47 protein-coding genes (2 of these 47 cut by a window edge) are annotated in these 57671 nt (G+C 46.1%); 5 read left to right on the forward strand and 42 right to left on the reverse strand.

Translation table 11 applies throughout. From position 1 onward, the window contains the following. The 19 genes from spoVE to WA407_RS21110 form a co-directional block, all read right to left on the reverse strand. Positions 1 to 675, reverse strand: partial view of a stage V sporulation protein E gene (gene spoVE, locus WA407_RS21020; RefSeq protein WP_061828513.1) — the 5' portion only. The gene continues 423 nt to the left of window position 1, outside the view; the window shows 675 of its 1098 coding nt (coding positions 1-675); the start codon lies at positions 673 to 675; the stop codon falls past the left edge of the window. A 49-nt stretch (positions 676 to 724) separates the two neighbouring features. Then, entirely contained in the window at positions 725 to 2146 is a 1422-nt protein-coding gene (gene murD, locus WA407_RS21025; protein ID WP_254350273.1) for a UDP-N-acetylmuramoyl-L-alanine--D-glutamate ligase, read from the reverse strand. A 4-nt stretch (positions 2147 to 2150) separates the two neighbouring features. Next, on the reverse strand, positions 2151 to 3119 hold the full coding sequence (mraY, locus tag WA407_RS21030; RefSeq protein WP_013311092.1) for a phospho-N-acetylmuramoyl-pentapeptide-transferase: 969 nt from the start codon (positions 3117 to 3119) through the stop codon (positions 2151 to 2153). A 22-nt stretch (positions 3120 to 3141) separates the two neighbouring features. Then, positions 3142 to 4545 carry a UDP-N-acetylmuramoyl-tripeptide--D-alanyl-D-alanine ligase gene (locus tag WA407_RS21035; protein ID WP_336078339.1) on the reverse strand — a complete coding sequence of 468 codons (1404 nt, stop codon included), beginning with the start codon at positions 4543 to 4545 and terminating at the stop codon, positions 3142 to 3144. Next, the gene (locus tag WA407_RS21040; RefSeq protein WP_336078293.1) at positions 4545 to 6032 is read right to left on the reverse strand and encodes a UDP-N-acetylmuramoyl-L-alanyl-D-glutamate--2,6-diaminopimelate ligase; all 1488 of its coding nucleotides are present in this window, start codon (positions 6030 to 6032) and stop codon (positions 4545 to 4547) included. Before WA407_RS21040 ends, WA407_RS21035 begins: the two co-directional genes overlap by 1 nt. 55 nt (positions 6033 to 6087) lie before the next feature. Beyond that, positions 6088 to 8004 carry a stage V sporulation protein D gene (locus tag WA407_RS21045; protein ID WP_336078294.1) on the reverse strand — a complete coding sequence of 639 codons (1917 nt, stop codon included), beginning with the start codon at positions 8002 to 8004 and terminating at the stop codon, positions 6088 to 6090. Positions 8005 to 8085: 81 nt separating this feature from the next. Then, positions 8086 to 10440 carry a penicillin-binding transpeptidase domain-containing protein gene (locus WA407_RS21050; RefSeq protein ID WP_336078295.1) on the reverse strand — a complete coding sequence of 785 codons (2355 nt, stop codon included), beginning with the start codon at positions 10438 to 10440 and terminating at the stop codon, positions 8086 to 8088. A gap of 60 nt (positions 10441 to 10500) precedes the next feature. After that, positions 10501 to 10881 (reverse strand): hypothetical protein, encoded by a 381-nt coding sequence (locus WA407_RS21055; protein WP_235309380.1) that lies wholly within the window; start codon positions 10879 to 10881, stop codon positions 10501 to 10503. Positions 10882 to 10905: 24 nt separating this feature from the next. Beyond that, positions 10906 to 11856: a 16S rRNA (cytosine(1402)-N(4))-methyltransferase RsmH gene (rsmH, locus tag WA407_RS21060; RefSeq protein WP_061828520.1), complete on the reverse strand. Its 951-nt coding sequence runs from the start codon at positions 11854 to 11856 to the stop codon at positions 10906 to 10908. A 17-nt stretch (positions 11857 to 11873) separates the two neighbouring features. Continuing rightward, a complete protein-coding gene (gene mraZ / locus WA407_RS21065) occupies positions 11874 to 12311 on the reverse strand; it encodes a division/cell wall cluster transcriptional repressor MraZ (protein WP_013311099.1) in 438 nt (145 codons plus the stop codon). Between the two features lie 331 nt (positions 12312 to 12642). Beyond that, entirely contained in the window at positions 12643 to 13908 is a 1266-nt protein-coding gene (locus WA407_RS21070; RefSeq protein WP_165178386.1) for an adenosylhomocysteinase, read from the reverse strand. A 63-nt stretch (positions 13909 to 13971) separates the two neighbouring features. After that, positions 13972 to 15603, reverse strand: a complete 1632-nt coding sequence (bshC, locus tag WA407_RS21075; RefSeq protein WP_235309379.1) for a bacillithiol biosynthesis cysteine-adding enzyme BshC — start codon at positions 15601 to 15603, stop codon at positions 13972 to 13974. A gap of 122 nt (positions 15604 to 15725) precedes the next feature. Then, positions 15726 to 16664, reverse strand: a complete 939-nt coding sequence (locus WA407_RS21080) for an ABC transporter ATP-binding protein (RefSeq protein ID WP_013311102.1) — start codon at positions 16662 to 16664, stop codon at positions 15726 to 15728. Between the two features lie 11 nt (positions 16665 to 16675). Beyond that, positions 16676 to 17626 (reverse strand): ABC transporter permease, encoded by a 951-nt coding sequence (locus WA407_RS21085; RefSeq protein ID WP_013311103.1) that lies wholly within the window; start codon positions 17624 to 17626, stop codon positions 16676 to 16678. Positions 17627 to 17630: 4 nt separating this feature from the next. Continuing rightward, positions 17631 to 18563, reverse strand: coding sequence for an ABC transporter permease (locus WA407_RS21090; RefSeq protein WP_023989458.1), 933 nt, complete (start codon positions 18561 to 18563; stop codon positions 17631 to 17633). Between the two features lie 197 nt (positions 18564 to 18760). Beyond that, the gene (locus tag WA407_RS21095; protein ID WP_336078296.1) at positions 18761 to 20461 is read right to left on the reverse strand and encodes a peptide ABC transporter substrate-binding protein; all 1701 of its coding nucleotides are present in this window, start codon (positions 20459 to 20461) and stop codon (positions 18761 to 18763) included. 153 nt (positions 20462 to 20614) lie between these two features. Continuing rightward, a complete protein-coding gene (locus tag WA407_RS21100) occupies positions 20615 to 21004 on the reverse strand; it encodes a DUF3397 domain-containing protein (RefSeq protein WP_235309378.1) in 390 nt (129 codons plus the stop codon). A gap of 4 nt (positions 21005 to 21008) precedes the next feature. Further along, the gene (locus WA407_RS21105; RefSeq protein WP_235309377.1) at positions 21009 to 21968 is read right to left on the reverse strand and encodes a ketopantoate reductase family protein; all 960 of its coding nucleotides are present in this window, start codon (positions 21966 to 21968) and stop codon (positions 21009 to 21011) included. A gap of 126 nt (positions 21969 to 22094) precedes the next feature. After that, on the reverse strand, positions 22095 to 22745 hold the full coding sequence (locus WA407_RS21110) for an RsfA family transcriptional regulator (RefSeq protein ID WP_235309376.1): 651 nt from the start codon (positions 22743 to 22745) through the stop codon (positions 22095 to 22097). Between the two features lie 297 nt (positions 22746 to 23042). Here WA407_RS21110 and WA407_RS21115 point away from each other — a divergent pair, with 297 nt between their 5' ends. Next, the gene (locus tag WA407_RS21115; protein WP_235309375.1) at positions 23043 to 24128 is read left to right on the forward strand and encodes a coiled-coil domain-containing protein; all 1086 of its coding nucleotides are present in this window, start codon (positions 23043 to 23045) and stop codon (positions 24126 to 24128) included. 98 nt (positions 24129 to 24226) lie between these two features. Here WA407_RS21115 and WA407_RS21120 read toward each other — a convergent pair whose 3' ends face one another. From WA407_RS21120 to WA407_RS21140, 5 genes are all read right to left on the reverse strand, one after another. After that, a complete protein-coding gene (locus WA407_RS21120; RefSeq protein ID WP_023989462.1) occupies positions 24227 to 25558 on the reverse strand; it encodes a PhoH family protein in 1332 nt (443 codons plus the stop codon). A gap of 302 nt (positions 25559 to 25860) precedes the next feature. After that, on the reverse strand, positions 25861 to 26922 hold the full coding sequence (locus WA407_RS21125; RefSeq protein ID WP_336078297.1) for an LCP family protein: 1062 nt from the start codon (positions 26920 to 26922) through the stop codon (positions 25861 to 25863). Between the two features lie 125 nt (positions 26923 to 27047). Then, the gene (gene typA / locus WA407_RS21130; RefSeq protein WP_061828529.1) at positions 27048 to 28889 is read right to left on the reverse strand and encodes a translational GTPase TypA; all 1842 of its coding nucleotides are present in this window, start codon (positions 28887 to 28889) and stop codon (positions 27048 to 27050) included. 292 nt (positions 28890 to 29181) lie between these two features. After that, complete coding sequence (locus WA407_RS21135) at positions 29182 to 29673, reverse strand: hypothetical protein (protein ID WP_336078298.1); 492 nt, start codon at positions 29671 to 29673, stop codon at positions 29182 to 29184. A 160-nt stretch (positions 29674 to 29833) separates the two neighbouring features. Beyond that, a complete protein-coding gene (locus tag WA407_RS21140) occupies positions 29834 to 30493 on the reverse strand; it encodes a TerC family protein (protein WP_013311114.1) in 660 nt (219 codons plus the stop codon). Between the two features lie 217 nt (positions 30494 to 30710). Between WA407_RS21140 and WA407_RS21145 the strand changes: the two genes are divergently transcribed. Next, positions 30711 to 31406, forward strand: a complete 696-nt coding sequence (locus tag WA407_RS21145; protein ID WP_250260925.1) for a TerC family protein — start codon at positions 30711 to 30713, stop codon at positions 31404 to 31406. A gap of 71 nt (positions 31407 to 31477) precedes the next feature. On the opposite strand, the gene thiI is transcribed toward WA407_RS21145, so the two are convergent. The 6 genes from thiI to WA407_RS21175 all read right to left on the reverse strand — a co-directional run bounded on the left by thiI (position 31478) and on the right by WA407_RS21175 (position 36284). Then, positions 31478 to 32704: a tRNA uracil 4-sulfurtransferase ThiI gene (gene thiI / locus WA407_RS21150; RefSeq protein ID WP_069289993.1), complete on the reverse strand. Its 1227-nt coding sequence runs from the start codon at positions 32702 to 32704 to the stop codon at positions 31478 to 31480. A 1-nt stretch (position 32705) separates the two neighbouring features. Then, on the reverse strand, positions 32706 to 33854 hold the full coding sequence (locus tag WA407_RS21155; protein ID WP_235309370.1) for a cysteine desulfurase family protein: 1149 nt from the start codon (positions 33852 to 33854) through the stop codon (positions 32706 to 32708). A 157-nt stretch (positions 33855 to 34011) separates the two neighbouring features. Continuing rightward, positions 34012 to 34704 (reverse strand): lytic transglycosylase domain-containing protein, encoded by a 693-nt coding sequence (locus WA407_RS21160; protein WP_235309368.1) that lies wholly within the window; start codon positions 34702 to 34704, stop codon positions 34012 to 34014. A gap of 221 nt (positions 34705 to 34925) precedes the next feature. Further along, the gene (locus WA407_RS21165; protein WP_235309366.1) at positions 34926 to 35318 is read right to left on the reverse strand and encodes a hypothetical protein; all 393 of its coding nucleotides are present in this window, start codon (positions 35316 to 35318) and stop codon (positions 34926 to 34928) included. Between the two features lie 44 nt (positions 35319 to 35362). Then, on the reverse strand, positions 35363 to 35590 hold the full coding sequence (locus WA407_RS21170) for a DUF1540 domain-containing protein (protein WP_061828536.1): 228 nt from the start codon (positions 35588 to 35590) through the stop codon (positions 35363 to 35365). 187 nt (positions 35591 to 35777) lie between these two features. After that, entirely contained in the window at positions 35778 to 36284 is a 507-nt protein-coding gene (locus WA407_RS21175) for a YpuI family protein (protein WP_061828537.1), read from the reverse strand. Positions 36285 to 36470: 186 nt separating this feature from the next. On the opposite strand from WA407_RS21175, the gene WA407_RS21180 reads away from it, so the two are divergent. Then, positions 36471 to 38351 carry a S8 family peptidase gene (locus WA407_RS21180; RefSeq protein ID WP_235309364.1) on the forward strand — a complete coding sequence of 627 codons (1881 nt, stop codon included), beginning with the start codon at positions 36471 to 36473 and terminating at the stop codon, positions 38349 to 38351. Positions 38352 to 38412: 61 nt separating this feature from the next. On the opposite strand, the gene WA407_RS21185 is transcribed toward WA407_RS21180, so the two are convergent. From WA407_RS21185 to WA407_RS21230, 10 genes are all read right to left on the reverse strand, one after another. Beyond that, positions 38413 to 39773, reverse strand: a protein-coding gene (locus WA407_RS21185; RefSeq protein WP_336078299.1) for an IS3 family transposase whose coding sequence is annotated in 2 segments (ribosomal slippage) — positions 38413 to 39317 and positions 39317 to 39773 — 1362 coding nt in all. Because the reading frame shifts where the segments join, the coding sequence is not laid out codon by codon here. Positions 39774 to 39875: 102 nt separating this feature from the next. Beyond that, positions 39876 to 40220, reverse strand: coding sequence for a hypothetical protein (locus tag WA407_RS21190; protein ID WP_069290836.1), 345 nt, complete (start codon positions 40218 to 40220; stop codon positions 39876 to 39878). A gap of 147 nt (positions 40221 to 40367) precedes the next feature. Then, on the reverse strand, positions 40368 to 43331 hold the full coding sequence (locus WA407_RS21195) for a DEAD/DEAH box helicase (RefSeq protein WP_336078300.1): 2964 nt from the start codon (positions 43329 to 43331) through the stop codon (positions 40368 to 40370). Continuing rightward, positions 43328 to 44983, reverse strand: a complete 1656-nt coding sequence (locus tag WA407_RS21200) for an SWIM zinc finger family protein (RefSeq protein WP_336078301.1) — start codon at positions 44981 to 44983, stop codon at positions 43328 to 43330. Before WA407_RS21200 ends, WA407_RS21195 begins: the two co-directional genes overlap by 4 nt. Before the next feature lie 187 nt (positions 44984 to 45170). After that, entirely contained in the window at positions 45171 to 46271 is a 1101-nt protein-coding gene (locus tag WA407_RS21205) for a GerAB/ArcD/ProY family transporter (RefSeq protein WP_336078302.1), read from the reverse strand. 17 nt (positions 46272 to 46288) lie between these two features. Beyond that, entirely contained in the window at positions 46289 to 47443 is a 1155-nt protein-coding gene (locus WA407_RS21210; protein WP_336078303.1) for a Ger(x)C family spore germination protein, read from the reverse strand. Positions 47444 to 47447: 4 nt separating this feature from the next. After that, positions 47448 to 48926: a spore germination protein gene (locus tag WA407_RS21215; RefSeq protein WP_336078304.1), complete on the reverse strand. Its 1479-nt coding sequence runs from the start codon at positions 48924 to 48926 to the stop codon at positions 47448 to 47450. A gap of 249 nt (positions 48927 to 49175) precedes the next feature. Next, entirely contained in the window at positions 49176 to 49841 is a 666-nt protein-coding gene (gene pgmB / locus WA407_RS21220) for a beta-phosphoglucomutase (RefSeq protein WP_025722091.1), read from the reverse strand. Between the two features lie 25 nt (positions 49842 to 49866). Then, positions 49867 to 52149, reverse strand: a complete 2283-nt coding sequence (locus WA407_RS21225) for a glycoside hydrolase family 65 protein (RefSeq protein WP_336078305.1) — start codon at positions 52147 to 52149, stop codon at positions 49867 to 49869. Positions 52150 to 52303: 154 nt separating this feature from the next. Continuing rightward, on the reverse strand, positions 52304 to 53311 hold the full coding sequence (locus WA407_RS21230) for a LacI family DNA-binding transcriptional regulator (RefSeq protein WP_254330130.1): 1008 nt from the start codon (positions 53309 to 53311) through the stop codon (positions 52304 to 52306). 242 nt (positions 53312 to 53553) lie between these two features. Here WA407_RS21230 and WA407_RS21235 point away from each other — a divergent pair, with 242 nt between their 5' ends. Together WA407_RS21235 and WA407_RS21240 are read left to right on the forward strand one after the other, a co-directional pair. Next, the gene (locus WA407_RS21235) at positions 53554 to 55218 is read left to right on the forward strand and encodes a PTS transporter subunit IIBC (RefSeq protein ID WP_069290844.1); all 1665 of its coding nucleotides are present in this window, start codon (positions 53554 to 53556) and stop codon (positions 55216 to 55218) included. A 5-nt stretch (positions 55219 to 55223) separates the two neighbouring features. Beyond that, the gene (locus WA407_RS21240; RefSeq protein WP_336078340.1) at positions 55224 to 56045 is read left to right on the forward strand and encodes an endonuclease/exonuclease/phosphatase family protein; all 822 of its coding nucleotides are present in this window, start codon (positions 55224 to 55226) and stop codon (positions 56043 to 56045) included. 23 nt (positions 56046 to 56068) lie between these two features. On the opposite strand, the gene WA407_RS21245 is transcribed toward WA407_RS21240, so the two are convergent. After that, positions 56069 to 57268, reverse strand: coding sequence for an MFS transporter (locus WA407_RS21245; protein ID WP_336078306.1), 1200 nt, complete (start codon positions 57266 to 57268; stop codon positions 56069 to 56071). A 203-nt stretch (positions 57269 to 57471) separates the two neighbouring features. Continuing rightward, positions 57472 to 57671: the 3' end of a DinB family protein gene (locus tag WA407_RS21250; RefSeq protein ID WP_023986557.1), read on the reverse strand. Its footprint extends 298 nt past the window's final position; only the last 200 of its 498 coding nucleotides appear in the window; its start codon lies off the right edge, out of view; it ends in the stop codon at positions 57472 to 57474.

Here is a 57671-nt window from a genome sequence, read left to right on the forward strand (position 1 = left end):
GCCAAGCGGATCGGACCAAGGGTCCAGAAAAGCGGTGATGCGCTGGAGTCGATAAGGCGCAGCTGCAATCAGTGCAGCAAACCCTGCTGCTCCCGACAGAGCCAGCAGACCGAGATGCTTCATACGCGCGCCTGCCGTAAATACGATGAGCATGGACGCTCCCATCATTACCGTGCCTGTGCCCAAATCGGGCTGGAGCATAATAAGCCCAAAAGCCAGTCCCATGAGTCCAAGCGGGGGCAACAGGCCGCGCGTAAAAGAGCTAATATCATAGTCAGGACGACTGAGCCAACGAGCGAGAAAAAGAATCATACCTAGCTTCATAAACTCGGAAGGCTGAATGCCGAAAGAGCTAATACCGAGCCAGCTTCGTGCCCCGCCTCTTACTACACCAATGCCGGGAATTAATACGGCAACCAGTAGCGCTAGACAGATCAACAACACGACCTTGGCATATTTCTGCCAGATCCGGTAGTCCGTTCTGGCAGTAAAGTACATCGCTACAAGGCCGAGCCCTGCAAACAGCAATTGCCGCTTTACAAAATAGTAGGAGTCCCCGTACTCGTGAAAAGCGAGGACGGCGCCCGCACTGTATACCATAACCATGCCGATGGCTAATAAGCTTACAATACAAACGAAAAGCCATAGATCCGGCGCTGGACGAGATTGCTTCATCAGGAGGCCACCCCTTGCATAAAAGTAGGGGCTTATCCAACCCCCCTACTTACAATTTATGCGCCGCCTCTTTAAAAATACGTCCACGCTCTTCATAGGATCGGAACATATCCCAGCTTGCACAGGCGGGTGAGAGTAATACTACATCTCCCATCTCAGCAAATTCAGCAGCCTTGTTCACAGCCTCCACGAGCGTAGCGGCGGCATCCTCCCCATTATCGACGACCTTGACATGCTCTATTCCGGCCTGCTGGGCCCGCTCAGCCAGCTTATGCCGTGTCTCACCCAAGAGCACAACGGCTTTCACACCTTCCTGCAAGGAAGGTACGAGCTCTGTATAATCAGAGCCGCGATCCAATCCTCCGGCAATGAGTACAATCGGTTGCTTAAAGGAAGATAAGGCCATCATTGTTGCTTTCGAATTGGTTGCTTTGGAGTTATTGTAATAAGCTACACCAGCGTGTTCTAAAACATATTCAAGCCGATGTTCGACGCCGCGAAAAGTACTTAATGGTTCCGCCAAATTCGCTGGTTCTGCGCCTGCAGCAATGGCGATTGCGCAAGCAGCAAGAGCATTTTCTACGTTAAAACGACCCGGAAGTCCAATCTCAGCTACGCCTATAATGGGATGCAGCACACCATTTCCATCGCGGTATACGATGCTACGTTCAATATCATCCGTCACATCCGGTATGTATGGCGGGTCAGCGAACAACCCTTCCTGCAAACGTTCTGTCATAGAGAACGGAAGCAGCTTCGCTTTTATATAGGGTACGAGCTCCCGGCAGACGGGGTCATCCCAGTTCACCACCGCAGTATCCGCTGCCGTTTGATTGGCAAATAGACGCGCCTTGGATGCAACGTAGTCCTCCATGCCTCCGTGGTAGTCCAAATGGGTCTCAGCTACATTGAGCAGGCAGGCCACAGTGGGCTTGAAATCTTTTGTTCCTTTTAACTGAAAGCTGCTCAGCTCCACAACCATCCACTCGTCCGACTTGGCATCCACAGCCGCCTCACATACGGGCGTACCGATATTACCAGCCACGATTGGATTCATGCCGGATGCTTCCAACAGCTTGCCTACCCAAGTGGTCGTGGTCGTCTTTCCGTTGGAGCCAGTAATTCCGATGATCGGAGCTTTACATAGATGGTAGGCGACCTCAACCTCGGTCACGACCTCAATGCCGAGCTCGACAGCTTTCTGTACAGGAGGGGCCGTATAAGGAATCCCTGGATTTTTGACAACTAGCTTCACTCCAGGATGAATTAGCCCTTCTGGGTGACCCCCACATAAAACGGAAATTCCCAAAGCCTCTAATTCAGAAGCTTCGGGACATTGTTCCCTATCCTTTTTATCATTGACTGTCAGCTTGGCTCCGGCCTGGTGCAGCACCTTGGCAACTTGCACGCCGCTTTTAGCCAGACCGATAATGACAACTTCCTGATCTCTGTATGCGTCTGGATGGTTCATTTGTCTACAACCCCTTGTTGAGATAAAGTCCGAGTCCTGCCAACAGCAGTCCTACAGCCCAGAATGTAATAACTACGCGCCATTCGGACCAGCCGGACAGCTCGAAATGATGATGAATCGGGCTCATTTTGAAAATACGCTTGCCACGTGTTTTAAAGGAAGCTACTTGCAAGACTACGGACAGCATTTCAATTACGAATACACCACCGATAATGAGGAACAAAATTTCGCTTTTCGTAACGATGGCAATGGCACCTATGGCGCCGCCGATTCCCAGCGAGCCTGTATCACCCATAAACACCTTGGCAGGATGAGCATTATATACGAGAAATCCGAGTACAGCGCCAATCATAGCCGCTGAGCATACTGCTGCCGGAAGCGAGGTTGCCTGAATCGCGACAATGGCATAAGCAGCAAAGGCAATGGCACTTGTACCGGACAGCAGCCCGTCCAGCCCATCCGTGAAATTGACAGCATTGCTAATCGCCAGCATCATGATAATGATGAACGGATAATAAAACCAGCCGCCCCAATCAAATGACCATGACGTTCCAGGGATGCCGATCGCAGTACTATGATCATTGCTAAGCAGAAGCCAGCACATGATCGCACCGAACAATAATTGCCCAAACAGCTTTTGACGCGCCGTCAGACCTAACGAGCGTTTGAATACAATTTTGATATAGTCGTCCAAAAAGCCGATCAGCCCAAAACCGAGCGTAGCAACCAACAGAACGTAAAAGTCCGTATTTTTGATAGCTGAAAACTTAAGAAAGGTCAGCGTAAAAGCCACCAGAATCACGATACCGCCCATTGTAGGCGTACCTATCTTTTTAAGATGGCTTTGTGGCCCGTCATCCCGGACCTGCTGGCCGAATTTCATTCGCCGCAGCAGCGGAATGAGCAGTGGAGCGGCAATGACCGCCAGTATAAACGATACGACGATCGTCAGCAGTAATAATTGAATATCCATGGGAGTCTCCCTCTCGTCAACATCAGTTCTGTAGCGGACCGTTTTTCAGCGCATCCACAATTTCTTCTAGTCGCATCCCTCTGGATGCCTTAACCAGCACAATATCATTGGCGTGGAGATGAACCTGCAAATGCTGGATCAGCTCTTGCTTATCTGTATAAGCGTGCACGTTAGCAGTTGGCATCAACCCTTGCGCACCCTGCGCAATCGAAGTGCCTAACGCACCGTAGGTATACAGTACCTCTACGTCGTGCTTTGCCGCGAAAATTCCAATCTCCTCATGGAATTGCTTTTCCTCAGGTCCCAGCTCCAGCATGTCACCAAGCACGGCGACTTTACGTCCGTCCGTTTTATACGCAGACAACGTCTGAATGGCAGCCTTCATTGAAGCCGGGCTGGCATTATAAGCGTCGTTTAGCACGGTAAGTCCATTAGGACAGTTCACGACCTCAATGCGCATGCCCGTCAGTTTTAAAGACGATAACCCTTTACGTATATGGTCTGCATCGACATTGAAATGACGCGCTACCGCCAGTGCTGCCAAACCATTTACAACATTGTGCTGTCCAAGCAAGGGAAGCCGGAAAGCCTCTTTGCCAGATTGGGCTGTTATGAATAAGCTACCTTCTCCATCCGAAGTGATTTCAGTCGGATAGTCATCATTGCCTGTAGCTAGCCCGAACGTAAACAATTTCAAACCTTCAGGCTTGACCGTTTCAGACTCCGCCAACACTTGTGAAAGCAGTGGTTCATCCCCATTGTAGATCAGCAAACCACCAGGCTTAAGGCCACTTGTAATCTCCAACTTTGCACGAGCGATTTCCGTTCGAGAACCAAGCTGCAGCAAGTGCGATTCGCCTATGTTCGTTATGATAGCTACATCTGGTTGAGCGATATTAGCCAGCAGACGAATCTCTCCGCGCCCACTCATGCCCATCTCCAGAATGAGAATATCTGTATCCTGCGGCATGGAAAGTACCGTTAAAGGCAAACCGATATGATTGTTATAATTCCCTTCGGTTTTGTGTACTTTAAAAGTCGTACCCAGCAGAGCGTTTACGATGTCTTTCGTTGTCGTCTTGCCGTTGCTTCCCGTGATCCCAACGACAGAAACGCCAATTTCGCGTAAGTATGCAGCTGCTAGAAGCTGAAGGGCTTCTAACGTATCCTCTACCTCAATAGCGTTCTCAGCCGGAGGTGCTCCATGATCCTTTTGCCATAAAAATGCAGCTGCACCTGCCTCGCTTACGATCTGCTGCACATAATTATGTCCATCAAACCGTTCGCCCACGAGTGGAACAAACAACCCTTGGCTCTGCGGCCTGCGAGAATCTGTAAAAACGCCTTCGACCATCTGTTCGGCGTCCGCTTCTCCATGAAGTGTTCCTCCACACATAGATGCAATCTGACCGATTGTTCTTTTCATCACTTGGATAAACCCCTTATCGCTTCTTTGGCTACGATGCGATCATCGAATTCATGCACCGTTTTTCCGATCAACTGGTAAGTCTCATGACCTTTTCCCGCAATCAATACTACATCGTCAGGGCTTGCCATTTCAACAGCTTTATGAATTGCAGTTCTGCGATCCACGATCAATTCGTATCGTTCTGCGGGTACACCTTCGTCAATCAACCCTTGTTCGATGTCTTTCAAAATCACTTTCGGGTCCTCTGTTCGCGGATTATCGGAAGTAATAAACGAATGATCGGTGTAACGCGCAGCAATTTTCCCCATCAACGGACGTTTTGTACGATCCCGGTCACCGCCGCATCCAAATACACACCATACTTTACCGACCGCAAATTCCTTTACGGTGCGAAGAACATTTTCTAATCCGTCCGGTGTATGGGCATAATCTACAATAACAGCAAAGGGCTGACCCGCATCTACAGGCTCTACCCGCCCATCTACGCCTGCGATAGACTCTAGACTGCGCTTGATATCCACTAGCGAGATTCCTTCCAGCAAAGCAGCGGTAATGGCCGCCAGTGCGTTGTACACATTGAACTTGCCCACCATTCGAAGCTCAATATCGGTATCTCCTTTAAAAGTAGACACATGGAAGGAGGTTCCCTTGGAACCTATAGTGATACGAGATGCCTGCACATCAGACTCCTTTTCTACGCCGTATGTAATCACTTGGGCCGCAGTTTGAGCCTGCAAATAGGAAGAAGCCGGATCGTCTGCATTCAGAACAGCATATTTGCTATCTGATGCATCCCGCGAGAAAGCATTTCCCAACCTAGAGAACAAAAGTCCTTTTGCAGCACGGTACTCCTCCATTGTGTTGTGGTAGTCCAGGTGGTCCTGCGTCAGGTTTGTAAATATAGCGGTGCGAAAATCAGTTCCTTTGACGCGGCCCTGCTCCAACGCATGTGAGGATACTTCCATGACACAGCATTGAACCCCCTGCTCTGCCATATTTCCGAGATAACGTTGCAGTTCCACCGCTTCGGGCGTAGTGCCAGACATTGGGTAAGACTGACCTCCGTAACGCATTTGAATCGTACCAATCAGTCCGGTGTTCACCCCGGCATCCTTCATGATCTTTTCAATCAGATAAGTTATCGTTGTTTTACCGTTGGTTCCGGTTATGCCGATCATGCGCATACGTCGGCTCGGTGAATCAAACATATAATCCGCCAAAACCGCCATGGCATGTCGTGCATCCTTAACTACAAGTTGCGGAACAGGTACATCCAGTTCCCGTTCAACGACCAATGCTGCCGCCCCGGACGCAATTGCCTGCTCAGCATAGTCATGTCCGTCCACTGTAAAACCTGGCAAACATAGAAATAAATCTCCCTGTTGCACTCGACGTGAATCCGCCCCGATTCCTCGGCAATCCACTGTACCGTCACCCACCACACGGGAGACGGCCAGCAGTGAAGCCAATTGTTGAAGCTGCATCTTTCATTCCTCCATTGCTCTCTCGTTATTCATAGTATGGTATAAAATGAACCTATCAATCCCCCATGTAAATACGGATCGTTGATCCCCGCTCCAATCTGGAGCCCGGCTTCGGCGCCTGACTCACGACCGTCTTGCCTGACCCAGATTTCACGAGCATAAAGTTCATATTCATATCTTCGTACAAATCAGCTGCAGTAGCACCTACCAGATCAGGTACCGTTTCGATCGGATTTTCTCCATACTTGTACTCTTTGGCAATTTGATTGGTGCGAGGCGGTATTTTCAAGGCAATCAGCGCGTCCTTTAAAATATTTTGCACGATTGGCGCAGCAACCACCCCGCCGAATTGAATGCCTTTCGGGTTATCGACAGCGGTATAAACGACGATTTGCGGATCATCCGCCGGTGCAAAACCAATAAAGGATACAATATGCTCCGAGGAAGAATAACGCCCGTTAATCACCTTTTGTGCTGTCCCCGTTTTACCTCCCACCCGGTAGCCTTCAATGAAAGCAGGACGACCTGTACCTTTAGCAACGACGCTTTCCAGCGCTTCCCTTACCTGTAGGGAGGTTTCCTCTGAAATAACCCTACGTACCAGTTCTGGCTCTACTTTTTCCAGCACTTTTCCGGTTCCCGGCTGAACCCAACCTTTTGTAATGTGAGGCTTATAAAGATTACCGCCATTAATTGCCGCTGATACAGCCGTAACCTGCTGGATCGGAGTAACAGACACCCCTTGACCAAAAGCGGTTGTAGCCAGCTCTACAGGACCGACCTGAGGTAGTTTGAACAAAATACCGTTGCCCTCACCAATCATGTCGATCCCCGTTTTGCTGCCGAAGCCAAAATTGCGAATGTATTTGAACAGTGTTTCTTTACCTAATCGCTGCCCCAATGTTACAAAACCAGGGTTGCAAGAATTCTCCACCACTTGAAGGAAAGTTTGGCTTCCATGTCCGCCTTTCTTCCAGCAACGCAGGCGTGCTCCACCGACTTCAATATATCCCGGATCAAAAAAAAGGTCATTTTTGAGATTAACCTTCTTTTCTTCCAAGGCAGCAGCCAGTGTAATAATTTTGAAAGTAGACCCAGGTTCATATGTCATCCAGATAGGCAGATTTCGATTATAGATTTCAGGCGCATATTGCTTGTATTGCGCTGGCTCATAGCTTGGTCGTCCAGCCATGCCTAATATTTCACCCGTCTTAGGGTTCATAGCTATAGACAATGCGGACTTCGCCTGAAATTTGACCATGGCTTGGTCAAGCTCCCGTTCCATAATGGACTGCACAGACTTATCAATGGTTAATTGTAAATTCAGTCCATCCTTCGGTTCAATGTATTTTTCAGAAGAACCAGGCATTAGACGACCACCTGCATCCGATAAATAAGCAATGCTTCCGTCGATTCCCCGAAGCTTACTGTTTTGCTGCTTCTCTACGCCTGTCAGCCCTTGATTATCAATTCCTGTAAACCCAAGAATATGAGCCGCTAGATCACCATAAGGATAATAACGTTTGTTGTCTTCAGCAACAACGATACCCGGCAGCTTCAAATCACGAATTTGCTGCGCTTTCTCCATCGTAATTTTTCGTCCGCCGGGCTGAAGTTTTTGGCTTGCTGTTCGTTTGGTAATCAGCTTGAGCACTTTATCCTCACTCATATCCAGCAAGGGTGCCAGCCTGCGTGCCGTTTCTTCCGGCTTCTTAATTTGTACTGGTATCGCCATGACTGTCGGCGAACTGACATTATAGGTCAGCGCCGTACCCTGCCGATCCAAAATTTCGCCACGCTTGGCGGCAAATGGAATATTGCGGCGCCACGAATCCTCAGCCTTGGCCGAGAGCTCGCCTCCTTTACCCAATTGAACATAGGCGAGCCGGATCAACAAGGCCGCAAACAGTACAAATAATCCCATTAGCCCCCATACCAGCCTCCGCCGCATGGTCACGTTAGATTTTTTCAAACGCGCTCCCTCCGTTCCTCAAATACTCATGACATGTCTTACCTCATGAATATTCAAAAGAACGGACATTAGAACAAGCTATCAGTTATCCTCGCCTTTAATCGCAGCAGCACTTTCCTCATCTGCAACAGCAGATATTCCTCCGTTAGGAGCTCCCGAGTCTGTTCCAGCATCAGCAGTAGTACCGGAATCGGTTTTAGTATCGACCTCCGTTTTTGTTGCGCTGCCGATCTGGTTAGCTGCAACTCCATTGGTCGAGTCCTGTGTTTCCTCCGGTTTCACTCCGGTCACCGTTTCTTTGGCCGGCTGAAGCGTCACGCTGACGATCCGCTTTCCATTTGACATTTGCGCCTTTTGAGAGACAACATAACCTTCGCCGCTTACCTGCACACCAACCTTCATAAGGGTCAGAACTTGAAGTGTGTCACGCAACGAAACACCTGTAAAATCAGGAATAGTCATGTTGGCACTATCCTCAGTCAGCAAGTAAATGCGTTGTCCGGGTTTCATTTTGACGCCTGCTTCAGGATACTGGCGAACAATTTTGGAGCCTTTGCCTACCGTTTCATAGGCAATTCCCTGTTTGAGCAATGCATTTTGCGCATCCTTCTTCACCTGACCAGTTAATGTTGGTACCGTTGGCAAATTCACTGTTTTTACAACAGCGCCACCTGATTTATTCGTTTTAGTTCCCGTTTTGGGAACTCCCATATATAGCAGCGATTGGGATACGATTTTTTTAAATACAGGCGCTGCTGCTGTACCGCCGCCTACTGATTTGTTGGGTTCGTCCATAACAACCAAAACAGCTATTTTCGGATCATTTACCGGTGCAAAACCTATAAAGGACACGACATCCTTCGAATGGTCATATACTTTTCCGACGACCTTCGTCGCTGTACCTGTTTTACCAGCTACACGATATCCGTCAATATAAGCAAGGCGTCCCGTACCAATTTCTTGGTCAGATACAACCTGCTCTAGATAGCTGCTTGTCTGGACTGCCGATTCCCGAGTAATCACTTGGCGGACTTCCTTCGGTTGAATCGTCTGAACTTCGCCTGTATCTGGGTTGATGATTTCCTTCACCAGATGAGGCTGCATCAGCTTCCCACCGTTAGCAATTGCCGAGATGGCAGCTACCTGCTGGATTGGCGTCACCTGAACACGTCCGTGTCCATATGAAGCGGTTGCGACCTCGGATTTGTACTGGGTATGGAACGTAATAGCTCCGGTAGACTCACTTGGAAGATCAATGCCCGTTTTCACGCCGAATCCAAAGTTATTAATATATTTCTTCAGTCTCTCGCCACCCAACTTATCCAAACCCAGATGGACGAAACCAACATTACTTGAGCGCTTGACTCCCTGCAGATAGGTTAACGTTCCCCAGTTGCGGCTTACATCACGAATATCCCAGCCTCCGACCCGAATCATACCAGATTGGTAAGATTCATTTGGATTGAACACCTTTTCTTGAACCGCAGCTGCCAAGGTTACAATCTTAAACGTGGAGCCAGGCTCGTAGATAGATTGAGTAGCATTATTACGGAAATATTCCAAGGGTGTACTCCCATATGTATTGGGATTAAAATTCGGATAAGTTGCCATACCAAGAACATCCATCGTCTGGGGATCAGCAGCTACTACAGTCATCGTTTTCGGGTTGTATTTTGCAATAGCTTCCTGCATGGCATCCTCTATATAATACTGAATCGTATCGTCAATCGTCAGCTTTAAATTTTTACCATTTTGTGCCGGCTCATAGACACTTTCCGATCCTTGAAGAGGAACTCCTTTCCGATCCCGCTGATACAGAAGCTTTCCAGCCGTCCCCGAGAGCTCTTTATTATAATAAGCTTCCAACCCCATACCTGCTGTGCCATCTTTTCTTTGATAGCCAAGAACATGGGAAGCCAGCTTATTTTCCGGATAATAGCGTTTGGATTCTTGAACGGTGTCCACAGCTCCAATTACTTCATACTTATCCTTCAAATACTCTTTGAACGTATCCACTTGCGCCTTGATCTCAGGGTCTACCTTCCAGCCCCCATTACGAATCTCGCGATTTTTTAAGTAGTTCCCCTTTTTATCCTTTGCAGAAAGATGTCCTCTAAGCTCATCCTCAGGCGTTTTGAGTAACTGGTGCAGCTTAACTACAACCTCATTCTCCAAATCATACTCCTGAATGATGCTAGGATTGACAACTACCGTATAAGCCGGTGCATCCGTAGCCAATACGTTTCCTTTACGGTCCGTAATGGTTCCACGCTTGGGCTGAATCACCTGATCTCTTTCTACTTGATTAACTACCAGGTTATGCCAGTACTCCCCGCTCACAACTTGAATCCAAAATACCTTAAGTAGCAGAACAAGAAAAAAGAGGGTAATACATCCCCCTATTAGCAGTGTGCGAAGCTTTATTCTTTTGACCATAGCTCAAACCTCTCTGCAAAAAAATGTACATCAGAGCATAGCTTGATGCTATGCCCTTAACTATTTGGCAGCCTGCTTTTCCACACGAATGGGCTCTCTTGTTGGTTCGATATATCCCTGTTGCTTTGCAGTCGGCACGATCTGATTTTCCAGACGCTCCTTTTGCATCTTCAGTTGGGCGATATTGGTCTGTAATTTGGTAATGTCCTTGCTTGCCGTATTAATCGAATAATTGATTTGATAAATGTGAGCGTACCTGCTAATCAACATACCAGCAATGACAATGCACGCTACAAGTGTCAATAGATACAGCAGCTTTTCTCGAATCGGCAGCTCTCTGCGGCGTGTAACGACTTTAGTGGTCTCGCGATACCGTTGTTGCTGAACCTGTTCCTGACGGGCTTTTTCTTTTACAGCCAAATTACCGCGTGTATAAGCCATGTCGCCTCTCCTTCTCCATTAAATTTACAATTTTTCGGCAACTCTCAGCTTCGCTGACCGGGACCGTGGATTAAGCTCCAATTCCTGCTCCGACGCCACAATTGGCTTACGGTTCACCAGCTTCAGATCGCCTTCCATTTTGTCCTCCAAAATAGGCAAATCAGATGGATAGATGCTTTTCGCCAAATACTCCTTGAAAATATGCTTGCATATCCGATCCTCCAGAGAATGGAATGTAATAACCGAAATTCTGCCTCCTGGAGCCAGACATCTTACTGCCTGATGCAAAGTATCTTCCAGTGCACCCAACTCATCATTCACAGCAATCCGCAAAGCCTGGAAACTGCGTTTAGCCGGATGTCCCCCGGTTCTGCGTGCCGCAGCCGGAATTCCTTCTTTGATAATATCGACAAGTTCCCCTGTTGTGTGAATAGGCTTGTTCAATCGACGTTCAATCATGATCTTTGCGATCCGCCGTGAAAACTTCTCTTCTCCGTAATGAAACAAAATACGCGCAATCTCTGCTTCCGACCATTCATTGACAATTTCGTAAGCCGTAAGCGAGCTACTCTGATCCATCCGCATATCAAGCGGCGCATCATGATTGTAGCTAAATCCCCGTTCCCCCTCATCGAACTGGGGCGAGGACACACCCAGATCGAACAAAATACCCTGGACCTGCGGGACGCCGTCTTTCTCGGGCAATCCCAATTCGGTCAGCTTGTCCTGCAAGTGGCGAAAGTTGGATTTCACTAATGAAATCTTGCCTTCATAGGCTGACAGCTTCTCTCGCGCATTGTTCAATGCCCAGTCGTCCTGATCAAAGGCAATGAGCCTTCCCTCAGGGCCAAGCTGTGATGCAATGACGGAACTGTGTCCTGCCCCTCCCAACGTGCAGTCCACATAAATCCCGTCCTGCCTGATGTTTAGTGCCTGTGTTGCTTCTTCTTTGAGTACGGTAATGTGGTGAAACAAACGGCTGACCTCCTAAATTACAATTCAAAGTTGAAATCAACCAATTTCTCAGCAATGTCGTTAAATGCTTCTTCTGATTGGTTGAAATATTGCTCCCAAGTGTGCTTGCTCCAAATCTCTACACGGGTGGACACTCCCAATACGACGCACTCTTTAGTGAGCTTGGCGTATTCGCACAAATTCCCCGGTAAATTTACCCTGCCCTGTTTGTCCAATTCGCATTCAGTCGCCCCCGAGAAAAAAAAACGGGTAAACGCCCGCGCATCGGCCTTCATCAGAGGCAGTGCTTTAAGTTTTTTCTCCATGACAGCCCACTCATCCATGGGATACACGAAGAGGCATTGGTCCAACCCGCGGGTAACCACGAACGAGGCACCGAGAAGTTCACGAAACTTGGCCGGTACAGTAAGCCGGCCCTTCTCATCAATGCTATGTTGGAACTCCCCCATAAACATTGGTTTCGTCACCCCTTACCCTATTCTCCCACTTTGGCCCACTTTCCACCACCTAAGCATAATAGATTCGCTTTAAAAAATCAAAGACCTCTTTTTCATTACCAAAAAGTGATAGAAGCCGGATCCATACCATTATGTCTGTTATTGTAGCCCCGCGTCACAAGATGCAAAAAAGCCCTTTATCCCATGAAGCCGTCCCCCGACAATATGCATCAGGTTTCGAAACAACACGGAATAAAGGGCTTATTCTCTGTCCATTATGTCAACCTAAACAAATACTTGCATTAAACACGCAACACTTTGCAGCGAAAATCGTGATGGAAAAATCCGATTACGCGTTCCAGCTGTCCAAATAGATCTTTTGTTCTTCAGTTAACGTGTCAATTTGGATTCCCAGACTATCAAGCTTGAATCGAGCTACCTGCTCATCAATTTCATAAGGTACATTAATAACGGCTTTGCCTAGTTCATTGTAACGATCATTCACATATTTCAAGCCAAGCGCCTGAAGCGCAAATGTCGTATCCATAATTTCCGCAGGATGTCCATCAGCAGCAGCCAGATTCACGAGGCGTCCTTCTGCCAGCAAATACATTTTACGTCCATCTTTAAAGCGATATTCCTCGATATTGCGACGCACCGTACGAATGGATTCGGAACGTTTAGCAAGCTCAGGCTTACTAACCTCCACATCAAAATGCCCTGCGTTACACAGCACAGCTCCATCCTTCATCACATCAAAGTGTTCTCCTGTAATTACAGCCTTATTTCCAGTTACTGTAATAAAGAAGTCACCCAGTTTGGCAGCCTCTACCATCGGCAAGACATGGAAACCATCCATATGGGCTTCTACTGCCTTGATCGGATCAACTTCGGTTACAACAACGTTGGCTCCCAGCCCTTTCGCACGCATTGCAACTCCTTTGCCACACCAGCCATAACCTACCACAACCACTGTACTTCCTGCTACAACCAGATTAGTCGTACGAATAATGCCGTCGAAAGCTGACTGTCCTGTACCATAGCGGTTATCAAACAAATATTTGCAGTAAGCATCATTAACAGCCACCATCGGAAAGTGAAGTTGCCCTTCTTTTTCCAAAGCCTTCAAACGAATAATGCCAGTAGTTGTCTCCTCTGCTCCCCCACGGATCGTAGAAATCAGGTCAGGCCGTTCGGATTGCAACAGAGTAACCAAGTCACCACCATCATCTATAATGAGATCGGGCTTTGTTTCCAGTGCCTTGATTTGCAAATTCTTGAATTCTTCTGGGTCTGGATTGTATTTAGCTAATACTGTAACGCCATCTTCAACTAATGCGGCGCAAACATCATCTTGTGTAGACAATGGATTACTCCCCGTAATAGTTACCTGAGCTCCACCTGCTTGTACCACTTTAGCCAGGTAAGCCGTTTTGGCCTCCAAATGTAGACAGATGGTTACCTTCAGACCAGCAAAAGGCTGCTCTTGCTCAAATTGTTGACGTATACGGTTCAATACCGGCATATGGGCTTCTACCCAATCAATTTTCAAATGACCTTCAGGGGCCAATTTAAGATCGTGAACTATGCTATTTTGTAGAGAATGGGAAGTCATACTTTGTTTCCTCCTTCATATTGGTTAAATTTGCTTCATGATAAATCCTATATAAAATAACAATCATACATAAATCACACGATGCGTACCTGTCAGATCCAATGGTACATTCATAATCGTATCAATCAAGCTGAGACCATGACGGTTTAGAAAATGATAGATCGTATACGCCCGCTCCTGCGGCTGTCCAAATGGAAAAAGCGACCATTCGATGCGATCCCACTGACGAAGTGCTGTTTCATTTTGCCGAAGCAACGCTTCCTGAACTTTTGCTTCCAGATAGGCGATCTGTGCCAGAATCTTCTCGCGGTTGGTTTCTCCGAGCCGTAGCAAACCTTTTTCAATCAAACCTGTCTGCTGCACAAGTGGTTTGTACATGCGGACAAAAGCTTCCTTAGCCCCGGAAAACTGATCCTGCATTCCAAGCTGATCTTGAGTGGCAATCCATTGCTTTTTCCGTTCCTCAAGTCCGTCTCTAACTTGACCAAAACTTAATTCATACTTAAGCATATGCTTCTCCACACCTGGCTCTACCAACGTAAAAGACATTCGTGGCAGCAGTATCGGCATCTGCATCTCCAACACCCCGAAAGCATCCCGTGTAATCGCCCAGTAAGCAATCTCACCTAGACCCAGCACAGATGCCAGCACCGGAAACAGTGAATCCTGCATTAGAGGACGAGTTAGCACATTGTTACTAAAACGTTCGGGATGTCTATCTATCTCTTCAAGCAGTTCATCCACAGTAAACGCCACCAGACCGTGTCGATCCGTGAATAGTCCAGCTTTTTTGAAAAGCAACAGGCGTTCATCTTCATGGATATAAAAGAGATTCGCGCCACCTTCATGCACATCGGCTTGTAAATGATATCCATAATCTACGATCCGTGTGGCTGCCGTCCGATAAGCCTGCTCCAACTCATCATTGTGCTGAACCAGCCGCTTAAAAACGGATGCTTCCAGCTTGCGTAGCGAAGGATCTGCTGAATCCAAGAGTACTAATCCATAGGTGCCGAACAAAAGGCCCAGCAACTTGGCAAAGGCTTCACTCAGTCCATATGAATCCGTTATCCCGTTCTCAATCATGCGCATTATATCAGCCTTATGTTCTGAATCTGGCAAGCTTTGCTCTATATCCGCTATCGCTTGCTTCCATTCAAAAGCGTCAACTTTAATGGCACTAACCGAAGAACGGCGTTCAGGTTGCTTATTCAGCTTGATTTTGACGGCTTGTGGGTCATTTGCCATTACGTATGTATGATTGACCTCGTCCCAGTCATGATCTTCGCCAGCAATCCAGAAGACGGGAATAACCGGACGTCCAAGCCGTTCCTCTGCTTCTCTCGCCGCCTTAATGAGGGTAGCGGCTTTGTAAATGACCAGCATCGGACCTGTGAACAGTCCGCTTTGTTGCCCGCCAGCTACTACTAAGGCATCTGGACTTTCCAGACGGTCCAATGAAGCACGAACCGCCTCATACGAATTGTATTTCTCATTGTATATACGAAGACATGCTACGACATCCTTACGGTTTAATCGCAGATGCCCCGCCTTATCCAGCCACTTCGCCCGTTGGGCATAAGCATCGGCGTGCAGCACATTATATTCATACAAGTCGCTTGCGCGTCCTGTACCCTGTATATAATCTTCTGCCAAAGCCGACCCTCCGCGAAGCGTTTCCGGAATTATTTTCATGGGTCTGCCTCCTGTCTCCACCAAAACCTTACTGCTTGATTGTACCGAAAGCCCATGTCCACGTCAAAGCTTCCTACAAAAAAAACCGCCGAATAACTCGGCGGTTGGTGCATAAAACAAGATCAGGCGTAAGGCTCAGCTACAAAATGTCCTTTAGACACTTCGATGAGCGTGGCATTTTCCAGGTTATAAGCCCCTGTCTTACTGCCAGATGCATCATGAATCGGGCCTGCTTGGTCGCCTGGCATAATAATCCGTTTTTTGTTGGCTTCTACTTCTGGATCAGGAAGTGGGATCGCCGACAAAAGCATTTTCGTATAAGGATGGATCGGATTTGCATACAACTCAGCACTTTCTGCAAGCTCAACCATTCTACCCATATACATTACAGCTACCCGATCACTGATGTGCTTGACCATCGACAGATCATGCGCAATGAATAGGTATGTCAGACCCAAACGTTCTTGAAGCTCTTTTAACAAGTTGACAACCTGAGCCTGAATAGATACGTCAAGAGCTGAAATCGGCTCATCACAAATGATGAATTTAGGATTAACAGCCAGTGCACGTGCAATACCGATCCGTTGACGTTGACCACCAGAAAACTCATGCGGATAGCGTGTTGCATGGTCAGGGTTCAAACCAACCAGATCAAGTAACTCCTCAATCCGTTTCTTACGTTCTGCACGGCTACCCGCCATATTGTGAATATCCAGTGCCTCACCAATAATATCAGAAACGGTAAAACGCGGGTTCAATGATGCATACGGATCTTGAAAGATCATCTGCATATCACGGCGCATTGCTTTCATTTTACTTGGTGATAATTTGTAAATATCCGTACCGTTAAAACGTACGCTACCTGCTGTAGGTTCATACAAGCGCAAAATCGTACGACCCGCTGTAGACTTACCACAGCCGGATTCGCCAACCATACCCAGCGTTTCACCCTCGCGAATATAGAAATTCAGGTTGTCCACCGCTTTGAGCACACGGTTTTTGCCAACATTAAAATACTTTTTAAGACCTTCAACCTCAATTAAATTGTTGCTACTCACCATGATCTCACCTCCTATTTCTTCAACTTCGGATCAAGCGCATCACGCAAGCCGTCGCCAAAAAGGTTGAACGCAAGCATAATCAAACTGATCAAACCTGCTGGAAAAAGCATCCGCCACGGGTAATACATCCACCCGGTCAGAGCTGATTCAATCATTGAACCCAGCGATGCCTGAGGAGCCTGTACCCCTAATCCAAGGAAGCTCAGGAATGCCTCAGAGAAAATAGCACTTGGAACTGTCAAAGTCAGTGTGACAATGATCGGTCCTACCGCATTAGGCAACAAGTGACGGAACAGCAAACGACCAGCACCTGCACCCATTGAACGGGAAGCGAGTACGAATTCTCGGTTTTTAAGTTGTAACATCTCACCACGTACAATCCACGACATGTTAATCCACCCCGTTACACAGAGCGCAATAATAATTGTAGTGATACTTGGCTCCAGCACAACCAGCAACAGGATCGTAACAAGCAAGTAAGGAATGGAGTACAAGATTTCAGAAAATTTATTCATGATTTCATCAACGCGGCCACCAAAGTAACCCATAATTCCACCATAAATAACTCCAATCATCAAGTCAATCATTGCAGCAGCCAAACCAATAATCAAGGAAATCCGAGCTCCCATCCAAGTACGTACAAACATATCACGCCCCAGATCATCTGTTCCGAACCAATGTTCCGCCGAAGGAGGAAGATTGGTGCTCAACAAATCATTCGTGCGGTCATCGTATGGGGACAGCATCGGACCAACGATTGAAGCAAGCACAATGAGAACCAAAACACTCAAGCTTGTCATAGCCAGTTTGTTTTTACGAAGTCGCTCCCAAGCATCTCGCCAAGCGGATAAGCTTTCGCGCTGAATAACTTCAGACTGCTTTTCATCCGCCCCGACCTTCTGGAAATCTTCCGGTTTCACCTGAAGCTTATCCAAGTTCACAGCATTATCTTTAACAGACATAAAGTTATCCCTCCTTCCCGCCAGTAAGCTTAATCCGCGGATCAATAAATCCATATGCAATATCTGTAATAAAACGCGCCACCATCAGCAAAATACCGTAAAAAATAGTAACTCCCATAATCATGGTATAATCGCGGGTCGTAATACTATCTACGAATACCTTACCAATACCGCCAATCCCGAAGATACGTTCAATAACAACTGAACCCGTAATAATATTGGCCGTCATTGGTCCCACATAGGTAACAACCGGCAGAATAGCATTACGCACAACGTGTTTGAACATAATAGTAATGGATTTCAAGCCTTTAGCCTTGGCAGTCTTAATGTAATCCGCATGAAGCACTTCCAGCATGCTAGAACGCGTTAGTCGAGCGATAAACGCAATAGGGGAAGCAGATAGAGCTGCAACAGGCAGAACGTAGTCCATCGGACCGTCAAAGCCCATAACATTAAACCAACCTAACTGTTGAGCGAAGAAAAATTGAATCAAGGATGCCAGAACGAAGCTGGGAACCGCAATCCCCATGATAGCCAATACCATTGCAACGTTATCTATTAGCCTACGATGATACAAAGCTGCTAGCATACCTAGCAAGAGACCGACAATTATCGACACGATTATGGCAACAAAACCCAGTTTAAGGGAAACCGTAAACGTTTGTCCGATAATGTCAGTTACACTTTGATTCAGCTTTTTCATAGAAATACCAAAATCACCTGAAGCAATATCACCTAAGTATTTAAAATATTGGACATATACAGGCTTATCCAGCCCATATTGTTCCATTAACCGGGCTTGAATCTCAGGAGAAGTCGCTTTTTCACTCATGAAGGGGTTACCCGGAATTGCTTTCATGAGAAAAAACGTCGCAGAGATCAGAATGAACAAAGATAGCAGCATGTAGAAAAATTTACTGATCAAATAACGCGTCATTGCCCGTTTACACCCCCCATAAATTTTTTTCGACACCATTCGATTTTATCGAAATAGAATTGGACTGTCCAATCTACTTATTTGCATGGTTACATGATGATGGAAAAGACCATGACACACAAAAAAAACGGGATATATATGGTTCTATCCACATATATATCCCGAAGTAACTATCAAACTTCAGAATCGAGCTTCAGTTACTGTGTAATATACGCTCTTGTGAAATCAACTGCTCCACTAAAGTCAAGCCCAATGTCTTTTACATTCGGTTTTGTTAAAGAAACATTTGAGTAGTAGTAGATCGGAAGCATTACCATATCATCTTGAACCAGAATTTTCTCCGCTTTCGCAAAATCTTCCATGCGTTTTGCTGGATCAGTTTCTTTCTTAGCTGCTTCAATCAAAGCATCATATGCCGGGTTAGCATAACCTGCATTGTTGTTGCCGTTGCCTGTTGTCCACATATCCAGGAATGTCATTGGATCATTATAGTCAGCAGACCATCCACCACGAGCGATTTGGAAATTCAGCTTGTTACGTGTTTGGATAAATACGCCCCACTCTTGGTTTTGGGTTTTGATGTCAACGCCAAGGTTTTTCTTCCACATATCAGCAACTGCCAAAGCAATCTTTTGGTGACCCTCACTGGAGTTATACAGCAATGTTACCGGAGGAAGTGTAGTTACGCCTTCTTCCTTCATACCTTCTTGAAGCAATTTTTTCGCTTCAGTGAAGTCTTCTTTGAAGTAATCATCTTTATTCTCAGTACGGAATTCTTGAGATACTCCTTTGATACCTGGAGGTACAAAGCCGTATGCAGGAATTTGACCGCCCAATGTTACTCTTTCAACGATTGGTTGACGTTCAATAGCCATCGCAAACGCTTTACGGATTTTAACATTGTTAAATGGTTTTTCTGTTACATTAAACAAATAGTAATACGTACTAGCAATCCCTTTAGCCTCAAATTCATTCGGCAGTTCTTTTTTCACAGCCGGAATTTGGTCGGTAGGAATTTCACCGTTTGGCATACCTGCGTAATCGAGTTGTCCACTTCTATAAGAAGCCAGCTCTGTTGCACCGCTATTTACAAGGGACATCGTAATTTTGTTCAGCTTGATATCATCTTTACCCCAATAGTTTTCACTCTTGGTTACTTCGATCTTTTGACCGCTGTCCCAAGTCGTTAATGTGTAAGGTCCGTTAGTGATCATGCTATCTTTCTTAACAGCCCACTTATCATTACCTTTAACAGAAGGATTTACAGGATAGAAAGTGTAGAAAGAAGTCAATCCCAAGAAGTAAGGAGTTGGGTGCTCCAGCTCTACTTGCAATGTATGATCGTCAACAGCTTTAACACCTACATCTTTAAAGTCTGTAACTTTAGTGCCTTTAAAAGTTTTCGAAGTGCTCAGGTTGTAACCCTCAGCATTTTTGATATAGTACAATTGGTAAGCATATGGAGGTGCAGGAGCCGTGGAAGGATCCAATACCCGTTGCCAAGCAAATACGAAGTCGCTTGCTTTGACTGGGTCGCCATTACTCCATTTTGCAGTATCACGAAGCTTGAACGTATAGGTTTTGCCGTCATCGGAAATTTTCCAAGATTCAGCTACGCCAGGGATTTCTTTGCCGTCAGGACCCATACGTACGAGACCTTCATACAAAGTTTTCAGAACCGTGTTAGTTTGACTATCCTGAGCTTGTGCCGGATCGAAGGTTGGCGGTTCGGAAAGAAGGTTAATGCGCAAAATTTGCTTGTCGGCCGCAGCCGGCGTAGTCGAGGTGTTTTCTTGTGCGCCCTTACCATTGGTATCGTTCTTGCCGCCGCAACCTGCGAGCAGTGCGCCAACTGCAAGAATGAGTGTCAAAAGGACTAAAAAGCTTTTCCTTTTCATCTAGCGTTTTCCCCCTAGTTCTAAAGTGGTATATGTTTATAGATTATACAACCAGCGGTCAAAAAAATCTACATTACATTTCTTCAAATTGAGCTTTTTTTTCAAAAAAACATGATTAATTCATATTTTTTCACCTTTTCATGTCACCTTATATCACATGGCGTTGAATATATTCTTAAATATACCAACTACAGTCAGCAAAATATACGCCAATGTCATCCCCATAAAAGTTAGTCTCCAGACCGCTCTACATAATCTTTTACCATCAACCTTCCCTTTTATTCGATTTTGAGCTCCTCCAATTAAACCCAAGGCCAGTAATAGGAGAAGTAGAATCAAATAAAAACCGAATCGAGATGTAAAAATGACGTTAAAGAGTGCTGCGACGGAAAATATCAGAAAAAACGTGGTAATATCCATAGAAGTAAGTAACGATTTCTTTTTTTCCATTTTAAGAATGTAGCGACAAACCGCAAACACGATCAAAAACGGAAAAAAGGGAAGAATACTGAAAGTGATAATAGTACCTTGTATAAGACTCAACTGATCACCCCTCTTTTAGCCGCATGCCTTCAATTAATTGCCACAATAACTCATGAGTTGGTGCAGTAACTCCAGCCCGATCTGCCATCTGCACCAGTTGTCCGTTAATTGAAGCAACTTCCGTCATGGACTGTGCAAGTACATCAGCTAGCATGGACGAGTGATTCTCTGCCGTTGCCCGGCATACATTCATAATTTGCTCCCACCATGCGTTTTCCCAGTGGATACCATGAGCTTCATACACTTGAATGCCTTCATCGTACAGCCTGCGCATCATATGTATTCGAATAGGGTCCGAAAGCAGCTCGCCATTACGAACTCGCCATAACGCCGTCAGCGGATTGATCACAGCATTGATCAACAACTTGCGATACATACCGTTCTCGATTTCTTTCGACAAGCAAGCGTCAAATCCTGCTGCAACCAGGCGATTTAGCACACATTGATTAAAATTATTGTTCTTCGACTCCTCCTCTTCCTCCGAACATCCTATTTCAGTAACACCCGATCCTGCATGTATAATAGATGCTACTCCCTGCCTCTTGGCTCCTTCAGTCGTCACAGCAGGGTATATTACAGCTTTAGGCCAAGCCTTTCTAATGCGTTCTATATGGCCGATTCCATTCTGCAAGCAGACAATTCCTGTATCTCTATCCATTTGAGCTGCAGGCTGGATCTGTTCTAATACTTCCTCAATCGCCCCCTGTTTGGTCATAAGCATTATCCATCGTGCCGGAGCCTGTGAATTTAACCGTTGCCAATCTGCCAATGGCGCTACCTTCAATTTATTTCCGGACACATGTACTGCCGTCTGTCCCTCCTTACCAAACACAGTAATCCCTTCACGAGCAATGATGCGTGCCTGCTCAAGTGTACGCGTCCACAGCCTTACTTTTGTACCTGAGGCAGACAACCTCCCGGCAAACAACAATCCCAGCGAACCCGCTCCAATAATATCAATCACCTTTGTATCGTCTCGCTTCCATCTTTTTTTCTACTATATCATATGCACTCTAGAGAAATACAAAAAACGCCAACTACAGCAAAGCGCTAGTTGACGTTTTATTTCAATATTGCAGAAGTAATCTTGTTACTCAATGCGCTCCAGATTCCCATTGGCGTCCATTTTGAATCTGGATTTAAGCTCTTCCTCATCATCAGTGATTAAAGCCAAGCGCCGAGCCCGGTCCATAATCTGAATCAGAGCTTTATAATCATCATTCACAACACGATAGTCGGTTTGCACCTCATTCACTTCTTTGGACAGCCGGTCATTAATGGAGCGAAGCTGATTCAATTCTTCTTCCTTTTCCCGTAAATCTTTCTCCAGCATCTTAATCTGCCGATTCGTTTCCTGGACAGATCCCTTCCATTGACGCAAGAAGCGAATTACTGCATCAATAGATAACGTATCCTCACTCGTACCATCCGTTCTGTACCCACCTTCGACTGTATCAAGCGAGGCAAAAGCCGCAACCTGTGATACACCTACCGGGTTCTGCTTACGGATATAACTGCGCTTCTGGCGCTGTGCTTTGGCAATGCTAATCGCTTCATCATAACGTTTGCGCACGCAGCTGTTCCAACGAAAACCGCATGCTGCAGAGGTTCTTCCGATTTTTTGTCCAACCTCCTCAAACGCAGAGAGCTGCGTCCCACCTTCACGGATATGCCGCAATGTCACCTCCGCCAATATCAAGTCATCTTCCACACTCCATGCATCTTGTCTTATTGCAGTCATGCCTCTAGCCCTCCTAACAACATCCTGAAATAACCGTCTTCATGAACCGATCTTGCCGGTATTTGAATAGGGTATAAAAGCTGTTTATTCATTCCTATGCCTCTCGTAGAGTTCATAGAATCTATTTGATACTAAATTGTATTTCCATTTCTGCAAGAACTCATACGTGAACGTAAACAGTTTCGGGTTTCAAGCATGCTCAGACTGCTGTACAATAAAATGAATGGTTAAAGAAACAGAAAGGATCATATACATTACCATTAGTTTTTTTCGGGAATACATAAAAGGGGAAACCAAATGAATAAACGAGTAAAAATCACAATCAGCACCCTGCTGACCACTATCATGATGCTAACTTTCATATATGTACGTCCTACTCTGGCCGCTCCCTCCCATGAAGAAAATCAGATTTTACAAGATAGCCTGTCGATTGTAGAGATAGACCATGAAATTGAGCGAATCAGTCAAGAGCAGCAGACTCTTTTGCAGCGTCAGCGGGAATTGCGAAGTAATCTCACCGTTCAGCAAGAGCAAATGACCGTACAACGGAAGCGTGCAGGTTCTGTGCTGCGATCGTATTATATGGGAGAAAGGGACAAGCTGTTGAGTGTAGTGCTAGGGGCGAAAAGTATAAGGCAACTTCTCTCTCTGTACGATTACTACTTATTATTAATTAGTCACGATCAGGATGTGCTTCATGAATACGAATCCAATTATCAATCTATGCGAAAAACAGAACAACAAGTCACCCAAGCCTCAATGGAATTGGAGACAGTCAAAACAAACTTACTGGCACAACGCAAACGCATTATCCTGCTTCAGTCGCGTGTAAATGACGGCGTTAACGCCAGTAATGACCCGGATACTCTACGCAAGCTTATTGGCGAAATGACAGCTTATTGGGAGAATGTAGGTGTCTACGAGGTAAATAAGCACTTTAAAGCATTAGCTCAAGCTATGCAGGATTTACCGCAATTCATTCAACAACAACAAGGTGCTATGGTTACAAATGGAAAAGTGATTACGATAAGCATTCGCGAAGAGGACTTTAACCGTTTTTTAAAGTCAGAAAATGAATTGTTTAATCACTTCAACTTTACATTTGCACAGGATCGAATTATGGTAGAAGGTCAGCAGGGAACGATGAAATTAAGAGTAGAAGGTCACTACACGGTAGAAAATGAATCGAAAAATGCAATTTTATTTCATGTAGATCGATTGGTATTTAATGGTCTGGAACTACCTGATACGACCCGCAACAAGCTGGAAAAAGATTTTGATCTAGGTTTCTACCCACAGCAGCTTATTTCCTATGTCAAAGCCACAGAAGTACGCACTTTAGCAGGAATGCTTGAAGTTAAGCTCGAATTAAACTTTAAATAAGCTTTTGCTCACTTTCATTGTTCTGAATTTTTACGTGTACAAACAAGAGACCCCGGGATATTCCCGAGGTCTTTATTATTGTCATAACGATAGGAATTTTATAGCAGATCGGCTGCCAACTGCGCAAGCTTGGAGCGTTCTCCTTTTTCCAACATGATATGCCCACTAATCCCTTCTTGCTTAAACCGCTCCACCACATAGGTTAGACCGTTACTGGCTGCATCCAGATAAGGGTGATCAATCTGCTCCGGATCTCCCATCAAAATGATCTTGCTCCCCTCACCCACCCGGGACACAATCGTTTTGATCTCATGTCGGGATAAGTTTTGCGCCTCATCGACTATAATAAATTGCCCAGGTATCGAACGCCCGCGAATATAAGTAAGTGCCTCCACCTGAATACTGCCCAAGCCCATCAAAATTTTGTCGATATCACCTGATTTTTTGGCATCAAACAGATACTCTAGATTGTCGTAGATTGGTTGCATCCACGGGCGAAGTTTTTCATCCTTTTCTCCCGGTAAATAACCAATATCCTTACCCATAGGAACAACAGGCCGAGCAATCAGCAGTTTCTTGAAGCGATGTTCATCCTCTACCTTAAGCAAGCCTGCCGCCAGCGCCAGCAGCGTTTTGCCCGTACCCGCTTTTCCTGTAATGGTCACGAGGGGGATATCGTCATTAAGCAAAAGCTCCAATGCCATCCGCTGTTGAGCATTACGTGCGCTGATTCCCCACACCGATTCGTTACTTAAGTACAGCGGCTCTAATCGCTCTGCCTCCTGATTTACTTTCAGCAAAGCTGATTTTCCAGTTCCCATTTCATCTTTCAGAATGACAAATTCATGTGGATACAGCGTATAAGGTAGTTCCAGTGGTTTGATTGGTAAAAAACGGTTAGAGTAAAATTCATCTATGATGGACGGGTGCACCTGTATTGCCGAGTATCCGGGATATAGCTCACTTAGATCGCCTGTTCTATCGGATAGGTAGTCTTCGGTCAGCAGTCCCAATACATCTGCCTTGATCCTGACCAGCACATCTTTACTGACCAAAACGACCGAACGTGGTTCAGGCTGCTCCTGCTCTTCCAGATGATAATTCAAGGCGACCGCCAAAATCCGGTTATCGTTCGAAACCTCCCCGAACATCTCCTGAACTTTCAAAAAACTTCGGTGGTTTAACTCAACCTTAAGCCTTCCACCTTGGGGAAGTGGAACGCCACTATGCAGATGACCCACTTCTCTCAACCCGTCCAACAATCGCGATACATTGCGGGCATTCCGTCCAATCTCATCCGCGTTGCGTTTTTTGGAGTCGATTTCTTCCAGAACTACAGCTGGAATAACAACTTCATGTTCTTTGAAGGTAAAGATGGCTTTCGGATCATGCAGCAGCACATTCGTATCCAGCACAAAAATTTTCTTCATTAAATCCCCTCCAAAGCGGCGTGGACAATCTCGTGTTTCATACCTATACCTATTCACCGGGTACCTAATACTTGCTGATTCCCTGAAAAAAGAACCCCAAAGCAGCATAAAACAACGAAAAGTTGTAAGTGAAGATAGCCTCTGAGCCTGTCCATTTTTGAAATTAGACACAAAAGGCCCAGTGATTGCTCACTGGACCTAGACTTGGTTCACTATAACTTTAGACATACCTCAACCCCCTTATGTTATATAAGAGCTTTACTCGCTGCGAGTATAACATAAGTAGGAAGAAAGATACATACTCAGGAATTGGAAGAAGCTGCGGTATTGTCGCTTGCTTTTTTAGCTAATTCCTCTTGTAGCGCTTGCTTGGCCAAATCGAGCTGTTGCTCATCAATGTACACATACGGGCTACGCCACGTTCCTGCTACCGGATTGTATTTCACATTTTGCTTGGAAATATTCCAATAGGTTTGTACGATATTTTTCATTTGCTGTGACTCGATATCTGTCATCATATTCTTATCAACCGATTTAATAATTGCACTAAACTTGGTCAAAGCGTTAAAGGATTGCATTTGGTCAATTAGGGAATGAAGCACCTGATTTTGTCGACGATTACGATCAAAATCGTCAGATTCAGCTGTTCTCGGACGACAATTCGATTTGCGGTAGCGAACAAAATCAAGAGCCTGATCACCGTTCAAATGCTTGGCTCCAACTGTCAGGTTAATATCGGTACCATCTGCACGGTCACGATAACACATGTTTTTATCAACCGTCACATCTACGCCACCCAAATTATCTACTACATCTCTAAAGCCCTGGAAGTTAATAACCGTCACATAATCAATATCAATGTTTAAATATTTGCCAATCATCTTCTTCATTTGTTCTTCAGCAACTTCGCCAGATTCTTTCTCTCTAGCCTTAAACACCGGATAATACTCATTCAACTTGCGAGGTTTATATCCATCCATTTCTAGACGCGTATCGCGCGGTAAGGACACGATGGTAGACGATTTAGTGTTGGGGTTCAATGTAGCTACCATAATAACGTCGGACAAATAAGTCGGATGATCAGGGCGGTAATCGGTTCCTAGCAATAAGATAGTCAAAGGCTTAGCTTCTGCCAATTGTGTTTTGGGTACTTCCTTGTTGATCCCCGTATCCAAAACTTCTTCTACCTGATTGTAAAGATAGTAGGTATAACCACCTGCTGCCAAAATACCTATAATAAGCAGAAACAAGACAAACTTCATAAACGATCTGAAAAAGTTTTTTTTCTTTTTCGTTTTTTTCGGTTTGGCGGACTTTTTCCCGCTTTGTGTCCGGGGAGGCAATCCGTTCGAAAGATTACTCATGCTTCAACACCTTTTCCTGCGTTTTGAGAAATATAGCTTTCTCCAAGTTTACAATCCTAAAACACACACAGCGGCGCATCCCGTTCCCGGGCGTCGCCGCTGTGGCCAAAGACCAATCCAATCAATTACATATTTGCTTGTGCTGTTTTACGTTGTTTCTCCGCACGCTCGCGTTCACCTTTGTTCAAGATCTTTTTACGCAAACGGATAGCGTTAGGTGTAATTTCGCAATACTCATCATCATTCAGATATTCGAGCGCCTGCTCCAAAGAGAAAATAACAGGTGTTTTCAGTTTAACTGTATCGTCTTTTGTTGCTGAACGAACGTTTGTCAGTTGTTTTTCTTTACAAATGTTAACGACAATGTCGTTATCACGTGTGTGCTCCCCAACGATCATACCCTCATAGATTTCAGTACCTGGCTCCAGGAACAAAATACCGCGATCTTCCACGCCCAGCATACCATAAAATGTAGAGCTGCCGTTTTCCGTTGACACAAGTACACCCTGATGACGTCCACCTACTTGACCGCCAACAAATGGTCCATAGCTGTCAAACGCATGGTTCATTACGCCATAACCACGAGTCAAAGTCAGGAAGTTTGTAGTGTAGCCGATTAGACCACGTGCAGGGATCAAGAATTCCAAGCGAACCTGTCCGGTGCCGTTATTAATCATGTTAACCATTTCGGCTTTACGGGAGCCCAAACTTTCCATAACCGCACCCATGCTTTCTTCCGGAATATCAATAAGGAGACGTTCGATTGGCTCCATTTTCTTACCGTCAATTTCCTTGACGATAACTTCCGGCTTGGACACTTGCAGTTCGTAACCTTCACGACGCATGTTTTCAATCAGGATACCTAGATGCAACTCACCACGTCCGGATACAATAAAGGCGTCTGGGCTATCTGTTTCATCAACACGTAAGCTGACATCCGTTTCGAGTTCTTTCAGAAGACGCTCACGCAATTTACGGGATGTTACCCACTTACCATCGCGACCTGCGAATGGGCTGTTGTTAACCAGGAAGGTCATTTGCAGTGTTGGTTCATCAATCTTCAGTACAGGCAATGCTTCAGGATGATTTGGATCAGCAATGGTTTCACCGATGTTGATATCTTTAATTCCCGCAATCGCCACAATGTCACCAGCGCCCGCTTGGTCAGTTTCAATACGTTTCAGACCTTGGAAGCCAAACAGCTTCTCAATACGCGCTGATTTACTGCTACCATCACGCTGCATAACTGTGACTGCTTGCCCCTGCTTGATGATACCGCGGTTTACACGACCTACTGCAATTCGGCCAAGGTATTCGTTATAGTCCATCAGTGTTACGAGGAATTGAAGAGGCTCATCTACTTTCTCAGTTGGAGCCGGAATGTGCTCTACAACTGTTTCGTACAATGCTTGCATGTTATCGTCTTGCTTTTCAGCATCCATGCTGGATGTACCGTTCAGCGCCGAAGCGTACACAACAGGGAATTCCAATTGCTCGTCATTCGCCCCCAGCTCGATGAACAGATCCAGTACTTCGTCAATAACTTCTGCCGGACGAGCTGCCGGACGGTCAATTTTGTTTACTACAACGATTGGCGTCAGATTTTGCTCCAGCGCTTTACGCAGTACGAATTTCGTTTGCGGCATGCAACCTTCGTAAGCATCAACGACGAGCAAAACACCGTCAACCATTTTCATAATCCGTTCCACTTCGCCACCAAAGTCGGCGTGTCCCGGTGTATCTACAATGTTAATCAGATAATCTTTGTAAGTGATAGCTGTATTTTTAGCCAAAATCGTAATACCGCGTTCACGCTCCAGATCGTTGGAGTCCATGGCGCGCTCCTGAACAGCCTCGTGTTCTCTAAATGTTCCGGACTGTTGAAGCAGCTTGTCGACAAGCGTCGTTTTTCCGTGGTCGACGTGGGCAATAATCGCAATATTGCGAATGTTTTCTCTAGCATGCATGGTTTGTATCCATATCCTTTCCGTATATCAAAATAGTGTCTCTATCCTGAAGCAGTGCTGATTCAAGGCTAACAATCGTTCTTTAGGCCCACTCCCTGCCAGCCTTCTATATGTTTCAGGCTTTGTACAGACAGCTTCTCTCTCCGATTCGCGTGAAAACCTTAAAATAAGCGTCAGAAATCATTCCGACGCTCTTATCATATCCATTATATTATAGTTGAAATATGTCATAAAGCAAGACATTATTGCCCGTTCCGTAATTTACCGCCATAAAATCTCACAGCTTGTCGTTTTACCTTTTGCGTTTGCCACGGTTGTTTAGGACCAACCAGATTCCAGCGCCAATCATTAAAACTGCAATAACATATATGATACCCGTTCTTAGGGAGGTAATAACCAATAAAAGCACCGATACCAAGCCCAATATTACGCCCCCTGTATATACATTGCGAGAAAGCGAAATATCATTAATGGCGTACTCCCATAATCCAATCGCCACACCTAGAAGTAACAAAGGCCATAAATAGGCCATTAAATGCCAGCCCCAAATATTGCAGAGCAAAAATAAGAAGCCATAAACCGACAAAATCCCTGCCGGCAGCAACATAAAGGGTGAAACTTTACGCTTCATGTACATTGCATGCAGTACGATTCCAGGTATTAAAAACAGCAAAGGCCAAAAGTTTCGTCCCAAAAAGGAGAACGCTCCCAGTTTCCCCAACAAAATAATCAGTCCTACGACAACAATGCCCACTCCGATCATACGCTCTTTTCCGGAATTCATCGTGGTCTCCTTTGTTTGCTGAATTTGTTTTTAGGTCTCTTAATGTGATTGTTTTTAAGTATATTTTTGTGAGTATAGAGTCTTCACAAAAACCGAGTAAACCTGGCATTCGCAAAAACTCTATGTCTATTTTAGCCGATGTTTTCCAAAAAAACTACGTTCAAATATGGCGAGCTCGTAACTGACGATATATACCTGCAACGACAACTGCTGTTGCCAAGAGTCCCGGTAACCATGCATGTATAAGCTCTCCCGTACCTGCTAACCATACACCCAATCGGGGATCACGCAGTAGCATTTCTCCTGCCGTAAAAGCCAGGATTGCAGATCCGAGCAAAACAAGTACAGGGAACCGATGAAGCCAGATCGCAATCACGTTGCTGCCCCAGACGACAATCGGAATACTAATCGCAATCCCAATGACAATAATGGCGATATCCCCATCTGCTAGGGCTGCAATAGCTAACACGTTATCTAGACTCATCACAAAGTCCGCTACCAGAATCACCTGTATAGCCTTCCATATGGTTGTTTCTGCTCTTACTCCCACATGATCCTCATTCTCATAAAGCAGCTTAAACGCAATCCATAACAGAAGTAGACCGCCTGCCGCCTGAATAAAGGGTATGCCCAGCAAAATGACAGCTACAAAAGTCAAAACACAGCGCAGGAGGACTGCACCGACTGCCCCCCACCATATAGCTTGACTCCGCTGCCTTGCAGGCAAGTTTTTGCTCGCCATGGCTATAACAACTGCATTATCACCGCTTAACACCAAATTAATCATTAATATTTTCAACAGCAAAATGATATGCTCCATGTGTACAAACACCCCCATCCTACTTGTATGCGAAATAGGACGAGGCTATGCTTATAAGCCTTGACAAATAAGTCATCATTTATTAAAAATTGATGTCAAATTTGTTGAGCAAAGACCTTGAAATCAATAACAAACAGCAATATAATGAATCGTATTTCCGAAAAACGGGTATTAAAATAAACAACATACAATGATTTTAGGATGTTTAATCAGGGAGATGAGAACGATTGATATGTCCGGACTTCAGTTCTTTTGGCTACTGCTTAATGTGATATTTATTGACCTTCTGCTCGCAGGAGATAATGCGATTGTAATTGGACTTGCCGCCAGAAAGCTGCCTCCTGCAACGCAAAAAAAAGCGATACTGTACGGTACCGGTGGTGCCCTGCTCATTCGCATAGCAGCCACCATTGTGGTACTCTGGCTGCTTCAAGTACCATGGTTGTTACTCATCGGGGGTGTCATGTTAGTCTGGATCGCGTATAAGTTGCTCGTAGACCAGGAGGACCATACCGAAGTCAAAGCGGGAACAACGTTATGGGGTGCTATCCGCACGATTGTTGTTGCCGATGCGGCTATGGGTCTGGACAACGTGATTGCTGTTGCTGGCGCGGCCCAGCAGCATTTGCTCCTTGTAGTGCTAGGACTATTAATCAGCGTACCGATCGTTGTATGGGGAAGCACTCTTTTTATCAAGTTGATCAATAAATTCCCTTGGATTATTTATTTAGGATCGGCTGTGCTTGGTTATACAGCCTCTAATATGATTACTGAAGAACGTAAGCTGGAACCCTACTTTACTGAGCACCCTGCGCTGCGTATCTTGTTTATTACCGCAGTCATGGCAGGTATTTTGCTCACAGGATATCTTCAAAATCGCAGAGCAGTGTCCAGTCGAGAAAAAGCCGTCTAAAATGATTCAAAAACTGTTTTAATTAAAATAAAAAGGCAGACCCAAAATAGCTGGCGGGTCTGCCTTTTTGTTTAAAACCAATCTTCCTGTATAACTTCCTCTTTGCGCCCCTCTATAGCTCCGCCTGCCTCCAGGACAAGCGTCTCTGTTGTAGCCACAGCCTGTTCAATCAACACATTTAAATCCCGAATAGAGGCTTCAATCTTTTGAACAACCCACAAATTTGGATTGGTCGTTGGGGATTTAGGAACAAACAATGTGCAGCAATCCTCATAGGGGAGTATCGATAGATCGTAGGTGCCAATCTGCTTTGCGATTTCCGTGATCTCCTGTTTATCCATCATTACGAGAGGTCGCAGCAATGGTAATTCTGTCGAGCGGCCAATCACATTCATGCTGGATAACGTTTGACTAGCGACTTGCCCCAGACTGTCGCCTGTCACGAGTGCCAGTGCTCCTTCACGCTCAGCCAGCATCGTTGCAATTCGCAGCATAGACCGTCTCATTAGCGTAATAATCAGATTATCCTGTCCAGTGCGCGTAAAGGCCGTCTGCACCTCTGTAAACGGTACAAGGTGGATTTTGATCCGACCCGCATAGCCTGCTAATACCCTTGCCAAATCAATAACCTTTTCTTTCGCACGTTCACTTGTAAATGGATAGCTATAAAAATGTACACATTCGATTTCCAATCCTCTACGCATGGAAGACCATCCTGCTACCGGGCTGTCAATTCCACCAGACAGCAGCAGCATAGCTTTACCGTTCGTTCCTAACGGAAAGCCCCCTACAGCCATAATAACATCGCTGAATATATAGGCCGCCTGCTCTCTAACCTCCACACGTAACTCAATATCTGGTTGATGTACATCGACCCTCAACGCTTGAAACTCTCGCAATATAGGAGAACCAATTAAATGATTCATCTCTTGTGAGGAATGAGCAAACTCCTTCCATACTCTGCGGGCATTTACCTTAAACGTCGTTCCCTCGGTCACATTCAGCTCACGCATCAAAGCTACAGCGGTCTCAATGATAGCACCCAGCTCGACAGGAGCCATTTTGACAGGACTTATTGTCGTGATGCCAAACACTTTTTGTAACACCTGAATGATCTGTTCATAAGGCTCTCCTCCAAGAACCACATAAATTCGTCCAAATTCCTTCCGCAAAGAAGCACCGGGAAAGGGTTTAAGCAGCAGCTTCACGTGATTCAGTACTGCCTTTTCAAAACGAGTCCGATTCTTCCCTTTTAATGTAAATTCACCGAAGCGAAGTAACAGCATATCATAGTGCATTTTAACGTTTCCACCTTTCAAGGGATTCCAGCTTGGCCACAGCCTGTCGCAGTGCAAGTATAAGCTCATCGATATCCTGTTCCGTATGTTCATCACCAAAGCTGATACGAATGCCGCCAGACGCTTCCGCCTCATTGCATCCCATCGCCAGCAGCACCCGACTGGGTTCAGCCAATTTCGAAGAGCAAGCCGATTTGGTGGATACTACCACACCCAGTTGCTCCAGCGTATGCAGCATTACCTCGGCTTTCATGCCCGGATATGAAAAGTGGACAATATGCGGCGCTTCTTCCCCGCTGTTCAGCCGCAGTTGAGGGAGTGTCTTCACTTCTGCGACCACCCGTTCTCTCCACTCGGTCATACGGCGTGCTGCCTCTACTCGCCGTTCGCCCGCCAACCGTATCGCCTTAGACATACCGACAAGCAGCGGTACATTTTCCGTACCTGCACGAAAACCCTGCTCCTGAGAGCCGCCACTATGCAGTGGGAAAAGCTCTACACCTTCCCGAACGAATAGTAGTCCAGCACCTTTGGGTCCACGCAACTTATGCGCAGAGAGACTGTACAGATCAGCCTGCCATCCCCGGATATCAACCGGTAGCTTTCCAAACCCCTGTACACCGTCAATATGAAATAGAACGCGAGGGAACTGTTTCTTCAGCGCAACTCCGATATCATGCAACGGTTGCACCCTTCCCGTCTCATTATTGACATGCATGATACTGACTAAAATCGTATCTTTACGGACAGCGGCACAAACCTGTTCGGCGCTCACATGCCCTTCTGCATCGACAGGTAAAAATGTAACCTCAAAGCCCAGATTTGTCAGTTGTCTGCAGGCTTCATACACAGACGGGTGCTCTGTCGATACAGTAACAATATGCTTGCCTCTGGTCTGATACTGCAAAGCTGCTCCCTTGATAGCAAGATTGTTGCTTTCCGTTGCCCCAGATGTGAAGACAATCTCTGATGGATACACTTCCAAAGCCGCAGCACATACTTCGCGCGAACGCTTAAGCAACTTATCCGCATCCTCTCCATATCGATGCATCGAGGATGGATTTCCGTAGTGGCGTCTCATAACCTCGGCAACTGTTGTAATCACCTCTTCAAAAGGCGGAGTTGTCGCGGCATAATCAAAATATTTCATTGCACTCCCCTTTTCCGCTCTATAACTGCTGCAACAAAAAAAGACCAAAACAGGGAAAGGCCGCTACATTATAGCGACACCCTTTCCCCATATTGATCCTGTCTGCGGACCTAATCTAATTGAAATTACGCACTTTTTTCGTTGTAAGCTATAGGGCTTAGATCGTATATTTTTCACGTGCATTTTGAATTTTGGTAATATATCTTTGCGTTTCCACCGGAAGCTTTTCCAGTACAGCCATTAACTGTTCATCACTATTTACACCAAGCCGCTGCACCCGTCCGGGACCTGCATTATATGCAGCCAGCGCCATATTTTCTTGTCCGTTAAATCGTTTAATCTGGTAGGACAAATAACGAACACCGGCATCAATATTTTGAACAGGATCATATGGGTCGCTGACTCCCAGGCCTTGAGCCGTAGCATCCATAAGCTGCATAAGCCCTTTGGCTCCAGCCGAAGAGGTCACCGACGGATTAAATGAAGATTCCGTATCAATAACCGCTTTAATCAACGCTACTGGAACGCCGTATTTCTGGCTAGCCTCGTTAATCAAATCATCATATGCTGTAGGTGTTGTGGGTCCGTCTGTTGCTGTGCTGGAAGGAGCGGGGTACAATGACGAAGCCGTCCCCCTCGAAGGTCCCAATTGAAGCCATAGCAAACCGTTTTCGTCTCTGGTAACATCACTTGAATTTTCTCGTGTCACAGCACCATCTGTTTCCAACTGACCTACTTGTTCCAGTAATCCGGAAAAAGCGTCCGTTGTACCCGTCTGGGTTGTAGCACTCATATTATTTAACAGCTGCATGTCTAACATGGACTTGGACACGCGCGGATCAATTTGCATGTGGTGTTCCCAACTTTCTATAGTTGTTATATCCCAAATAGCTTGTCATTACTGCTATGATACAACTTTTTACTATGTACTTCCATACCTTTTAATGAAAAAAAGCTCCGTTTCTGTCGAAAAGACAGCGGAGCTTTATAGATCAGCTTTAATGTAATTATATCACTAAGATGATTTTTCTCGGATATACAAAAGAAAACTGAGCTTGTTCTCCAGTAGGGTCAACGAACGAACGGGATAAAAGCAAAATAACTCAATGTCGCTAGCGCCCCCAGACCAATCGACCAAATGCCGGTCGTTTTGCTGCCATTCACATAAGCAAAAAAACCTAAAACTGCAGCAATAGGCCCCAGCACAATTGACCACATAAACAATGAGGCAATTCCTGCAGCTAGCCCAATATAGCCAGAAATACGACCACTATTGTTTATAACCTGCTCTTGACCCTTAACCTCATGTCGAGTCACAGCTGAGCCGGGAGCAACCTCTGCTGCATATTCCTCACGATCATTACGGCGCTTGGCAGATCGTTCATGAATGTGACGGGGGTAATCTACACGTTCGCGGCTAACATGCTCTTTACTCTGATGCTTGTCATTTTCATGATCTTCCATAATAAACTGCACCTCCAAATGCGAAATGAATCGCGTAATAAAATTTACACGGACTTCGGCTTAAAAGTGTGGCAACAGGTTGCGGCTGACGTGGCAGCCTTATCACGTTCTTCTGAACTGAAGCTTTCTCCCGCATATTCTTCTTTAAATTTCTTACCGGCATGACCATCAACTTCAATCATGATCAAATCCGCCTTGCAAAAGTTGTTTTCTCCCCAATAATGGCAATTGGCTACGCTACACTTAACGATTGGCTTGGCCTCTTGGCTCATGATCATCACCTCGGATTCATTGTCCCCCCGTCCCCCTGCACCTATGCGTTCATGGTATATGGCAGTTGGTGACATACGAAAAAAGCCGCTTCCTTCACCTCCTCCAAAATGGCAGGAAGCAAGTAGAAAACGGCTTGCTTGTCTTGTTTTAGTTTTTGATTAGAAATGATCTTCCCCGTTGAATGCTTTAGGCATGAGTACGTCGAGTCTGCATCCGGCGCTGAGTCAAATAGTCACTTTCATAATAAGTCAGATCATCACGCAATTCTTCAAAATTTTTCGTAATGTCCATGATCACTTCGCGAGCGGCTGGCACTGGCGTTTTACGGAAACGAATAGCATCTTGTCCTGTATACGCATAGCGTCCATCCTCTGCGTAAGATTCATTTTTGGGATAAAAAAAGCTGTTCACGCAGTCATGGTAAACGTTATACAATGCCTTTTCCGCAAAATCGACGTCAAAATTGGCACGGCGTAAAGCCACACCCAGCTTTTCATAAGATACTTCGGAAAAAACAAGGACATGACGGAGATCCGACAAAAGGCCTTTGTAAAAAAGCACGGACTCCTCATTGCCATCTGCAGCAAGTTGTGGCAGAGCATGCTCATTGAGGAATGTTTCCACCCGTTTCACGGCAGTTTTCAGTCTCTCCTGCGCCGACTCACATAATTTTTGTACGTTGACTGCTGACATCAAGGCAGCTCCCCCTTATTTGTTGCTTGTTCATCAATTTGATTACCCGAAAATAGTCCCTTCTAACCGAAAGAGCTGTAATTTTCAGTATTTATCCTACCACAAATGAGCATTGAAAGGTATAAAAACATGCCAACCTCCTCACGCTAAACCATAAATTTATGAATACTCAAGGAGGACGGTCCCATGTCTCGGCGAAAATGGTTAAAACCCCTGCTCGGAGCAGCTGCCGGGGTGCTTCTCATCACACTGATGCTGCCTTCCCGTGATCACCGCCATACACCGCAGCCGGAATATACGGCCAAGATGGTGCCACAGCAAGAGAAGCAGCTCAAAAAAGGAATGTTGGCTTTGGACCTGTCCGCTACGGATACCCTCACACGCATGGATGCAAGGCAGGATATTCAATACGTGATGCGGGAGCTTGATGGTAAAACTGCTGATCAGAAAAGGCAGTTTACCCGCACGCTTCAGCAATCACACAGTCATCTTCATACGTTACAGTGGATTCACACACGCGACGGGAACACGAACACATATACGGGCAGTAAATCACAAACTCGTCTGCTGAGTCATCCCCAAATTAAAAGCAGCTTGGCCGCGGCTCGTCGTTCCGTCATGCAAAATAAATCCTACGAATCTGCTGCATTTCAGGCTGAAGGCGGTAAATATTTTGTCATGGCAGAACCATCGGCTGACGGAACATGTGGCGTTGCTGCCCTAGTCAGTCAGCAAGTATTGCGAGACGTGGAGAAGCATCAGCAGAAGAATTTGCGTTTGATTCCCTATCCAAAAGAAGGCAGCTACAAAATCGAATCCGTACATCCCGACACATTGCACGATATTACTGTCAAGACGGGCCACGACAACGAAAATGCAAGCCATTATTTCGAAAACGAAATTGTCGTTCGCTTCCGTCATAATCCTGATTCCCGACAACTGCAGGAAATTGCAGCAGATTTACACTGTGCGCCAGGCCGCAAGCTTGGTTATACCTATGTATTTCATTCGGATAAGATGAACTTCAAGGAGCTAAAGGAATATTTTTCGAGAAAGTGGAATCCGCTTTATACTGAGCCTCACTATATGTATCTAACCAATGAGAAAACACCTATCCAAGCGGACAGCTCTATCCCCAATGATCTGCTCTTTTCCCGCTATCAATGGAATCTGCCGGCTACGGAAACCAACCGGGGTTGGAAATTAAGCAAAGGCAGCAAGGACGTAATTGTTGCTGTCATAGATACGGGAGTAGATTTGGATCACCCTGACCTAAAAGGTCAAATCCTTTCAGGTCATAACGTGGTAAACCCGTCTGAAAAACCTTATGATGACGTCGGTCACGGAACGCACGTCGCTGGCATCATTTCTGCCCTCGTGAATAATGGTGAGGGGGTCGCTGGCATGACATGGTACAACAAAGTCATGCCGATTAAGGTTCTTGACCAATCTGGCTCCGGTACGACTTACTCGGTTGCAGAAGGTATTATATGGGCAGCTGATCATGGGGCCAAGGTCATCAATTTGAGTCTGGGCAATTACGCACAAGCTGAATTTTTGCATGATGCGATCAAATACGCCTATGATAAAGATGTCGTATTAGTTGCAGCTACAGGTAATGACAATACGGAACGACCTGGCTATCCAGCAGCGTATCCAGAAGTATTTGCCGTTTCCGCTACAGATTCTTCTATGCACCGTGCATCCTTTTCTAACTATGGAGATTATGTAGACGTCATGGCTCCAGGTGCAAGTATCGCCAGTACGTACCCAGGAAATCAATATGCTGCACTGTCAGGCACTTCCATGGCCAGTCCCCATGTATCAGCGCTTGCTGCACTGATTCGATCCATTAACCCCGATCTGACCAACAAAGAGGTAATGGAATTAATGAGAAGCAGCGTAATTGACTTGGGCACACCAGGGCATGACAAATATTTCGGGTATGGTCAAATTGACGTGTATAAAGCGTTGAAAGCAGCACAACGTCCATATGTTCCTTTGCAATTCTATCCACAGCATTTAAGTGACAAGTTAAAATCTATATTAAAGAAACTGGAAACGTAAGATTCCTATTAGAAAAAAGCAGCCATGTATGAAGTGACCCCTTAAAGTTAGACAACTATTTTTATGCAACCAGTTGGGCATGAGCTCGGTATTGTACCGGGCTCATACCTTTTAATTTTGACTTGATGCGCTTGTGATTGTAGTAATTAATGTACTGCTCTAGTTCTTGCTTGAAGTGATCTACACTTTCAAACTTATTTAGATAAAGAAACTCCGACTTCATGATGCCAAAGAAGTTTTCCATTACAGCGTTATCGTAACAATTTCCTTTACGAGACATGCTCTGGGTAATTCCTTGTTTCTTTAAAGCGTGTTGATACTGCTTCATCTGGTAGTGCCAACCTTGATCCGAATGCAGGAGCAGTTTATCCTTTTCGGATAAGCGTTTAAATGCCTCATTCAGCATCTCGGAGACTAAGGAATAAGTGGGGCGAGCCCCTACTGTGTAGGTGATTATTTCACCGTTAAACAAGTCTAAAACAGGGGATACATAAAGCTTTTCTCCAAACAGCTTAAATTCCGTAATATCGGTAACCCATTTCTCGTTTGGCTTGCCTGAATGAAAATTACGATCGAGTACATGGGGTGCAACTTTACCCACTGATCCCTTATAGGAACGATATTTCTTCATACGCACTACCGATTTCAAGCCTAATTCGACCATAATACGCTGCACTTTCTTATGATTAACTCGGCGCCCCCGATTAAATAGTTCGTCACGGATACGACGATAGCCATAGCGCCCCTGATGTTCCTCGTAAATAGATTGGATAAGGAGTTTCAGACCCGCGTCTGGATCTGGCTTACCCAACTGTTTGACCCAATAATAAAAGGTGCTACGTTTGACTTCTGCGAGCTTTAGTAATGCAACCACCGGGAACTCATGCCTTAATTCATAGACGACTTGTGCTTTGTCTTGTTTGGTGATTTTTCCTTGTTTTGAACTAAGGCATTCAACTTTTTTAAATAGGCGTTTTCCATACGCAAACGTTCTAATTCAGCTTGTAGAGCCTCCATTGAATCCTTGGCAGGTTCTTGCTTCTTTGTGAGGTTTTTATTCTTATCTGTCATGCGTGGACGCCCCTTTTTCTTTGAATTCAGGGCGTCTATTCCATGTTCATTGAATTGACTACGCCATTTCCTAATGACTCCAGGTGAAGAAATTTTGAAAATGACAGCTGCTTCATTCGGAGACGTCCCATTCTCGTTCATATAGTTGAGTACGTCTAGTTTATATGCCGTGGAGTAAGCTGTATAGGTTTTTTCAAAAGCTTTTACCCCGTGAGATTCGTATTGCCTAATCCACATACGTAAAGCTTCATGATTCATCCCTAATGATTGTGCAATGCTTTTGACTCCCTCAGTACCACGCTGATACCTACGAATGGCCTCCAATTTCTCATCTAAACTGAATTTAGGCAAAAAACTGCACCTCCATTGTTAGTCGTGTCTAACAAATGGGGTGCAGTTCAGTTGCTGGCTGCTTTTTTTGTTAACTACGTCTAGGCTGCGTTCGGTACGAACTTAACCAATAACGACAAACGAGGATACGCCAGCAGGTACGGATCTAACGCGGAATAATACTCCATCATCTCTAAAAGTACGCAGAATATAAGGCTGGTTCGTAGGTGTGCGGACTCTGCTGAATCGGGCAGTACCAAAGCGGTCGAAGCCTGCAGCTTGCACAAAGGTTCCATCTAAACGGCGCAGTGTTGCGAAAAATCCAGACGTGTTAAAAGGCACACCATCATTGTTAGCCCAAATGACTGTAAAACGGCGCAGAGTTTGTGTAGGGCTCACATTGCGATATCTCGTAACAGGAACCTTTCTGCCCGTAGATTTCAATGTTTGCGGAGGACGAATGGCCACTTCAAATCAACTCCTTTGTTGTGATGAGATAGTAAATGCACACAAAGGAGTTTTGGATTGTGTTATAAACTACGACTTCTTATAAATAGGTATATACCGAACTCAAAATGACACTCCATGTACATTATCGTTCGATTCGGGACCTCATCATGCCCAATCGCGCCGTAGCGTAAAGAGGTCTTTTAACGCGTCTGTAGACAGCTCAGTAATCCAGCCCTCGGTACTGGTTATGATCTGGTCGCTAAGCTGCTGCTTGCTTTCCAGCATTTCATCAATGCGTTCCTCCAGCGTGCCCAACGAGATAAATTTGTGCACCTGTACATCCTTCGTTTGTCCCATCCGGTAGGCTCGGTCTGTGGCTTGATTTTCAACAGCTGGGTTCCACCAGCGATCAAAGTGAAAGACGTGGTTGGCGGCCGTTAGATTCAGACCTACCCCTCCGGCTTTGAGCGACAAAATAAACACGGATGGCTGCTCGGCAGGGGGGAGCGTGTGAGATTGGAATTGATCAATCATTCGGTCACGGGCCGTTTTGGATGTGCTGCCGTTCAGATAGAGCACAGGCTCTTGCAGCTCCTGAGCGAGTACCCGCTGGAGCATCTGCCCCATACCAATATACTGTGTAAAAATAAGGCAGCGCTCGCCCTCCTCCCGCAGTTCCTTGACCATAGCCAGAATGCGCTCCAGCTTGGATGAACGGCTAATGACCGCTTCAAGATCGGACTGACTATAACCGGAATCCGCGGTATCTGGGAGCGCCTCCTTCGTTAAGAGGGCAGGATGGTCACAAAGCTGCTTCAACTGGGTAAGGGCGGATAAAATGGCCCCTTTCCGTTCAATCCCTTCCAGCTTCTGCATCCGTTCCATCAACTCTTTGACAATCTGGTCATAGAGCGCGCCCTGCTCCGAGGTCAGATGAATGTACGTTTTCATCTCATTCTTGTCAGGCAAATCAAGCTGTATAGCTGGGTCCTTCTTCTTGCGTCGCAGCATGAAGGGCTGAACCAGCTTTTGCAAATCTAACGTGCGCTGCTCGTTATGTTCCTTCTCAATAGCATTAATGAAGCGATTGCTAAAGGCGCGTGAGCTACCCAGATAACCTGGGTTGATAAAATCATAAATGGACCATAGCTCGGACAACCGATTTTCAATAGGTGTCCCGGTCAACGCGATCCGATGACGTGCAGGAAAGCTGCGCACGGCTGTGGATTGCTTGGTTTGCGCATTTTTAATGTTTTGCGCTTCATCCAGGCAGACTGAATCCCAAGTCATGCTTTGTAGCAGCTCTTGATCCAGGGTTGCCGTAGCGAAGGAGGTCAGGATGACATCGGCCTGCTCGACTTCTTCGCGGAACAAGTCTCCCTGCTCCCGCTTGCTTCCATAGTGCAGCATCACCCTCAGCGAAGGGGCGAAGCGGCTGAGTTCCTTCTGCCAGTTGCCCAGCACCGAAGTCGGGCAAATCAGCAGCGAGCTGGAACGGACGCCCGTCTCGGCGGCAATATCCTGTAGGTGCAGTAAATAAGTAATAAACTGCACTGTTTTACCGAGCCCCATGTCATCGGCGAGACAGGCACCCAGTCCAAAACGCCGTAAAAAGGCAAGCCATGCATACCCGTCCCGCTGATACGTCCGCAGCTCGGCTTGCAGCCCGTCCGGCACGTCCAATGCAGGCCATTCCGACTGCCGTCCGAGCTGGCTGATCAGCTTCAGCAGATGGGCATTCAGCTCGACTTCCAGTCGAAAGCGTGCCGCATCTTCCGGCTGCTCGCCCGAGGCGTCTCCTTCAGGCTCGTCGGCGTTGCCGAGCAGATGTAGCTGCAGGATGTCCTGAAAGGACAATCCCTGAGCGCTGTCGATCCCGGCCATGGCCCGGCGGATCTGCGCCAGCAGCGCGGGGTCGAGCGCGATCCATTGCCCGCGGAAGCGCACCAAGCGCTCGTTGCGAGCGACCAGCTCGGCGAATTCCGACTCGCTCAGATCGGCATCGCCAATGGCAACACGCCAATCGAACTGGACAATCGAGTCCAGTCCGAACAGCGAGCTGCCCTTCGTGCGCTCTCCCGCCCCTTCGCCTGGGCGTACCTTGGCCCGCAGCTTCGGCTTCTTGCGGGTAGCTGCCTCCCACCAAGCCGGGAGCAGCACTTGCCAACCGCTTTCTAGCAGACGTTGGCTGTCGGTCGTCAGAAATTGCCACGCCGCTTCGTCGGAGAGCGGGCGATTCAGCACGTCATCGCGGCTTCCGGCACGCTGCCCGGCAGGCAAAATCGAGGTCAAGCGTTCTAGCCACCCGGCTGAGCGCTCACGGACATGTGCTGTCCAGGCATCGGGCCATGAGCCGGATGCGTACCCATCATCGGCGAGCTGTACAGACACCAGCAACGCTGGGTCTTGCTTGTCCTGCAACACAAGCTTGAGCTGCCAGGACGGTTCATCGTCCTCCAGCTCTGGCTCCAGCAGTTGCAGAAGCGGCCGAAATGGCGCGGTATCGGCTTTCCAGCCGATGGCGATGAGCCAGGCCCGCGCGTCTAGACCCGCCGCGGCCGAGCGGTTGGGAGCGAAGAGAATCGGATATTCTCTTCGCAAATCGGCGGCTTCCGCTTCGGTGCCGTACCAGCGCTGAAATACGGCAGCCGAGAACGCCGCTATCAGCCCATCCTGCTCGTCCTTCTCCAAGCTGCCTAGCAAAGCAAGCTCTGCCGGTTGGATGTTTTCCAGTGCTTCCGCATCCCACATCCATTGCAGCTTCCCTGCCTGGAATGCCGTGAAGCTGGGCACATATGCTTTCGCTTCAATACAGTGAGCAAGTAAAGGGATCAGCCGAAGCCACGGGGCATGGGCCTCGTCCCAGATCCATTCGATATGCTTTAGAAGCTCGCGCTCTGCCAGAAAAGGAATCACCTGCTCCGAAGGCAGCAGGATAATATCCGTGTCTTGAACATGTTGAATCTCCAGCTCGGTGCCATAAAACGAAGCCTCATGCCAAGCAAACAAACGCTGCTTCAGAATTTGGCCGGAAATGCTATAGTTCATGGAGGAATCGCCATAGATCAGCGCGTCTCCATAGGTAGTTAATTGGATATGCACGGTAATCGTTTCGGTATATTGACTCATGATAACAATTTCCCTTTCCGCAATTCCTCCTGTAGCGCCCGCAGGCGGCTATGACGGCTGGTGAAGGTCGTGAAGAACAGCTCCCAGCGTGATTCTTGCTTCATTTTCTTGTACAGCTTGAACAGTCGCTTTAACAGCTTGACTGCTGCTTTATAGCTGGCCCTGTTTTTTTCTAGCACATAACGTTCTACCGCTTGATGGTAAAAGGGGAGTAGTAACTCAGGCGCGTTCTTTTCAATGGGCTGTAACACGCTCACTCGAAAACTCAATGGTTCACTGCGTATGCTTAGCTGATAGTCGATCCATGGCCGCCATTTTTCGTGGGCAAGGAGCGCCTCTTCATACATTCCTCCGGCAAATGGAAGCATACCCACCAGCGTGTCCCACATGTCCTGCTCCGCTTCTGGAAGGTGCTGCAAAACCACATCCCAATCATGCATATAATCCTGTAAATGGTCATCCCGATGACTGTGAAGCAGGGGACCGATATGCTGCAGTCCGTCCTTGAGACGTGCCCAATCCTCGGCTTTACGCAACGCCTGTAAGAACAAAAGCAATTGGTTGGAAGAGATTTTTAGTGGAAAAGCTCGTTCCGCTTCCTGAAGAAGTACCCAGGCTTCATTATCCTGCGATTGGTAAATATGCATCCAGCTACGAGCCAACATCCATGGAAGCCGTGCTAAAGTTGTGCCGAGATCCTCCTCAGCCGCCTGTAAATGTTGTAATTCCTCCGTATATATGCTGGAGTCCTGTCTTTCGGGGTGCATCCAGTTCAGCCAAAACTGATAATACGTGTCTGAAAAATAAGTACCGTTACGCGATTCTGTCAGCATTTTTCGGCGCAAATAGGCTAAGGTTTCTGCGATACGGACTTCTTGCATCGGTTCATCGGTCAGCTCCAGCGGGCTTTCAAAATCACGCTCGATAGCTTCTTTAAGCTCATCGGCGGCGATTTGCGTGTAATACCCCATATAGGTATGAGAGGGATAGCCCTGCATGGGAGACTGAGGCACCAGCTTTTCCAGCACACGCAGATGAGCATGCAGTCCGTATAGCTGTTGCATGCCGGGTGAAAGCGGTGGCTTCACAGCATAGATCGAGGCTAAAGCGCTTTGGACATATTGGGAATTTTGTGTGTTCACACGGTTAAGGGCGATACACTGATCGAACAGATCATGCCACTCTGAAATGGGCATGTCTGGTATCTTGCTTGCTGTTTTACTGAGAGCGTTTCTTGTTGCTTCCTTGTGATCCGGTGAAAGATTCGACCGGGAAGGAGGTGTGGTACGCGTGTCAGCTTTTGCCGCCAATCGGGTGAATTTCGCCGAATGAGCGTTCACTAAAGCATGTACAGAACGTTCCTGTTCATTCGCGTAATTCAGTAGTACGGCGATCATATGCTTGCAGTTGGTGTGGACAGGGCATGTACATCTGCTGGCAGCAAAAGCACTCAAGTGGAGATCCACCTCGTATAGCTCGCTTCCATCCACGACAGCTGCAATATGATCGGCATCAGGCATTGCGAATTCTTTTACCTTTCCTTGCTTAAAATACTGGAAACCTCGTTTGATCGTCACATCATTAAAATGGTCAGCCACGTTTTGAATAAGCTGTTGCCACTGTATATCATCCATAAGATAGGTTGGTTTCATATGCATTAGTCTCCTAAGAGAGAATAGTTGATCAGGTAGTAGCTCAACTCTTCCATTATATCAGTTCACGAATATAAATTGAGTGGAGGGAGAGTTGGAAAATTTCGAAGAAGATCCGCCGGGTAAAAGTGAAAGAACCTTACACTATAGCGTAAGGTGGGGGGAATCATCGGGAAGAGAGGCATTCTCATTCTTTCTCATCGGGAGTGCCTTTTCGATGCAAGAGCATAGATATAACCAGAAGCACGGAGGGTACTGCCGCGGCTATAATAATTCCAAAATAACCTGATATTTTATCAAAATTGCCTATCTCGATAAAGTTTTGAGGATACATGCTCAGGGAAAATATCAAAATTAACGGGAGAAAACAGATATATCTGTTCCACTTTTGGGTGAGTTGGCTGATTCCCGTTACAATATAGAAATAATAATTTGAGGCGGTCATGAAAATTTTGATCGTCCACAAAATGATAAATAATATTTCAAATCGTTCTAGGAATGCGCCAGGGAATTCAATTTGCTGTGCAAAAGAAACGACCGGCCATTGTAATCGGGAAACTTCTTCAACTGACATACAGCCCACGACCATCGTTACCATTAAGAGATACAAGCCCATTGCAACCGAGTAGCCGATCCACCCTGCTTTCCATGCATGTTTTGGTTTGGCCATTACATTAGTCAATATAAGGATGGATTCAAATCCCAATGTCGAGAAAGGTATAACCTTAAGGGATTCGAAGATCGGACGCCATCCTTTATGGAAAACAGGGCGCAGATTATCAAGATTAAAATGGTTGATATTAAGAATGATCAGCAATAAAAAAACAATAAGGGTTAAAGGAAAAAAAAGCTCGATCAATCGAACCATTGCATGGAGACCACCCCAGGTCAAATACCCAATAAGCAGAAGAAACGGAAAAATAATCATGCTTATTGGCGTTCTCTCCAATGCAAGGCCCTTGAGGAATTCCGCCATCATTCTGCATACAAGCGAGCAGATCATCATGCAATATACAATAAATGCGATATTGATGATTTGGCCGATGAATTTACCTGCGATCACAGGATTAAACTCATAGAACGTCTTCCCTGGAAATCGTCGACACAATTTAACATGGATAAAAATGACGCCTATCCCAAGCAGACTTGCCAGCAAAAGTCCCTGCCACACGTCGGGCGTTTGCGTCTGCTCCGCAATGGTTCTTGGTAAACTGACAATACCCACAGCATACACGGTCGAAGTGACGGTAAATAAGGCTTGCAGAGTAGATATTTTTTCCTGTTTCATGGAAGGTATATTGGACATTACGCGCCCTCTCCTTTTGTATAAGCACCTGTCCGTTCGATCTGTACTTTAGCCTGAACGTCGATCGGTATTTGACTGAATGTATCTTGCCAATTTTCCTTTACCCGATCCCAGTAATCGGGATAGTTCACTTTTACTTTTGTGCCAAAACCGACTACATCTGCTCTCATTTCTTTCTGGAGCGTGTTTAACGATAGGGATACTGTTTGTCTGATTTCATCTTGCGCCGCTTCTTTAGCGGTTTGGATGAATGATTCCTTCAGGAAGTCTACAGAATTATCCGAGCTTTCGTTTAGTTTGATATCTGCTTTAATACGAACTGTGAATGAGAGATCCTGCCCGTTGAGGTGGGGGATAAGTTTTGTATGGACATCTTCGACTTCAAACACCATGGATTGTTCCGATTTTGGGCCTTCAGTTCTAATAATTGAACCCTTCGTTTTTCCCAGCATCCAGTTGATCCCGATAACATCCTCTTCGTCTAGCCAATAAGCAAATTTCTTCGTTTTGCCGCTGACCAAAGCTGCGCCTGAGAAGTGGTTGCCTTCATTGGTTTCTAGGCATTGAATGACGAAGTCAGATCCTTGTGAAATATGTGTAGAAATTTCCCCCAATGTTATTCTATAGGGTATTTTGGAGTTGAAATCGCTATTTTTAGCCAATGCTTCAAGGTCAATGGAAGGTATCTCTTTATGTTTGCCGATCTTATTGAGCGCTTCTTTCGCACTGCCTTTAACGATCATAACAAGTGATTTTCGACTCGGTTTATAAGAGCGAGTAAACGTATCTAACAATTGGTCGATTCTTGTTTTTTGTATAGCTTGGTCACTAATCAAAATCAAGCGAATAAAACTATATAAAGGAGCACGGGATACCAGCTTGGCCTGTTCCCTTGAAGCAGATTGAATGGAATTTTTGTTAAAGGTTGTTACGTTACTATACATATTTTTTCTGGATTTCTGCGCTATTAAATGCTGGTAGGTAAGCTCCAGCATTTCCTGCTCATCTGTATCAATGGCGACGCCTTGAATGATACTCAAGTTATCGATCTCTCTGCTGTCCCAACAACCAGTGAGGAGAGCACATGCGATCCATACGACGACGCATTTTTGCACCCGTAGGGTTCGACGAAACAGAAAGATGTAAGAGATCATGGGCTTACTTCCTTTTCCTGTTAGATTGTGTTTCGTCCAGTGTTTTTAGCATCATAGGACGTTTTCTGAGGTATTTAAAAGGAACCCGGACCAAAGTATCTTGTTGATCTCTTAGCCGAATTGGGGCTAGGGGTGACATGTAAGGAACTCCAAAGCTTTTGATCTGGACCATGTGTACGCCTAAGCAAATAAAGGCTAAAATCACGCCATACAGCCCATAAATCCCTGCAATCATCATAATGGGGAAACGAAGAAGCCGTATTCCAATACTCCCGCTGTACTGCGGGCTTGCAAAGGACGCAATGGCCGTAAGACCAACGACAATAATCAGAAAAGCACTTACGACCGTCGCCTCGACCGCTGCTTGTCCAATCACAAGACCGCCTACAATACCGATGACTTGTCCTATGCCTTTAGGTAGTCGCAGACTTGCCTCGCGTAATATTTCCAATGATAACTCCATGATTAGAGCTTCCACAAAAACGGGAAAAGGAATTCCCTCCCTTGAGGCAACGATAGAGATCACCAGCTCAGGCGGGATTAATCCAGGATGGAAAGAAATAAGTGCAACGTACAGCGAAGGCAGGAATGTTGCAATGAATAGAGCCATTAAACGAAGCATACGAAAAAATGTTCCTAAAGGGAAACGCTCGTAATAATCCTCTGGGGATTGAGCCAGCATCCAGAAGGTCATGGGAGCAATCAGGACAAAAGGAGTGCCATCAAGCATAATGACAACTCTTCCGGACATTAAAGCATTTATAGCTTTATCCGAGCGTTCAGAGGCTTGAATCTGCGGGAACGGAGACCATGAATGTTCCTCAATCCATTGCTCAATAATCCCGGTATCGGAAGCATCGTCCACATCAATCGTTTCGACTCTTTGTTTAACTTCCTGAACTAGCTCTGGATTTGCGATATCTGATATGTACAAGATCGCTAATTTCCGTGAAGATCTCCTTCCTATGGTCATTTTATCTATTTTGAAACTTAGATCTTTGATATGCCGCCTTACCATTGCCAAGTTGCTTTCCAAATCTTCAATAAAACCTTCTCTCGGCCCTCTCACCAAAGTTTCGGTGCTCGGTTCATCGACACTTCGCGAAGGAAACTGGCCCGTAGAAGCAAAAAAAACTTCATCGGTCCCTTCGATCAGCAGACAAGTATTTCCCGATAACACTTCAATTACACATGTCTCAAGGTCTGCCCCTTCTTTCGTACCGATCGTAAATGCCGTCTGCTGTATCAGTTCCTCCTTTATTTTCTCTAGATTAACTTGGGAGTGGTTTTCACGGATTCCAGTCAAAATGAGTGGCTTAACGATTTGTTCGTTAATTATGCCCGTATTCGCAATACCGGAGAGATAAACCATCACTACATGAATTCCCGTTTGTCCCACGTCCATTTTTTTGAAGACGACATCAGGAAGATGACCCAGGGTCTTTTTTAGATGGTCCAATTTCTCCTCGAGTGATCTCGCCATGACTCGTCCTCCTTCAAAAGCTTAAATCAACGATATACATGTAATATGTGTAAAATGGTAATATATATTCATGAAATGGTAATTTAGCGTGTTCGACGATCGAGGAGCTGAAGACGCGAAAGAAGAGGGAGTTTTTTGGAGTATATATAAACAAAAACGAACACCAGTGGTGTCCGTCGTTGGTCATACATATGAGGCGAGGATACTCTATCCCCGAGATAACGCCATATAAACTACTCCGAGTGGAGGTCACTTTTTGAACTCGTAGAAATGTGCCTCCAACATGCTCAGAGAAAGCTCGGCAGTAGTGGCTACCACGATATCCGCACCTTGCATTTGCGAAGGTGTTCCTACACCGACCGCGAACATCCCGGCGCCTTTGATCGCCTGTATGCCAGCCTGTGCGTCCTCTATACCGATACAGTCGGCAGGCTGAACGCCCAGATTTGCGGCTCCGGTGAGGAAAATTTCCGGGTCAGGTTTGCCATGCCGAATGGCGGTAACATCCACCACACTGTCAAAATAGTACGCTAGCTCCAGTCGCTCCAGGATAAATGCTGCATTTTTGCTTGCAGAGGCCAGCGCGATGCCGATTCGGGCTTCACGAAGCTCTGTCAGAAGCGCTTTAATGCCTGGAAGAATGTCCGAGGGAGTTACAGCTGAGATGAGCCGCTGATACTCCGTATTTTTTCGTGTGGCCAGTTCTTGCTTGCCTTCTTCTGAAAACGTATCGGACAGGTTACCGCGCGCCAGTATTTTGTCGAGCGATTCCGTACGGCTGATTCCTTTTAACTGTTCATTAAATTCCCGATCAAAAGGGATGCTAAGCGCTGCCGCCAAGCTGCCCCATGCCTGAAAATGATATTCGGCGGTATCTGTAATGACTCCGTCCAGATCAAAAATGACTGCTTTCATTTGGTTTCCCCCCTGTCTGCCCGATTTATGAAACGCTGTTCGTCATTAACGACTGTCCACTGGTAATGTGCGTTGGCTCTCCATACAGCTCCAGCGTCAGCGGTTCTCCGTCCAACAGGGTAATGATCACTTCATTTTCCTGTACGAGAATACTTAACAAGCGACCGCGATAGTTGATTTTAAACGTATATTTGTTCCAGCCTTGAGGCAGGAAGGGGGAGAAGCTTAATGTTTCACGATACGTTCTCATCCCGGCAAATCCCTGTACAATCGCCAGCCAGCTTCCTGTCATGGAAGTGATATGAAGTCCGTCTTCGGTATCGTTATTGTAGTTATCCAGATCCAGACGGGCCGTCCGCTTATACATCTCGACTGCCTTTTCCTCCATTTTGAGTTCGGCAGCCAGCACGGCATGAATGGACGGGGACAGACTGGATTCATGAACAGTCATTGGCTCGTAAAATGCAAAATTGCGCGCTTTTTCTTCCAGCGTGAACTGGTCTCCAAAGAAATACAGCCCTTGCAGCACATCTGCCTGCTTAATGAAGCAGGAACGAAGGATTTTATCCCATGACCATTTCTGATTTAATGGAAGGTTGCTGGGATCAAGGGAGGATACAGGCTGCAAATCCTTATCCATAAAGGTATCGTGCTGTACGAAGACTTCCCGCTCCTCATCATAGGGATAATACATGTGAGTGATGATATCCTGCCAATGGGCAAGCTCATCAGCCGTAACCGCTAGATGCATCGATTTTTCTGCTGAAATTTGAGGTAAGACCGATAAGGTATATTTCAAAACCCATGCAGCCAGCGTATTGGTATACCAGTTGTTATTGACGTTATTTTCGTATTCGTTCGGCCCGGTAACCCCGTGGATCATATACTGCTGCTGGCTTTTGGAAAAGTGAACCCGGTCGGCCCAGAAGCGGCTAATTTCGACCAGTACATCTATGCCGTATTGATGAAGGTAGGAGGAGTCCCCCGTATAGTTGGTGTAATTGTAAATGGCATACGCAATGGCCCCGTTACGGTGGATTTCCTCAAAGGTAATCTCCCATTCGTTATGGCACTCCACACCTGTAAAAGTGACCATAGGGTATAGTGCACCCCGTAGCCCTTGCTGGGCTGCGTTATGCTTGGCACCCTCTAGTTGTTGGTGACGGTACAGCAGCAGATTTCGGGTTACATCCGGGTCTGCGAGCGCCAGGTACATAGGTACGGCATATGCTTCTGTGTCCCAATAGGTGGCACCGCCATATTTTTCACCTGTAAAGCCCTTGGGACCAATGTTCAGACGGGCATCTTCGCCGTAGTACGTAGAGAACAGTTGAAAAATGTTAAAGCGTATTCCCTGCTGGGCCTCTGTATCTCCCTCGATTTCTACATCGGCTTTGTCCCAACGTCGAGCCCAAGCTGCGACATGCTCCTGCTTGAGCGAAGTATAGCCTTTGTTCACAGCCTCCACAGCGATGCGTTCAGCTTGTGGAATCAGTGCATCCTTTTCCATATCCCGTGAGGTGGTAACCGCCACAATTTTTTGCAGCTGGATACTGTCGCCCGGAGCGACGCTGTATTGATAGTGGCGTGCAGCATACAAAAAGCTCTCCTCCGTCGTCTGCAGATCCTGTCCCTCGGTCACAATACCCATGGTAGCGTTTACGGTAAAACGCGGAATACCGAAGGGATTATCTATAGTTGTTGTGGACAGGCTGATGAATTGTTCTTGAACCTCTCGGGCCTCCTCCAACCAAAAAACCTCATCATAGTTCGTGTCTTCATTCTTCGTATTGCCGTCCAAATAAGGGACAAGCTCTATAGTTAGAGGCTGCTCGCTTATATTCGTTGCTTGGTAATCAATCAGGCATAGCTCACGAGTGGTGATGCTCAGAAAACGCTCCGTAGTGATACGAACCTGATTGTTCACGGTGCAGATGCGTCGCAGGATACCCTGTTTCATGTCCAACTCCTGCACAAAATCGCTGATGTGTGCCGTAAATAAGTCTACTTCCTCTTGGTTTACGATCAGACGGATGCCGATGAAGTTCATGGCATTGATGACCTTACCAAAATATTCAGGATAGCCGTTTTTCCACCAGCCGACCTTTGTTTTGTCGGGGAACCATACACCGGAGATATACGTTCCCTGATGATGATCACCTGAATAAGCTTCTTCAAAATTGCCGCGCATGCCCATATAACCGTTGCCTATGGACGTTATGCTTTCCTGTAATCGCATGTGTGTGCTATGTAGAGTGTGTGTTGTCAGCTTCCAGCTATCTACGTCAAATAATCGGTTGTAAACCATGATTGCGTACCCCTCTCGGAAAATGAGATCGTTGTTTTAACGAAACCAGTATATGAGCGAGTTCAGTATATAGTGCAACCGTTTGCCCTGTCAACGCAAAAAAACTGATTTTATGGGTTTCCACAAAATCAGTTCTTGTTCATTCCGCTAAGAATCATAGTAATTGGCTGGATTTGCGCTCCACGATTCGGTGGGGAACAATGATGTGCTTGGTCAATTCCTTGGGGTCCTCGATTTTTTCAATCAGGCTTTTGGCTGCCTGATAACCTAGAGTAAAGATATCAATATCCACGGAAGTCAGAGGGGGATTCATCAGCTCAGCTAGCATTAGATTATTGAAGCTCACCATGGATAACTGCTCTGGCATGGACACGCCTAGCTGAGAAAGCATTTTCTGTACTGCCATGGCTACAAGGTCGTCGCTAACGATCATCGCGGTAGGCGGCGGGGTGGCCTGCAATAATGTCCGCATGTCCTCCAGATTAAATGGCTCCCTGACCACGAATTCCTTGGGTAAAGGCAAGCCTGCCTCTCGCAACGCATCCTGGTAGCCTCGGAGTCTTTCAATATTCACGATGTGTTCATGATCACCGCCAACATAAGCAATGTGCTGATGATTCAGCCCAGTCAAATAAGTGACCACATCCTTGGCAGCCTGGTAGTTATCGTTATCTACATGGGTAGTTTCACTGACAAATTGCTGAGGCTTACCGATTACGGTGTAAGGTATTTTTTCTTTATGAAGGTACTCCACAATGCTATCTTTTTGCTTGGAGTACAGAACAATATAGCCGTCAACACGCCCGGTCCGGGTCATCAGCTTCACGCGGGATAGCAATTCATCACTCGTTTTTCCTGTGACAATGGACAGTGTATAGTTGTGCTCATTTACCCATTCGCTGATCCCGCGAAGGCTTTCCGGAAAGAACGGATTTTGAAAGATTGCCACATCCGATTCAGGCATAATGATGCCAATTGACTGTGTGACACGGTTAGCCAGACTCTGAGCTGAATAGTTGGGTTCATAGCCAAGCGCCTTCATTTCTTTACGGACACGTGCCTTGGTCGCTTCGCTGATTTTGGGGCTGTCTTGAATGACACGGGATACGGTGGAAGTAGCAACATTAGCACGTTTTGCGACATCTTTGATGGTTACTGCCATCGTCTTCGTCTCCTTTTGCTATCTCAAGCAGGAAATATTATGTTCTATCATACGATATTGCTCGAAAATCAACAAATTCACGGTTTTTTCGAGTATTTCTATGATCATTAGCCAAGATATTTACAATTAGGGTATTGCCAATAGAAAGCGATATCATTATAATAATTGTGCAACCGATTGCATAATGTTTATAGGGTACAAACAACGCTGTACATACTATAAGGGATGGGGATTGAAGGAGCATGAAAAAACTTCTATCATTTGATTTTTGGCAAAAGCTCGGGAAAGCACTGCTAGTGGTTGTTGCTGTTATGCCGGCAGCCGGGATTATGATTTCGCTTGGTAAAGTAGTGGCGATGTTGGCTGGTGATATCCATTTCTGGTTGACCGTCGGCGGGGTTATGGAGAATTTGGGTTGGGGTATTATCAATAATTTACACATACTGTTTGCCGTGGCGATTGGTGGTTCCTGGGCTAAGGAACGGGCGGGCGGAGCTTTTGCGGCCTTAATTGCCTTTATTCTCATTAATATTTCAACAGGAACGATTTTGGGTGTGTCCTCGAAAATGCTAACCCAGGAGGGTGCCACCACCCACACTCTTTTTGGTGCATCCATTCCGGTTAGTGGCTATTTTACCTCTGTCTTAGGGGCACCTGCACTTAATATGGGTGTGTTTGTCGGTATCATCTCCGGCTTTGTGGGAGCCGTGGTATTTAACAAGTACTACAATTACCGCAAGCTGCCAGACGCTTTAGCTTTTTTTAACGGCAAACGTTTTGTTCCTTTTGTCGTGATTTTATGGTCTGTCATCGTAAGTTTGATCATGTCTGCCATCTGGCCATTTGTTCAGGGGGGGATTAATCAGTTCGGTATTTGGTTAGCGACCTCAGGGGAGTCGGCTCCTTTTGTAGCGCCATTTGTCTATGGTACACTGGAAAGACTACTAATTCCTTTTGGACTTCACCATATGCTGACCGTTCCTATTAACTATACTCAACTTGGTGGCGTTTACACGACACTTACGGGTTCCGGGGCAGGAAGCGTCGTTGCCGGGCAAGACCCGTTGTGGCTGGCTTGGGCAAGTGACCTGAGTGCGCTTCGTGGTACTGATCCGACAGCCTACAATAGCTTGTTGGAAGGCGTGACGCCTGCTCGCTTCAAGGTAGGACAAATGATCGGTGGAGCAGGAATCCTTATGGGACTAGCGGTGGCTATGTATCGCCGTGTAGACAAAGATAAACGCAGCAAGTACAAGTCGATGATCTTTTCGGCAGCCGCAGCTGTCTTTTTAACAGGGGTAACGGAGCCACTGGAATTCATGTTTATGTTCGTGGCGCCTGTGCTGTATGTGGTTTATGCTATTCTTACCGGTATTGCGTTCGGAATGGCCGACATCATACATTTACGTTTACATTCGTTTGGTATGATTGAACTGCTGACCCGAATGCCGTTGTCTATAAATGCGGGTTTGGTGCAGGATATTATTAACTTCGTGCTGACTTGTGTGGTGTTTGCTGTAGCAACCTACTTTATCGCGTATTTTATGATCGGTAAATTGAAAATGGCTACGCCGGGAAGACTGGGGAACTATACGGATGAGGAGCCTCAAGGGACTTCCGTGGCTGGGAGTACGAAGACAGAGGGTGTGGCAGCTGTTTCCACTCAAAATCAACTGGCTACGGATATCATCAAGACGCTTGGGGGTGAGCAGAACATTGTCGAGGTGGACGCTTGCATGACCCGTCTGCGTGTGACGGTGAAGGATACGGATGCCGTTGGGGACGAAAAGACGTGGAAAGCGCTGGGTGCCTTAGGCTTGATAAAAGTAGATAATGGGGTGCAGGCGGTTTACGGACCGAAGGCCGATGTGCTTAAATCAGATATACAAGACATACTCAACAGGTGATTACTTTGAAGTTGTTAACCTTAAATGCACATGCTTGGATGGAAGAAAACCAGCATGATAAGCTAAAGCAGCTGGCTGCTTTTATTGATGAACAGCAGTTTGATGTCATTGCTTTGCAGGAAGTGAACCAGTCCATGGAAGAGACTCCTTTGTCGCCGGACGATTTGGGCGCTTATTATAGCGCAGATCCTGAAGTTGTCATTAAGCGTGATAACTATGCTTATGTGCTGAACGGGCTATTGTCCGATGCTTATCAGTGGACGTGGGCTCCCGCACATGTTGGTTTTGCCAAATACGATGAGGGTTTGGCGATTCTGTCCAAAACACCGATTACAGCTACGGTGAACGAATATGTTTCCTCGCTACAGGATTATGACAACTACCGCTCACGTAAAATTGTCGGCGTTCAAACTGTGGTGGACGGAGTGCAGGCCTGGTTTGTAAGTGGACATTATAACTGGTGGAATGATGAAGAATCCTTCCGTGGACTATGGGATCGTACAACCAAAGTGCTAAATTCTTTTGCTCCGACTCCTGTGTTTATGATGGGTGATTTCAACAACGCGGCTGAAGTACGCGGAGAAGGATATGACTATGTACTGCAATCCGGCTGGTCGGACACCTATCCGAATGCAGCAGTACGTGATGAAGGCCACACAGTGATTAAAGCTATTGCTGGTTGGGAAAGTAATGCGGAGCCGCTCCGTATTGACTTTATCTTCTCCAATAAGGCTGCACAGGTTCGATCCTCAACCGTTGTACTGAACGGGAAAACTGGACCAGTTGTATCGGATCATTTTGGGGTTGCAGTTGAGTTGGAGCTGTGATGAAAAGAAAGGAGGCCGCTTGCTTATGCAAATGGCCTTTTTCTTATAGATTTCGACTTAAAACGAATAACATATTGGATAACTATAGCGATCAACACCAAAATCAAATTGTAGTAAAAGGGAGTGTTGATGCTAAACCGTTCCATGAGTGCACCTGCGATGATCGGAGACACAATGGCCCCCAATTCGGACAAAGATACGACGTTGCCGATAAATGAGCTTCTATTCTCCTCAGGAATAACATCCCCTAGTTGCGAGTAAAAGGAATCCAGATAGCTGGCTCCTCCTATACCTCCGATGAACATCCCTAAGTATACGATCCACGGTTCTGTGAACCAAAGAAATAAGATGATTTCCACCATGATCAACAATAGACCGATGATACAAAGCATCAAGCGATCCTTAAGTAGATCAGATAGTTTGCCAATAAAGGGGGCTGATATGAAGGTCGATATGCCGATAATTGTAAAAGCTAAGCTAATTTCTGCGGGGCTCCAATGGAGCTTGTAGGTTGCATATATGGAGAAGTACGTTAAAAATATAGCGAATGCACTCATTTCAAGGAAATGAACGGTGGAATAGAGCAGTAGCTGTTTCGTTAGCATGGTATTTCTTTTCGACTCATGAAGGGGTGCGTGCTGTTGCTGAGGTTTGGAAGAGAGACTGGGGAAGGTCATTCTGGAGACGGCAACGAAGGATATACATGAGAAAATAGCAACGAAATAAAACGGAATGGATAAAGAAAAATAAGAAACAATAGCTCCACTCATAAGAGGCCCTAAAATCATACCGGCACCTTCACTGCTGCTGATATATCCATTGAGCGTGCCTCGATTATCTGCGGTGCTCATATGGTTGATCGTGACTCTTACAAAGACGGTTAGCCCTATGGCTACCAAGCCTTGGAGGAGTCTCAGTAGGGATAGAATGATGGAGCTTGTTGCAATCGGAAACAGAAGCATACAAGCGATTTCGGCAATGAGTAAGCTCAACCCCAAGCGTTTTGCGCCAATCTTTTCATAAATTCGTCCTGCCAAGCCTCCACCAAGAAATCTACCTACATAAAATAGAGAAAATAAAATGCTCATGCCGAGTACGGATATCCCGAATTGCTCTACATAAATAGCAAAGAGTGGAAGGATCATACTTCCACTCATGTTAGCAATAAGGCTGATCACAATCATACAGGCAATATTACGATTTAAATATAAGTGTCTCACCATAACCTCGAAACCTCTCTTTGGTCTTGCATCATGGGAACCGTTATTCGGATTGCACCTGATTACGGGTAAACGGCTTCAGGTCGAGTTAGCGGGTTCCCATATAGGGTACGCAAGCGAGTTCCTCGCGGTGCCTAAATCCCATTGCAATGATGGAGGTATGAAGCAGCGGATGGGGGAATCTGGATTAGAGCGTGGTGTTGCCTTTAGGCTGGAAAGCCGCCTCCTGGTGGTGGCCAAGCTCCATAAATCCGGCGTAGTAGCACGATTTCACCCAAATGATATGAATTGTGGGAAGCGATATTCCGCAGTAGTCCTGCTTTCGTTTCACCTGGAAAATGAGCTAGTGAATCATCCAGTTGCGCGGTTTCGGCAATCTGCACAGCCTGATCTACGCCCTGTAAAA

The organism is Paenibacillus sp. 203, assembly GCF_037027525.1.
Taxonomy (GTDB): Bacteria; Bacillota; Bacilli; order Paenibacillales; family Paenibacillaceae; genus Paenibacillus; species Paenibacillus polymyxa_B.

Bases quoted from the DNA above. Each gene is read 5' to 3' on its own strand.
- WA407_RS21140 (WP_013311114.1), bottom strand. From the start codon at position 30,493: ATGGAGCATATCATTTTGCTGTTGAAAATATTAATGATTAATTTGGTG.
- WA407_RS21180 (WP_235309364.1), top strand. From the start codon at position 36,471: ATGTCTCGGCGAAAATGGTTAAAACCCCTGCTCGGAGCAGCTGCCGGG.
- bshC (WP_235309379.1), bottom strand. From the start codon at position 15,603: ATGAAAATAATTCCGGAAACGCTTCGCGGAGGGTCGGCTTTGGCAGAA.
- WA407_RS21145 (WP_250260925.1), top strand. From the start codon at position 30,711: ATGAGAACGATTGATATGTCCGGACTTCAGTTCTTTTGGCTACTGCTT.
- WA407_RS21205 (WP_336078302.1), bottom strand. From the start codon at position 46,271: ATGAAACAGGAAAAAATATCTACTCTGCAAGCCTTATTTACCGTCACT.
- WA407_RS21215 (WP_336078304.1), bottom strand. From the start codon at position 48,926: ATGGCGAGATCACTCGAGGAGAAATTGGACCATCTAAAAAAGACCCTG.
- WA407_RS21120 (WP_023989462.1), bottom strand. From the start codon at position 25,558: ATGAAGAAAATTTTTGTGCTGGATACGAATGTGCTGCTGCATGATCCG.
- mraZ (WP_013311099.1), bottom strand. From the start codon at position 12,311: ATGTTTATGGGGGAGTTCCAACATAGCATTGATGAGAAGGGCCGGCTT.
- WA407_RS21080 (WP_013311102.1), bottom strand. From the start codon at position 16,664: ATGGTGAGTAGCAACAATTTAATTGAGGTTGAAGGTCTTAAAAAGTAT.
- WA407_RS21070 (WP_165178386.1), bottom strand. From the start codon at position 13,908: ATGACTTCCCATTCTCTACAAAATAGCATAGTTCACGATCTTAAATTG.
- WA407_RS21135 (WP_336078298.1), bottom strand. From the start codon at position 29,673: ATGAATTCCGGAAAAGAGCGTATGATCGGAGTGGGCATTGTTGTCGTA.
- WA407_RS21090 (WP_023989458.1), bottom strand. From the start codon at position 18,563: ATGACGCGTTATTTGATCAGTAAATTTTTCTACATGCTGCTATCTTTG.
- WA407_RS21165 (WP_235309366.1), bottom strand. From the start codon at position 35,318: ATGGAAGATCATGAAAATGACAAGCATCAGAGTAAAGAGCATGTTAGC.
- WA407_RS21235 (WP_069290844.1), top strand. From the start codon at position 53,554: ATGAAAAAACTTCTATCATTTGATTTTTGGCAAAAGCTCGGGAAAGCA.
- WA407_RS21155 (WP_235309370.1), bottom strand. From the start codon at position 33,854: ATGAAATATTTTGATTATGCCGCGACAACTCCGCCTTTTGAAGAGGTG.
- WA407_RS21230 (WP_254330130.1), bottom strand. From the start codon at position 53,311: ATGGCAGTAACCATCAAAGATGTCGCAAAACGTGCTAATGTTGCTACT.
- WA407_RS21095 (WP_336078296.1), bottom strand. From the start codon at position 20,461: ATGAAAAGGAAAAGCTTTTTAGTCCTTTTGACACTCATTCTTGCAGTT.
- WA407_RS21040 (WP_336078293.1), bottom strand. From the start codon at position 6,032: ATGCAGCTTCAACAATTGGCTTCACTGCTGGCCGTCTCCCGTGTGGTG.
- WA407_RS21055 (WP_235309380.1), bottom strand. From the start codon at position 10,881: ATGGCTTATACACGCGGTAATTTGGCTGTAAAAGAAAAAGCCCGTCAG.
- WA407_RS21160 (WP_235309368.1), bottom strand. From the start codon at position 34,704: ATGCAAATTGATCCGCGCGTGTCCAAGTCCATGTTAGACATGCAGCTG.
- WA407_RS21200 (WP_336078301.1), bottom strand. From the start codon at position 44,983: ATGAAACCAACCTATCTTATGGATGATATACAGTGGCAACAGCTTATT.
- WA407_RS21225 (WP_336078305.1), bottom strand. From the start codon at position 52,149: ATGGTTTACAACCGATTATTTGACGTAGATAGCTGGAAGCTGACAACA.
- WA407_RS21115 (WP_235309375.1), top strand. From the start codon at position 23,043: ATGAATAAACGAGTAAAAATCACAATCAGCACCCTGCTGACCACTATC.
- WA407_RS21050 (WP_336078295.1), bottom strand. From the start codon at position 10,440: ATGGTCAAAAGAATAAAGCTTCGCACACTGCTAATAGGGGGATGTATT.
- WA407_RS21110 (WP_235309376.1), bottom strand. From the start codon at position 22,745: ATGACTGCAATAAGACAAGATGCATGGAGTGTGGAAGATGACTTGATA.
- WA407_RS21170 (WP_061828536.1), bottom strand. From the start codon at position 35,590: ATGAGCCAAGAGGCCAAGCCAATCGTTAAGTGTAGCGTAGCCAATTGC.
- murD (WP_254350273.1), bottom strand. From the start codon at position 2,146: ATGAACCATCCAGACGCATACAGAGATCAGGAAGTTGTCATTATCGGT.
- WA407_RS21245 (WP_336078306.1), bottom strand. From the start codon at position 57,268: ATGGTGAGACACTTATATTTAAATCGTAATATTGCCTGTATGATTGTG.
- WA407_RS21195 (WP_336078300.1), bottom strand. From the start codon at position 43,331: ATGAGTCAATATACCGAAACGATTACCGTGCATATCCAATTAACTACC.
- WA407_RS21125 (WP_336078297.1), bottom strand. From the start codon at position 26,922: ATGAGTAATCTTTCGAACGGATTGCCTCCCCGGACACAAAGCGGGAAA.
- WA407_RS21210 (WP_336078303.1), bottom strand. From the start codon at position 47,443: ATGATCTCTTACATCTTTCTGTTTCGTCGAACCCTACGGGTGCAAAAA.
- typA (WP_061828529.1), bottom strand. From the start codon at position 28,889: ATGCATGCTAGAGAAAACATTCGCAATATTGCGATTATTGCCCACGTC.
- pgmB (WP_025722091.1), bottom strand. From the start codon at position 49,841: ATGAAAGCAGTCATTTTTGATCTGGACGGAGTCATTACAGATACCGCC.
- WA407_RS21035 (WP_336078339.1), bottom strand. From the start codon at position 4,545: ATGAAAAGAACAATCGGTCAGATTGCATCTATGTGTGGAGGAACACTT.
- thiI (WP_069289993.1), bottom strand. From the start codon at position 32,704: ATGCACTATGATATGCTGTTACTTCGCTTCGGTGAATTTACATTAAAA.
- WA407_RS21175 (WP_061828537.1), bottom strand. From the start codon at position 36,284: ATGTCAGCAGTCAACGTACAAAAATTATGTGAGTCGGCGCAGGAGAGA.
- WA407_RS21085 (WP_013311103.1), bottom strand. From the start codon at position 17,626: ATGTCTGTTAAAGATAATGCTGTGAACTTGGATAAGCTTCAGGTGAAA.
- mraY (WP_013311092.1), bottom strand. From the start codon at position 3,119: ATGGATATTCAATTATTACTGCTGACGATCGTCGTATCGTTTATACTG.